Annotated in this window: 42 protein-coding genes and 1 tRNA gene (1 of these 43 cut by a window edge); 14 read left to right on the top strand and 29 right to left on the bottom strand. The window is 59.9% G+C overall.

Annotated features, from left to right (window positions below; genetic code table 11):
* Positions 1 to 1253, top strand: a 1253-nt coding sequence (locus N434_RS22735) for an SEL1-like repeat protein (protein ID WP_146227690.1), incomplete at its 5' end; no start/stop codon positions are given.
* Between the two features lie 14 nt (positions 1254 to 1267).
* Here N434_RS22735 and N434_RS22730 read toward each other — a convergent pair.
* Both N434_RS22730 and N434_RS22725 read right to left on the bottom strand, forming a co-directional pair.
* Positions 1268 to 2197, bottom strand: coding sequence for a dihydrodipicolinate synthase family protein (locus tag N434_RS22730; RefSeq protein ID WP_110760415.1), 930 nt, complete (start codon positions 2195 to 2197; stop codon positions 1268 to 1270).
* 50 nt (positions 2198 to 2247) lie between these two features.
* Positions 2248 to 3441: an FAD-dependent monooxygenase gene (locus tag N434_RS22725; RefSeq protein WP_181424050.1), complete on the bottom strand. Its 1194-nt coding sequence runs from the start codon at positions 3439 to 3441 to the stop codon at positions 2248 to 2250.
* 67 nt (positions 3442 to 3508) lie between these two features.
* Here N434_RS22725 and N434_RS22720 point away from each other — a divergent pair, with 67 nt between their 5' ends.
* Positions 3509 to 3994, top strand: coding sequence for a MarR family winged helix-turn-helix transcriptional regulator (locus tag N434_RS22720; RefSeq protein WP_110760408.1), 486 nt, complete (start codon positions 3509 to 3511; stop codon positions 3992 to 3994).
* A gap of 143 nt (positions 3995 to 4137) precedes the next feature.
* On the opposite strand, the gene N434_RS22715 is transcribed toward N434_RS22720, so the two are convergent.
* From N434_RS22715 to N434_RS22655, 13 genes are all read right to left on the bottom strand, one after another.
* The gene (locus tag N434_RS22715; RefSeq protein WP_110760407.1) at positions 4138 to 5535 is read right to left on the bottom strand and encodes an FGGY family carbohydrate kinase; all 1398 of its coding nucleotides are present in this window, start codon (positions 5533 to 5535) and stop codon (positions 4138 to 4140) included.
* Positions 5535 to 6797: an FAD-dependent oxidoreductase gene (locus N434_RS22710; RefSeq protein WP_110760406.1), complete on the bottom strand. Its 1263-nt coding sequence runs from the start codon at positions 6795 to 6797 to the stop codon at positions 5535 to 5537. The genes N434_RS22715 and N434_RS22710 overlap by 1 nt, the downstream gene beginning before the upstream one ends.
* On the bottom strand, positions 6794 to 8203 hold the full coding sequence (locus tag N434_RS22705) for an NAD(P)/FAD-dependent oxidoreductase (RefSeq protein ID WP_110760405.1): 1410 nt from the start codon (positions 8201 to 8203) through the stop codon (positions 6794 to 6796). The genes N434_RS22710 and N434_RS22705 overlap by 4 nt, the downstream gene beginning before the upstream one ends.
* A gap of 105 nt (positions 8204 to 8308) precedes the next feature.
* Positions 8309 to 9085, bottom strand: coding sequence for an ethanolamine ammonia-lyase subunit EutC (gene eutC, locus N434_RS22700; RefSeq protein WP_110760404.1), 777 nt, complete (start codon positions 9083 to 9085; stop codon positions 8309 to 8311).
* Entirely contained in the window at positions 9085 to 10485 is a 1401-nt protein-coding gene (locus N434_RS22695) for an ethanolamine ammonia-lyase subunit EutB (RefSeq protein ID WP_110760403.1), read from the bottom strand. The genes eutC and N434_RS22695 overlap by 1 nt, the downstream gene beginning before the upstream one ends.
* Before the next feature lie 11 nt (positions 10486 to 10496).
* Positions 10497 to 11291 carry an ABC transporter permease gene (locus N434_RS22690; protein WP_110760402.1) on the bottom strand — a complete coding sequence of 265 codons (795 nt, stop codon included), beginning with the start codon at positions 11289 to 11291 and terminating at the stop codon, positions 10497 to 10499.
* A gap of 12 nt (positions 11292 to 11303) precedes the next feature.
* Positions 11304 to 12182, bottom strand: coding sequence for an ABC transporter permease (locus tag N434_RS22685; protein WP_065117202.1), 879 nt, complete (start codon positions 12180 to 12182; stop codon positions 11304 to 11306).
* On the bottom strand, positions 12179 to 13252 hold the full coding sequence (locus tag N434_RS22680) for an ABC transporter ATP-binding protein (protein ID WP_065117201.1): 1074 nt from the start codon (positions 13250 to 13252) through the stop codon (positions 12179 to 12181). Before N434_RS22680 ends, N434_RS22685 begins: the two co-directional genes overlap by 4 nt.
* 288 nt (positions 13253 to 13540) lie before the next feature.
* Positions 13541 to 14581, bottom strand: a complete 1041-nt coding sequence (locus tag N434_RS22675; RefSeq protein ID WP_065117200.1) for an ABC transporter substrate-binding protein — start codon at positions 14579 to 14581, stop codon at positions 13541 to 13543.
* Between the two features lie 62 nt (positions 14582 to 14643).
* A complete protein-coding gene (locus tag N434_RS22670) occupies positions 14644 to 15309 on the bottom strand; it encodes an RraA family protein (RefSeq protein WP_065117199.1) in 666 nt (221 codons plus the stop codon).
* Positions 15310 to 15323: 14 nt separating this feature from the next.
* A complete protein-coding gene (locus N434_RS22665; protein WP_110760401.1) occupies positions 15324 to 16127 on the bottom strand; it encodes a carbon-nitrogen hydrolase family protein in 804 nt (267 codons plus the stop codon).
* A gap of 126 nt (positions 16128 to 16253) precedes the next feature.
* Positions 16254 to 17162 carry a LysR family transcriptional regulator gene (locus N434_RS22660; protein ID WP_065117197.1) on the bottom strand — a complete coding sequence of 303 codons (909 nt, stop codon included), beginning with the start codon at positions 17160 to 17162 and terminating at the stop codon, positions 16254 to 16256.
* Positions 17163 to 17395: 233 nt separating this feature from the next.
* The gene (locus tag N434_RS22655; protein WP_110760400.1) at positions 17396 to 18076 is read right to left on the bottom strand and encodes a DUF2161 domain-containing phosphodiesterase; all 681 of its coding nucleotides are present in this window, start codon (positions 18074 to 18076) and stop codon (positions 17396 to 17398) included.
* Between the two features lie 281 nt (positions 18077 to 18357).
* Between N434_RS22655 and N434_RS22650 the strand changes: the two genes are divergently transcribed.
* The 10 genes from N434_RS22650 to N434_RS22605 all read left to right on the top strand — a co-directional run bounded on the left by N434_RS22650 (position 18358) and on the right by N434_RS22605 (position 27095).
* Positions 18358 to 19014: a response regulator transcription factor gene (locus N434_RS22650; protein WP_065117195.1), complete on the top strand. Its 657-nt coding sequence runs from the start codon at positions 18358 to 18360 to the stop codon at positions 19012 to 19014.
* Positions 19011 to 20387, top strand: a complete 1377-nt coding sequence (locus N434_RS22645; protein ID WP_110760399.1) for a sensor histidine kinase — start codon at positions 19011 to 19013, stop codon at positions 20385 to 20387. Before N434_RS22650 ends, N434_RS22645 begins: the two co-directional genes overlap by 4 nt.
* Before the next feature lie 109 nt (positions 20388 to 20496).
* Positions 20497 to 21180, top strand: coding sequence for an MtnX-like HAD-IB family phosphatase (locus N434_RS22640; protein WP_110760398.1), 684 nt, complete (start codon positions 20497 to 20499; stop codon positions 21178 to 21180).
* A gap of 23 nt (positions 21181 to 21203) precedes the next feature.
* Positions 21204 to 22625 carry an aspartate aminotransferase family protein gene (locus N434_RS22635; protein WP_181424049.1) on the top strand — a complete coding sequence of 474 codons (1422 nt, stop codon included), beginning with the start codon at positions 21204 to 21206 and terminating at the stop codon, positions 22623 to 22625.
* A 4-nt stretch (positions 22626 to 22629) separates the two neighbouring features.
* Positions 22630 to 23583 carry an arginase family protein gene (locus N434_RS22630; protein ID WP_110760397.1) on the top strand — a complete coding sequence of 318 codons (954 nt, stop codon included), beginning with the start codon at positions 22630 to 22632 and terminating at the stop codon, positions 23581 to 23583.
* Complete coding sequence (locus N434_RS22625; RefSeq protein WP_110760396.1) at positions 23580 to 23933, top strand: DMT family transporter; 354 nt, start codon at positions 23580 to 23582, stop codon at positions 23931 to 23933. The genes N434_RS22630 and N434_RS22625 overlap by 4 nt, the downstream gene beginning before the upstream one ends.
* Positions 23930 to 24802, top strand: coding sequence for a fatty acid desaturase family protein (locus tag N434_RS22620; protein WP_110760395.1), 873 nt, complete (start codon positions 23930 to 23932; stop codon positions 24800 to 24802). Before N434_RS22625 ends, N434_RS22620 begins: the two co-directional genes overlap by 4 nt.
* The gene (locus N434_RS22615) at positions 24792 to 25607 is read left to right on the top strand and encodes an alpha/beta hydrolase (protein WP_110760394.1); all 816 of its coding nucleotides are present in this window, start codon (positions 24792 to 24794) and stop codon (positions 25605 to 25607) included. The genes N434_RS22620 and N434_RS22615 overlap by 11 nt, the downstream gene beginning before the upstream one ends.
* The gene (locus tag N434_RS22610; RefSeq protein ID WP_110760393.1) at positions 25588 to 26733 is read left to right on the top strand and encodes a GNAT family N-acetyltransferase; all 1146 of its coding nucleotides are present in this window, start codon (positions 25588 to 25590) and stop codon (positions 26731 to 26733) included. The genes N434_RS22615 and N434_RS22610 overlap by 20 nt, the downstream gene beginning before the upstream one ends.
* Positions 26733 to 27095 carry a DMT family transporter gene (locus tag N434_RS22605; protein ID WP_065117186.1) on the top strand — a complete coding sequence of 121 codons (363 nt, stop codon included), beginning with the start codon at positions 26733 to 26735 and terminating at the stop codon, positions 27093 to 27095. Before N434_RS22610 ends, N434_RS22605 begins: the two co-directional genes overlap by 1 nt.
* 56 nt (positions 27096 to 27151) lie before the next feature.
* Here the strand turns inward: N434_RS22605 and N434_RS22600 are convergent, their stop codons facing one another.
* The 13 genes from N434_RS22600 to cpdR all read right to left on the bottom strand — a co-directional run bounded on the left by N434_RS22600 (position 27152) and on the right by cpdR (position 41990).
* Positions 27152 to 27985 (bottom strand): MipA/OmpV family protein, encoded by an 834-nt coding sequence (locus tag N434_RS22600; RefSeq protein WP_110760413.1) that lies wholly within the window; start codon positions 27983 to 27985, stop codon positions 27152 to 27154.
* Positions 27986 to 28079: 94 nt separating this feature from the next.
* Positions 28080 to 30455 carry a caspase family protein gene (locus N434_RS22595; RefSeq protein WP_110760392.1) on the bottom strand — a complete coding sequence of 792 codons (2376 nt, stop codon included), beginning with the start codon at positions 30453 to 30455 and terminating at the stop codon, positions 28080 to 28082.
* A gap of 259 nt (positions 30456 to 30714) precedes the next feature.
* Positions 30715 to 32214 carry an FGGY-family carbohydrate kinase gene (locus N434_RS22590; RefSeq protein WP_181424048.1) on the bottom strand — a complete coding sequence of 500 codons (1500 nt, stop codon included), beginning with the start codon at positions 32212 to 32214 and terminating at the stop codon, positions 30715 to 30717.
* Positions 32207 to 33049: a class I fructose-bisphosphate aldolase gene (locus N434_RS22585; protein ID WP_065117439.1), complete on the bottom strand. Its 843-nt coding sequence runs from the start codon at positions 33047 to 33049 to the stop codon at positions 32207 to 32209. The genes N434_RS22590 and N434_RS22585 overlap by 8 nt, the downstream gene beginning before the upstream one ends.
* 2 nt (positions 33050 to 33051) lie before the next feature.
* On the bottom strand, positions 33052 to 34776 hold the full coding sequence (locus tag N434_RS22580) for a glycerol-3-phosphate dehydrogenase/oxidase (protein ID WP_110760390.1): 1725 nt from the start codon (positions 34774 to 34776) through the stop codon (positions 33052 to 33054).
* A gap of 122 nt (positions 34777 to 34898) precedes the next feature.
* Entirely contained in the window at positions 34899 to 35897 is a 999-nt protein-coding gene (locus tag N434_RS22575) for an aldo/keto reductase (RefSeq protein ID WP_110760389.1), read from the bottom strand.
* Positions 35894 to 36868, bottom strand: coding sequence for a sugar-binding transcriptional regulator (locus tag N434_RS22570; protein ID WP_181424047.1), 975 nt, complete (start codon positions 36866 to 36868; stop codon positions 35894 to 35896). The genes N434_RS22575 and N434_RS22570 overlap by 4 nt, the downstream gene beginning before the upstream one ends.
* A 41-nt stretch (positions 36869 to 36909) precedes the next feature.
* On the bottom strand, positions 36910 to 37911 hold the full coding sequence (locus N434_RS22565) for an ABC transporter permease (RefSeq protein WP_110760388.1): 1002 nt from the start codon (positions 37909 to 37911) through the stop codon (positions 36910 to 36912).
* A gap of 11 nt (positions 37912 to 37922) precedes the next feature.
* Positions 37923 to 39443, bottom strand: a complete 1521-nt coding sequence (locus tag N434_RS22560) for a sugar ABC transporter ATP-binding protein (RefSeq protein ID WP_110760387.1) — start codon at positions 39441 to 39443, stop codon at positions 37923 to 37925.
* Between the two features lie 72 nt (positions 39444 to 39515).
* Positions 39516 to 40529, bottom strand: a complete 1014-nt coding sequence (locus N434_RS22555) for a substrate-binding domain-containing protein (RefSeq protein WP_065117178.1) — start codon at positions 40527 to 40529, stop codon at positions 39516 to 39518.
* A gap of 346 nt (positions 40530 to 40875) precedes the next feature.
* Positions 40876 to 41112, bottom strand: coding sequence for an acyl carrier protein (locus N434_RS22550; protein WP_065117438.1), 237 nt, complete (start codon positions 41110 to 41112; stop codon positions 40876 to 40878).
* Between the two features lie 359 nt (positions 41113 to 41471).
* Positions 41472 to 41546: transfer RNA gene (locus N434_RS22545), tRNA-Val, on the bottom strand.
* An 81-nt stretch (positions 41547 to 41627) separates the two neighbouring features.
* Complete coding sequence (cpdR, locus tag N434_RS22540) at positions 41628 to 41990, bottom strand: cell cycle two-component system response regulator CpdR (RefSeq protein ID WP_003497910.1); 363 nt, start codon at positions 41988 to 41990, stop codon at positions 41628 to 41630.
* 182 nt (positions 41991 to 42172) lie between these two features.
* Here cpdR and N434_RS22535 point away from each other — a divergent pair, with 182 nt between their 5' ends.
* A complete protein-coding gene (locus N434_RS22535) occupies positions 42173 to 43057 on the top strand; it encodes an N-formylglutamate amidohydrolase (RefSeq protein WP_110760386.1) in 885 nt (294 codons plus the stop codon).
* Between the two features lie 318 nt (positions 43058 to 43375).
* Positions 43376 to 44152: a histidinol-phosphatase gene (hisN, locus tag N434_RS22530; RefSeq protein ID WP_065117176.1), complete on the top strand. Its 777-nt coding sequence runs from the start codon at positions 43376 to 43378 to the stop codon at positions 44150 to 44152.
* Positions 44153 to 44175: 23 nt separating this feature from the next.
* Here the strand turns inward: hisN and N434_RS22525 are convergent, their stop codons facing one another.
* Positions 44176 to 44805: the 3' portion of an alpha/beta fold hydrolase gene (locus tag N434_RS22525; RefSeq protein ID WP_110760385.1), read on the bottom strand. Its footprint extends 312 nt past the window's final position; only the last 630 of its 942 coding nucleotides appear in the window; the start codon falls outside the window, past its right edge; it ends in the stop codon at positions 44176 to 44178.

The following is a 44805-nucleotide window of genomic DNA, read 5'->3' as shown; positions in this document are numbered from 1 at the left end:
TCAAGCTCTTCAGCCAGGGAGCCCACCTCGGCGACAGCGATTCCATGGTCAGCCTCGGCCATCGCTACAGTACCGGCACCGGTATCCGCAAGAGCCCGATCCGGGCGCTTTACTGGTATCGCCGCGCCCTTCAGGCCGGTAATCCCCGCGGCGCCAACAATCTCGGCGTTGCCTATTATTATGGAACGATCGTGAAGGAAGATGCCGAAAAAGGCATTCAGTTGCTCGCCGCCGCGCTCGATGGCGGTTTCGACCGAGCAGCCTACACACTCGGTCTGGCCCACGAGGATGGCAAGGGCACGGAATGTGACCTCGAAGAAGCGCTCTATCTGTTTCGTCGTGCCCGGATGGGTGGTCGCGACGATGCGGACGAAGCAATCGAACGGGTGCTGACAAGGATGGGCAGGGAATTTTCCCCGGCCGTCGATCCCGAACAACGGCTGGAAGACCTTCGGATTATGATCCGCAATCCGGAGAAGCGCTTCAGCGTCGAGGCACTGCTTCTGGAGCTGGCCCGTATCTGCGAGGAACTGGTCGAGGATAAGGACAATCCCGCCGCTGACCAACCCCATGTGCTTGGCAGATCGAGCCTGATCCGCGGTTTCGTACTGTGGAAACAGCGCAATCCCGCCTATAAGGAGCCGGTTGAAACGGCACTTGCGATCGACGGCAACCACCCCTTTCTGACACCACCGGAACGCGCCTCTCTCATGACCGCAAGGGCCGTTGCGTTTGCCCGCGACCACAAGTGGCAGGAAGCGATCCATCTGCATCGTGGCGCGCTGGCGATCGTCAGGGCCGATCCGGATGCAGAGGAGAACACCATGCTTGCCGCAATGACGGATCTTGCTTTCTGTCTGCATGAAGCCGCTGAATTTGAAGAGGCGCGCGACCTCAATTCGGAAGCGCTGGCGCGTGCCGAGATCGCCTTCGGCAAGGACGATCCGGCCCTGTTGCGTATAATCGGCAATCTCGCCCAGAACGAGTTTGCGCTCGAACACCCTGACAGATCAGTGGAACTGATGCGCCGGCGGCTGGAAATCGCCGAGCGGCATGAAATTCTCGACGCGATCGGCGCGGCATTGCGCGATCTGGCAATAGCCAGTTTTTCGGCAGGGGACCATGCCGGCGCTGAGGATCTGTTCCGGCGGCAGGTGGCCTTTGCCGAGCGCAACGGCGACAGCGAGGACATCGCCCGCGCCCGCGCGGACCTAAACGGCCTGTTTGAACGACTGGACAAGATATCGCGATAGCCAGCCGCAGGAAATCATGAGGCTTGGCTTAGGCGACGGCGGAAATCAGCGGTTCCCTGCATGATCTTGTCCAGCAGCGCCTCTATCGCCCAGAAACGCTCCTGAATGTCAAACGTCACCGCACGGCTTTCGATCTCGCGAATGGTGCCGAGACGCTGGTGATAAAGCTTCGCCAGTTTGGGATAGCCCATGGGTTCCGCCATGGCGGCAAGTGCCAGGTAAACCGACAGTTCGTCTGCGAGTTGCGGATGCCGGTGAGCTTTCGTGAGCAGCCATTTGTAAAGATCGGGGTGGAAATTGGTGAAGACACCGGTAAAGCCACGAGACCCTGCTTTCATGGCGTCAAATGCTATCGCGGCATTGGCGTTGACGATGGCAAGCGGCGTACCCTCGGTGAGAGCCACACGCCGCTTAACCGTTTCAAGATCGCAGGAGACATCCTTGAGAATGACGAAGCGACCGCTGCCGGCACAGAAGGAAATTTCGGCATCGGTCATGAGACGGCGGTAAGGCGCAGGGCATTCGTAGAGGCCAAGCGGCAGATCGGAGGGCAGACGCTCAAGAAGCCAGCCGAGATCGTCGAGAAACTTCGAGCCACCCTCCTGCCCCGCGTCGAGCCGGTTGGTGACAAGCACCATGCCGTCAACACCCGTCTGCGCGATCGCATCGAGTTCTTTCCGTTGATCTTCCAGCGTCTCACTGACATGCCCCGAGGCAATGACGGGAATGCGGCCAGCTGCGGCTTTCTTGACGAAAGCGGCCAGTTCCACCCGCTCCTCAAGGGTGAGGAACAACATTTCCGATGACTGGCAAACGGCAAACAGCGCGTCCGATCCATTGGCGATGTACCATTCCACGAGATTTGCAACGCCTTCGAAATCTATCTTGCCGTCCCTGAACGGCGTGATCATGACGGGAATGATGCCTTCGATTTGCCTGGTCATTGTTTTCGTCCTGTCAAACATATGCGGCCCGGGTCTCGTAAAAAAAAAGCTCAGGGTGGTGATAGAGGGTCTCGGTCGGCTCGATAAGCAAAGAATTTTTCCTGCGCCTTCTGCCCGAGCGGAATGACAAGCGGGAGCAGCAGGTCACGCAGCCGCAGCGAAAGCCAACCTTGGGCCTTTTTCGGCCCACCGCTTTGCCGGCCGAGACGCACCGCCGCTTCCACCCTCGCCCGGCGCAGCGATTCGAAACGCCGGAAGGCCTGGGTGGGTGTCGTTTCCACGGCAATAGCCGCCGCCAGAACGAGCGCATCCTCCAGCGCCATCGAGGCGCCCTGACCGGAATGGGGCGTTACGGCGTGGGCCGCGTCTCCGATCAGCACTGTCCGACCGACCGACCAGTGTGCGAGGCTTGGCATGTCGTAATCCGGATACGCACGGATGGAGGCAGGATCGACTGCGGCGATGATGCGTCGGTTCACTTCGGGATCCGGCCGGTGCAGTTCGGCCAGATATTGCAACAGCGCGGTTCCTGTCAGTGGCTGGGCCCGAGTTTCATCGGTCTGCCGATAGGTATTGAACCAATAGACCGGCCCATCCACCGCCTTGAGATAGCCGAAAAAAGCGTTGCGGCCAAAAGTCATGAGCATGCGCCCATCAGTGTCGGGGACTTCGGGTACGTCCACAATGCCCCCGCTGCCCTGGAGTCCGCTGTAGATCGGAAGTGGCAGCTCGGGCATGCCGAGGTGCCGTACGGTGGAGCGCAACCCGTCGGCGGCAACGAGAATGTCGAAGCCCTCCGTGCCGCCGTCCGGACCATGCACCAACACTTCAGATGGAGTTTCCACGATGGCTTCGACCGCCGCACCAAAGCGCATTCTGATCCCGGCAGTCCGCGACGCTGCGAGGAGGATGGAAACCAGTTCGCCCCGACGGATGGTGACCGACGGTGCGGCAAAACGCTGAGCATGTTTTGTGTAATCAAGTGCTCCCAGCGTACGACCATGCGCGTTGTGAAAGATCAGCCCCCGCGTCTCGATACCCCGCTCAAGCGCGGCTTCGGCCAGACCCAGGCCGCGCAACGCATTCATGCCGTTGGGCGCCAGCGTCAGGAAAATGCCCTCGTTCCGTAACTGCTCTTCGCTTCTTTTTTCAATGACGGTGGGCGAAAAACCTTTCCGGGCGAGTGCCAGGGCCAGACCCAGTCCGGCAAAACCCGCCCCAACGATACCGATCCTGGTTTTCATTCTTGCCTCATCGACCATGGTCGAGACATAATGCGACAGCTTAAATATTAGATAATATGATAGTTAGATGATCGAACTAAATAAGTCAAGCACTGCGAAACCCGAGCTCATTGAGAAACTTGGCGCCCTGATCATGCGCTGGCAGGAAGCAAGCCAGCGTTATGACGAAACGGTAGGCGATATTTTCCAGCTCGGCCCCGCCGAGCGGCTGTGCCTGAGCTTTCTCACCAGCGGCCCCCAGACAGCGAGCGCGATTGCCCGGGCAACTCGGCTCACCCCGGCTGCGGTAACGGCTCTGGTGGACCGGCTCGAAGCCCGCAACTATGTTCGTCGACGACCTGATCCACGCGACCGGCGCAAGGTGCTGGTAGAGGCGTCCGCAGCGACCGAAGCGCTGATCCATGAGGTCTATCTGCCATTGGCCAAGGCCGGCGCCGCCGCCTTTGACAAGCGCAGTGCCGAAGAACTGCAGATCGTGGCCGAAGTACTGGAACAGACCATCGCCATCCAGAATGAGATGACCGAAAAACTGCTCGTTCGACCGGAGAAATGAACGTGCCAGAAGCAATCGCCCTTCGGTCTACGAGACGAATGACGACTGGCCGTAATTGCCTTGTCACCGACACCCACGGGTATTCAGCGCGAATAACCGGCAAACCGCGGGTCAAAAATTTGCGATAGGTGCAGCAAAAACCCTCAACCGTTCCGCCAGGCCCGCGCATTGTCTATGGCACGTGCGAAGCGTTGATGGTCTGTGGTGTCAACCGATCCGTCCGGTGCAAATATCTCGGCATCGTTTCGCATCGCGGTTACATCAATACCGCACAGTTCCGCCAGCCCCAGCGCCGTCAACTCTCGCATGGCGGGCACGCGAATGGTTCGGCCACTGGCAGCCGCGAGGAAACGGGCGAAATAGCGGCTATTCGACAAACCGCCGTCGATGGAAATCGTATCGCTGACAGGAACGGCAGCCGCCGCAGCCTCCATCAGACGGACCGTCAGCAGTGCAATGCCTTCCAGCATGGCGCGCACCATGTCGCTTCGTTCTGTGGCATGGTCCATGCCGATGAACAGCGGCACGGCCTGCCTGTCCCAATAGGGTGCGGCAAGGCCCGAAAGGGCGGGCACGAATGCAAGACCACGGCGAATGGCCGACGCCCCCTCGAAACCGTCAAGTTCGGCATTCTCCGCATAGAGACCGATCTTTCGCGCCCATTCAAGCACCGCACCGGCATCATAGACCCCGCCTTCGATGGCAAAGACGGTAGAGGCATCCTGCATTTGCCAGCCGACCGCCGGCAAGAGCCCTTCCGTCAGGGGACGCTCATTCCCCGCCACGGCCAGGAGAAAAGCACCAGTGCCGAAAGTTATCTTGCAATCGCCGTGCTTGCGGCAGCCATGCCCATAAAGCGCCGCCTGCTGGTCGACGATGGAAACGCGGACCGGCGTTCCGTCAATCGAACCGAAGCCGCCATCGACAGGGCTGATTGCAGGCAGGCAATCCCGCGGCACGCCGTGAAGCGCGCAGAGTTCCGGGCTCCAGTCTCCGGTATCCAGATCGAGCAATCCCGTGCGCGAGGCCGTTGCGAGGTCGGTGTGAAAACAGCCCGCCAGCCGGTCCAGAAAGAACGCATCGGTGGTGCCCAGCCGCAACCTTCCTGCGGCCCTTGCCCGGGCAACCGCCGGGTTGTGCTTGACCAACCACGACAGTTTGCTAGCCGAAAAATAAGGATCGAGCGGCAGCCCGCAAATTTCTTTCGAAAGATCAACAGCCGATTGCGGCAGGGCAGCCAAGGCCTCAGCTGTTCGGGCATCCTGCCAGACGATAACCGGTGAGAGCGCCTCGCCGCTTTCGGCGTCCCAGGCAAGACAGCTCTCACCCTGATTGGCGATGGCTATCGCATCCACCGGACCGGCGGCGGCCAGTACCGCGCGGATATTGCGCAGCAGTTCTTCCGGATCATGCTCGACCTGACCCGCGGCCGGATAAAACTGCGCGTGACGCAGGCTCGACGCGAGCTTCGCCGTACCACCATCGTCCACTAGGAGGCACCGGGTCGATGTTGTCCCCTGATCGATCGCCGCAATACGCATCAATCCGTCTCCAGAAAGTGAAAGGCAATCCGGCTCGCTTCCAAGGCGGCACCGGGAATGGGTACAAGCACGCGGCGTTCCGGCAGCCAAAGGCCAGTCCTGCTCCACACCTCCGCACCGTCGAGATGAAGAGAAAGCCGGCCTCTGACACGTCTCGCAAAACGCAGCTGAAAATCGCAAAAGGCCGGACGATCAAGCCCGCCCGGCCGCAACATGGCGGGAACCGCCAGCTTGAGCGGATCGGCGAAGGTGACAGGCACCGCACGGGTGTTGCAGGGTTCACGGGCAAGATCATCAGCCACCGCAGCACCAACCCGACGGCCTTCGCGAAACGACCATCCACCCGTTTCCACCGCCCGCAATATATTCCCGCCGGCAAAGAAAACCGGATTGGGCATCCGTCCGTCCTGATCGATCATCGCCCCGGCGCTGCCTGCCGCCACATCGAGCGGGGATGCGTCGAGAAGCGCTGCCTCCGGCGTGAACCGCCCGGTCAGAAGGACACCATCGCACTTGACCGTCAGGAGGCGGCCGTCCGCCAGCCGGATATCCGCCTCCTCGACACGGCCTCGCCCGCGAATATCCGCAAGCGTCGCACGGCAATGAAAGGGCACGCCGAACAACCGGGGAAACCATTGAAAAGCGGACCACGCCAGCGGTTCCGGCTCAGGCTCGATCATCGCCACCGGCCGCGCATGATGCGTCAGGCACGTGAGAAGTGCCGAGAACGAAACTAGTTCCGAACCAATGATCAACGGTCGTCTGAAGGGCATGATGCCATGAAAGGCGACAAAGGACTGCAACGTACCGGTGGTGATCACGCCCACCGGCCGATCGCCAGGCAAAAGCCGCGCCGAACGCGGTTTTTCCCGCGCGCCGGTGGCCAGAACGATGCGTCTGGCGCTCAATGTCTCGACACCGCGCGCCGATGCCACCAGCACCGCACCATCCTGTGTGAGTTCCACGACCGAATGGCCGAGGCGGATATCCACCCCGGCATCCAGCACTTCCCGCTGCAGGCGTTTCGCATAGGCCGGGCCGAAATAGATGCGACCGAATTCGCGCATACCGAAAGGCGAGTGCGAGCAATGCCGGGGCGCGCCACCAATGGCCTGCTCCCGGTCGAGGATCACCACGCGGGCAATGCCGCGCGCCTTCAGTTCCAGTGCCGCGGCCACGCCCGCCGGACCGCCGCCGATTACGATCACATCAGCATCCGGAGTTCTTTCTCCCATTTGCTGAAAAGGCTTTGAACCGTTCATCGGTCGTCTCCCCCATTGACCGCAAGCGGTACAGCCAGACGCCCACCCGTCATCGCGGCCAGCCGGGCGTTGCAGTAAAAACCCTGGCAGCGCCCCATCCCGGCGCGGGTGCGCCGCCGTAATCCGCCGAAATCGCCCGGTGGCACCGCACTGGAAAATGTCTCCTCTATTTCGCGCCGGGTGACGAGTTCGCAATGGCAGACGATTTCGCCGTGATCGACACGCTGCCAGTCCCGCTCGCTGGTTTCGGTGAGGTTGGGCACTGTCACTTCTGGCACTGATGGAGGCGGGACAAAAGGGCTGGCGAAACCCTCGTAAAGCGCCAGCGCATGTTGCGCCAGACCAAGCGCAGCGCTGAGACCGGTAGAGCGGATACCGCCGAGCGTGATCGCCCGCCGGTCCGGACGCGCAGAAATCCGGTAGTGCTTCTTTTCAGACGCCGGACGCAGGCCGGCATAAGCGGCGGTCACGGAAACGGCTGCCAATGCGGGAACGATTTCCGCTCCCCGCTTCAGCAACGCCTCCAGCGTCGCCGTCTCCACGGTCGCACGTTCGCGATCATCCTGCTCTTCCGCCGTCGGCCCGACGAGAACATTGCCAAAGGCGGTCGGGCACACCACGATACCCTTGGTGATTTCGGTGGGAACGGGCAGGACGATGCGCGGCACATGCCGGCGGGCCGCCTTGTCCAGCACGACGAACTGCCCCTTGCGGGGCTTGATCCTGAATTCAGGCGCAAGACCCAGGCGCGCATCGACGATATCGCCGAACAAGCCGGCGGCATTGACGACACTCGCTGCAAGGATCGGACCCGCCGCCGTCTCGATGTGCCATGTACCATCAAACGCACCGGACAGGACCTCGGCATTGCGCACCAGCTGCGCCCCAAGCGCCACCGCCTGCGTGAGATAACCGAGCGGAGCGGACCACGGATCGATGATGTGTTCTCCTGGCACCTCGAGCGCGGCCGCCAGATGGCCGGACAGGCCCGGCATGGCTTCCCGCGCCCGCCCGGCGGTAAGGAGATCAAGCTCGGCAATACCGTTGCGCCTCCCCTGATCGGCGATAGCCTCCAGCCTTTCAGCTTCGTCCGCATTCCAGGCGCAGACCAGCGCACCGGTTTCGACAAGGCTGAGACCCATCTGTCCATGGATCGACAGGTATTCCGCCCGACCTGCCTTCACCAGTTCCAGCTCCAGACTGCCTTCCGGGGCATCGAAACCGGTATGGAGAATGGCGCTGTTGGCCTTGGAGGCCCCGGAAAGGATGTCTGAGCCTTTTTCGATGACCACCACCTTCGCCCCGGCCAGTGCGAAACGGCGGGCGACTGCGCAACCGACCACCCCTGCGCCAATGATGGCGACGTCGAATTGCGTGGCGCGGCTCATATCAGATGTCTGGGCCATAACGGCGTCCCTTTGCCTTGGTGGTTCGAAAGCGAAATCGTGGGCGCAACGGGCTGAGCCGATGCACCTTGCAGGTTTACGAACGGAAGTGAAATTCGCCTGGTTCTATCCAGACAAAGCCGTGACAGGCTCCTCGAACTCAATCAGTACCACCCCACTCGTCTCTTGCTGGCACATGGCGCGGATCAGGATCATGATCTTGCCGGCCGCTTCGACGGGCGACACGCCACCATCGCGAATGTTGGAGATGCAGTTGCGTCGGGAATCGGGCAATCCGGTCTTCGGCCCGAATGTCACATAGGCCCCCAGACTGTCGGCGGCCGAAAGGCCGGGACGCTCGCCGATCAGGATCACCGCCACCTTTGCGCCGAGTGCGGCGCCCACATCGTCACCGAGAGCCACCCGCGCCTGCGTCGCAAGCGTGATCGGTGCAACCGTCAACCCTTCGCTTGCCAGCGCCTGCAGCAAAGCTGTCGCCACCGGCACGGCATTCATCTCCACAGCCGTTGCCGAAAGGCCGTCGGCAATTACCAATGCGACATCGGCTCCCTTGCCCTTCCCCTCAAGCGCGCGCGCCCCTTCGTCGGAAAGGGCGCGGCCGAGATCGGGTCGACGCAGATAATCCGCACGATCCGGCGCGCGGCTTGCCACATGCACGACATCGGCACCCAGGGCACGCAAATCGCGTCCCACCCCGTCGATATCCAGCGGACGCCACACGGCCTGACGCGCTTGCGCGTGATCCAGCAGAAATGTCTGTACCGCGCGTGTCGGCGGACTTGCCCCGGTGCGGCCAAGCGCCACCCGCGCATCCGTCATGGCCCGCAGGGCCTTGAGGCGCTCCGGCGGACCGGAAACGAGGGAGGATCGGCGATCGCGCATCAGGCGGCTTCCCTTGCCAGAAAATCAAGTTCACAAAGCGCGCGGTTCATCAGCGCCGGGTTCTCGATCATGCGGCCACCGGCATCCGTCAGGCCCACCTTCTCCAGCCAAGCCGCAAATTCCGGCGCAGGCCGGCGTTTCAGCGTTTCGCGGGCATAGATGGAATCATGGTGGGAAAGCGTCTGGTAATTCAACATCACATCGTCCGAACCGGGCACGGTAATGACGAAATTGACATTGGCCGCACACAGCATGGTCAACAGCATGTCCATGTCTTCCTGATCGGCATCGGCATGGTTGGTATAACAGACATCAACGCCCATCGGCAGGCCGAGCAGCTTGCCACAGAAATGATCCTCAAGGCCGGCACGGATGATCTGCTTGCCATTGTAGAGATATTCCGGGCCGATGAAGCCAACGACGGTATTGACCAGAAGCGGCGAGAATTCCCGCGCCACGGCATAGGCGCGTGCCTCCATGGTCTGCTGATCGACGCCGAAATGGGCATCCGCCGACAGGGCAGCCCCCTGCCCCGTCTCGAAATACATGAGATTGCTGCCGATCGTTCCGCGCTTCAGCGACAGACCGGCCTCATGCGCTTCCCGCAGAACGGCAAGATTAACGCCGAAACCGGCATTGGCCTTCTCGGAGCCGGCAATCGACTGGAACACCAGATCGACGGGCGCGGCCCGCTCCATCGCTCGGATTGCCGTCGTCACATGGCCGAGGCAGCAGGTCTGGGTGGGAATGTCGAGCCATTGCCGCAGATCGTCGAGCAATTGCACGACGCGGATATAGTCCGATAGCGCACTTGTCGCCGGGTTGACACCAATCACCGCGTCGCCGCTGCCGAGCAGCAATCCGTCAACGGCAGAGATGGCGATGCCGAGAGAATCGTCGGTGGGATGGTTCGGCTGGTTGCGGGTGGACAAGCGGCCGGAAAGACCAATCGTGTTGCGAAACCGGCTGACGACTTCCCTTTTGGCCGATACCGTCACCAGATCCTGCAACCGCATGATCTTGGAAACCGCCGCCACCATTTCCGGTGTCAGACCCCATGTTACCGCCTCCAGTTCCGCCTGCCCGGTCCCGGGATTGAGCAGCCACTCGCGAAACTCGCCAACCGTCAGGGACGCGACCGGCGCGAAGGCCCGCGCGTCGTGCTGACGGGCGATAAGTGCCGAAACCTCATCCTCGTCAGAGGCGATCAGCTCCTGCGCAACGAAGGTGGAAAGCGGCAGGTCGGCCAGCGCCATCTGCGCCGCCAGCCGTTCCACCGGCCCCTCCGCCGAGAGCCCGGCGAGCTGGTCGCCCGACCTTTCCGGGGTTGCCTTCGCCATCAGCGTCTTCAAATCGTCGAAACGATAGGTCGTACCGGCGGCGATCTGTCGATATGCCATTCTGACGGCCCCTACTTTACGAAGGTCTTCGTAAGGCCCGCCGTACGATCCACGATCAGGACGACGGCAAGTGTCAGCACGATCAGAAGAACGGAAATGGCGGCAACGAGCGGATCAGCCTGGGTTTCAACATGCTGATACATGGCGACAGGAAGCGTTGTGATGCGCGGACCGGTGAGGAACAGTGAAATCACGGCTTCATCGAACGACACGAGAAAGGAAAGCGCCGCCGTGGCAACAACGCCCGGCGCAATCATCGGCATGGTGATGCGGCGGAAGACAGTGAGCGGCGATGCTCCCAGCGTGGAGGCGGCCTCTTCGAAGATCAGAGGAAGGCCGGCAAGCGAGGTGGTGAGCACCCGCAGGGCATAGGGAAGCACGATGATGAGATGCGCAACCACCAACCCGGTGAAGGTACCGAGCAGACCCGCGCCGGCGAAGACGATCAGGATCGCAAGACCAAGAACGATGGTCGGCAAAAGCAGCGGCGCGGTGAAGAAGGCCAGCAAAGCATCCGCGCCGATCACCCGCATGCGGACAATCGCATAAGAGGCAGGCAGCGCGATCAGCATGGACAGCACGGTGACGATGACGGCGAGGACCGTACTGGTGCCGAGCGCACCGATCATCTTGGAATTATGCATGAGATCGACATACCAGCGCAGGCTCCAGCCCGAGGGCGGGAAGGTCATGTAGCTGTCGGCCGAAAACGAGATCGGCACGACGAGCACGACAGGCGCAAGCAGGAAGAGGAACATGACAAAGGCGGCAATTTTCAGCGCCAGCGGTGCGGAGCGTTCTTCCATCTTCGATCTCCTTTAAAGAACGGCCCGCAGAAGCCGGGAATAGAGAACCAGGGCAGCACCGAAAATCACAAGGATGATCATCGAAAGCGTGGCGGCGAGTGGCCAGTTGAGCGTCACGATGGCCTGGTCGTAGATTTCCGTCGCCAGAAGGAAGACCCGGCCGCCGCCGAGCAGCTTGGGCGTGATGAAGGAGCTGACGGCCAGAACGAAGGAGAGCAGGCAACCAAGCGCGACGCCGGGCATGGTGAGCGGCACGATGATCCGCCAGAACACTCTCCAGGGCGACGCGCCGAGCGTTTCCGCAGCTTCCTCGACACGTGGATCGAGCCTGCCGAAACCGGCCAGAAGAGCGAGAATCATATAGGGCATCAGGATTTCGGTGAGGCCGATGACGACGCCGATCTTGTTGAACAAGAGACGCACGCCGCCTTGCGCACCCAGCGCGAAGAGAATGTTGTTGATGAGGCCGTCATCGGCAAGGATGGCGATCCAGCCATAGGTGCGCACCACAGCCGAGGTCAGCAGCGGCGAAATGACGAGCACCAGCAGCAGCGTCTTCCAGCGGCCCTGCGCACGGTGAAGGTAAAGGGCGATGGGATAGGAGGCGACGAGCGTCAGAACGGTGATCAGAAGGCTCGTGAGGATGCTCTGGCCGATCAGTTCGATATAAAAACCGTCGGTGAGAGTGGACGACCAGTTTTCCAGCGTGTGAGCTTCCCCAAGGCCACCTCCGCCCAGGCTTTCGCGGAAGGAAAGCAGCAGCAGGTTGAAGACAGGCAGCACGAAGGCCAGGCCGTTGACCGCGATGATCGGCCCGAGAAGCAGGGTGGCGAGAAACACCATGGAGGAGGTACGGCTGCCGGGAGCCGTGATCATAACCGACGCCGTCATTGGTTTGCTCCGAAGACCAGCGTGTCCTCGACGCGCCAGACGAGGCTGACAGCGCTGCCCGCCGCCACCGGCGTTTCACCGCCGGAGGTCGCGCGTTCGACCGACAAAGTCTGTCCGCCCGCGACGATCTCGTATTGGAGAATGTCCCCCGCATAATAGACATCCCGGACCTCGCCGGCGATGCGGTTGACCGGTGCTCCGTCAAAATCAGGCGCGGCGTCACCGGCGACCGTCATGGCCATGCGATGCGGCCGAACCATAAGATCGATCTTGCCGTTATGCGAACCGGGCGCACGCAATACCGCATCGCCGACCGTGATGCGGTCGCCCGCCGCGTCGCCGACCAGCCTGTTGGTGCGGCCGACGAAGGAAGCGACGAAGGCAGTCGCCGGGCGTTCGTAGAGATCATGCGGCGTGCCGAGCTGTTCCAGCCGCCCGCCGTTGAGGACGGCAACCTTGTCGCACATGCTGAGCGCCTCGACCTGATCATGCGTGACGAAGATGGACGTAATGCCGAGCTGTTTCTGGATACGGCGGATTTCGGCGCGCATCTCGTCACGCAGCTTGGCGTCGAGATTGGAAAGGGGCTCATCAAACAAAAGGATGGAAGGCTGGATAACGAGGGCACGCGCCAGCGCGACCCGCTGCTGCTGGCCACCGGAAAGCTGGGCGGGGCGGCGGTCCTCGCGCCCTTCCAGCCGCACCATGGCAATGGCTTCACGGGCGCGGCGTTCCGCTTCGGCAGCCGGCACCTTGCGCATTTCAAGACCGAACATGACGTTCTTGAGCACCGTCATATGCGGGAAAAGCGCATAGCTCTGGAAAACCAGACCGATATCACGCTTGTAGGGCGCAAGCTGCGTCACGTCCTTGCCACCAATCAGGATCGAGCCTGACGTCACGGGAGCAAGGCCGGCAATCATGCGCAACGACGTCGACTTGCCGCAACCCGAAGGACCAAGGAAAGCAACCAGCTCGCCCTTGGGAATCTCGAGATTGAGATTATCCACGGCGACCATGGTCTCGTAGCGCTTGGTCAGTGAACGAATCGAGAGGAATCCTGGCTGCATGGTGTCTGAAGTTCCCATTCTGGCTTTTTGCCTTTCTCCAGGACATATCCGGCCCATGAGCGCGAAAATGGCCTGTCTCTTGATCTGTGCAGTCGCAGCAGAAATTCAGCTGTACTGTTTCGCGGCGTTTCCCGTTTCGCAGACCTGCAAAGTCACGGGAAACGCATGTCCGTGTTCCTCACCCCTCCGCCGACCCCAGTGTCGACAGAGGGAATGAACCGTTTCGTATGTTTCCGCAGCCATGATGGATGATGCGGAAGACCTGCCATTCTACGCTTGGCGCGCGCCTCAGCGGCTGAGCGGAATGACCTTGCGACGCCAGTCCTGCGTGACCTGGTCACGGACCTTCGAGAGGCCGATCCAGTCAACCGGGATAACCTTGTCCATCGCCTTGACGACGGTACGGTCGCTGACATCGTCGGCGACAGTGGCCTTGGCATTGGTCGGCGCATAATACATGGCGGCGGTAAAGGCAGCCTGGGCTTCAGGGCTCAGCGCATAGTCAACGAATTTGCGCGCCGCCTCGGACGACGGTCCGCCCTTGACGAGATTAAGCGTATTGATCTGGAGGATCGTGCCTTCCTTGGGAAGAACGACCTTCATCTTGCCGTTGGAGCCATCGGCATTCACCTGGCTGCGGGCATTCCAGCCCACGCCCAGCGAAACCTGGCCATTGACGACATTCGGGTAGACTTCCGGCTTCGGCTCCCAGGTCTGAACATTCGGCGCAACTTCAGCCATGGCATTGATGCCGGCGTCGATATTCTTGATGAAGTCTGTGCCGCCATTCATGTGGTCCATGATGATGGTCGTGCCGATACCGACGATATCAGGGGCGCTCAGCATCGCGACTTTACCCTTGAGGGCGCTGTCCTTCAGGGCATTCCAGCTGTCCGGAGCCGTCTTGATCGCATCGGTGTTGTAGATGAGGACAAGGTTATCGAAGGTCACGCCGACGCCGGCCACGCCTTCGAAGCGGGCATTGGGATAGAGGTCGGCGACATTCCTGGTCACGCTTTCATCGATCTTGTCGAACAGGCCTTCGTCCGTACCGGTCTTGGCGACGGAAACATCCATCAGCGCGATATCGGCCTGCGGCGCAGCCTTCTGGGCGCGCAGCGAGCCGAGCATCGCGGCAGAACCCTGCTGCGGGAAATAGTCGACCTTGATATCAGGGTTGGCGGCCATGAAAGGCTCGATGACGGCCTTGGTATAACGCTCCTGGAAAAGGCCGCTATAGCCGAGGAATGTCACGGTCTGTTCGGCGTGCGCCGGAAGGGCAGCCGCGCCAAGCATGAGAATCCCGCTCAGAAGTATCGATTTCTTCATTGTCCTGTTCTCCTCTATTGTTATTGGGAGTGGCGGACTGATCCGCCACCCGTAAGATTGTGTCAGGCGCTCAGCTTGGCCTGGACGAATTTATTCGCGCCGGAAATGTCCGGCAGCTTCTCGCCGTTGCGCAGGCGCTCCAGAAGCACGATCTCGGCCTCCTGCATGCTGATGGCGCGTTCCGCCATGGCGCGGGCCTGGCTCGGATGAAGGGCAACAACACCGCTTTCATCGCACAGGATCGCATCGCCCGGATTGATCATCTGGCCGCCAACACTGATCGGAACGTTGATCGCGCCTTCCAGGCCAAGGATCTTGGTAGTGATCGGCGACGGGCCACGGCACCACATGGGCATGTCGACCTTGGTGAACTCCGAGAAATCGGTCGCCGGGCCATCGACGACACCGGCTTTCACACCGGCCATCTTCATGGTGTTGGTGATGACACCGCCCCAGCAGGCGTGGCGGGTATCACCGCAGCGGTCGATGAGGACGATATCGCCCGGGCGCACGAGTTGCGTCAGGTAGTGGAGCATGGTCGAATCCGCGTTCGGGATGCGCAGTGTGACGGCGGTGCCGGCCACCCGCTTGCCCGGCAGGACCGCGCGGATTTCAGGGTCGACGAAGCCGGAGTGAAGCACATGGCCGATCGTTGCGACTTCAACCTTTTCAAGAAGCTCGATGATATCGGCGCCGATCTGTTCCGGCATGGGATTGACGGTAAACATAAGTCTTTCTCCGATCAGAGAACGTGGTGGTTTGCCACCGGCACGTTGGCGCGCACCTTGGCCGAATAATCAAAATCGAGGGCGGCGCCGGCGGTCCCGACAGTGTCCGAGCATTGGGCGACGATGTGGCCCCACGGATCGATGACCATGGAATGTCCCCAGCAGGCCTTCTTGCCGCCGGCATGGGTGCCGATCTGACCGACAGCGAGGAAATAGGTCTGGGTTTCGACAGCGCGGGCACGCGCCAGCACTTCCCAGTGATCCTTGCCTGTCATGAGTGTGAAGGCAGCCGGCAGAACGATGACATCTGCCCCCTTGTCGCGCAGGGCGCGGAAGAGTTCCGGGAAGCGGATATCATAGCAGATGCCGCAACCGACTGTCCTGTCGCCAACCTTGTAGGTCACGACGTCTTCGCCGCGGGCGACCGAATCGGATTCGCGGTAGCTGATGCCGTTCGGGGTATCGACGTCGAACAGGTGAATCTTGCGATAACGGGCGATCTGCTTGCCATTAGGACCGAAAACGAGCGTCGAATTGTAGAAGCGGTTACCTTCCTTTTCGACGATGGAGCCGGCGTGCAGCGTAATTGCGTGCTTTCTGGCTAGCCCCGAAAGCAACGTATAGATTTCGCCACCGGGGAATTCCTCCCCGCTTTCATGCATCTCCTGGGGATTATCTCCAAGAAATGCAAAGTATTCTGGAAGAACAACAAGGTCCGGATTATCCGCCTTGACCGCCTTCTCTATAAGTTCAGCAGCAACCTTCAGGTTTTCTGCCTTGTCGTTCTGGGTATTCATTTGAACAAGTGAGACTTTCACGTTGCTCTCCTCTCATGTTGCGAGGAGAATTAAGAACGGGAACGGTTTTCATGACAAACGGAAAAACTCTATCGGAACCCATAAGGTAAGCTTATAGATTAATCATTTTGCGCTGCAGCACAAATTTTAGGCCGCAGCGGTCATCCATTGCGTGGTCGTCTCACTGACGATTTCCGCCGCCATGTCGGCTATGGCCCGGGCGAGTGCGTTGTCACCCTGCTCCTGATAAACGGTATGGAAAGTCAGCGGCGGTACCGACGGAACGATGTCGAGAATGCGCGCCACGCCTGACTTGATAATGTCGTCCACCAGCACGCGCGGCAAGGCGCCTACGCCGACGGCGGCGGCCACGAGGCGGGTCATGATCGACAGCGAATTGGAGTTGTAGATGCGGCTGTCGGAGAGCCCGTGAGCATCGAGCAACGCGCGCAGCGCCTGATGCGGCTGCGAGCCGGTCGAGAAGGTAAGCAACGGAAAATGCGCGATATCTTCGAGCGTGACGCCCGTTTCCGGCAACGGCAAATCCACCGCGCCCACCCAGCAGGACTCGAACGTGCAGAGCGGCGAATTATAGATGTTCGCGGCCATGACAGGCCCCATGATGAAACCGACGTCGACTTCGCCATTTTGAATGCGCTGGGATAGTTTCAGACTGGTATCGATGGTCAGATCCAGGCTGACACCGGGATATTGTTCGTTCATGCGGCGAATGAGAAGCGGCAACCAGGCATAGACGATCGTATCCGCCGCGCCGATGCGTACCGTGCCTCTCAGCGCCTCGCGGCTGCTCACGATCTGCCGGAACTCACCGGTCAGGTTGACGATCTTTTCGGCATGCTGCAGTGCCAGACGACCGGCGGGCGTCAGGTTGACGCAGCGCACATCACGGGTGAACAGCACCACGCCAAGCTCCCTCTCCAGAGCGGCGATCCGGTTGGACACCGATGCCTGGGTGGTATGCAGACGTTCCGCCGCCGCCGAAAAGCTGTTCAGTCGTGCAGCCCAGAGGAAAGTTTCGAGAAATCGCGTATTCATGAGGTAAAATCTTCTCGCATGGCTCCGCGATCCAGCACTGCGTCTCTGGCTTCGTCTTGCCCTTGGCCTTTGTGGTTCAAACGTGAGTATGTCCGATGCACACGCTTATAAGCAAGGGATCAACCCTACCGATCGGCACCCTCCAGGCGTGGCATCATTGCTTTGGAAACCTCGCTCGGCACGGACAGGCCGGTCCGGAGTAACCGCATGAGGGGAAGATGTGTTTTCGAAAATCAGCCGGTAACGACGACTGTTGCGGACATGTCCTGCTGCGGCCAGCGCTGCAGCGCTTCTCGTCCGGCCTCGGTCAAGCCATAGATTCCTCTGTCGAGCCGTTCAAACCAGCCATAAACATTCGCAAGCAAAATCTTCCCGGCATCCGGCACAGCGGGTTTGATTTGACGAACGCGCAGCGGCCCTGATGCCAGCGCCAAAGCGCAGCCCAGTGCCTGTTGGCGATATGCGGTCATGATCGGCGCGCGTGTACTCCCGCCTACAGCCGGATCGCCCCGGCGCCGCTGGTGTTCACGCATCAACCGCGAGCGCCGTTTCGGATTGGTTCGCGGCATCGGCGATATGGAACTGACGATAATGCTGACATCGCCGGCATCGGAAATGCCAAGCATACCGATTCCGAGCCTGCGGCAGAGATCGCGATAGCGCCTGTCAGCCTCACGGCCTTTGCCTTTGGCTGACACTCGGGCCGCAATCCAGACCTCCTCCGCAATGGCCGCGCGATCGACAGCCTGCAAAATGAGTTCCAGATTAAAGCTCAGCTTCAGCTCGCAGATCACGACCACGGGCGGATCAGTGTCACTCAGACCAACCAGATCGCAGCCACCAACTTCGCCTTTGACAGTGTAACCCGCCTCCTCAAGGAAGCCTTTGACGGGCAGATAAAGCGATGTTTCCATGTGCCTGCGGGTTCAAGTGAATCTGCACCCTGAATACATCGATCTCCGTGCGCAGGACAACCACCATGGCCGCCTGCGGCTACAAGTTATTGCCCATTGCCATGTTTCGGGCAGCCGCTCCGTTGAAACGCACGTTACGTCCACGGCAATGTGCAGGCATTGATCGGCGGCACATCTGCCTGCGGATGAGAAAGAGTTGCGATTCCCCGGCAACCCGCCACAACAATGCTTCAAATCGCGCTTCTCATCCGCCTTACCCCTGCCGCAGGAATGGAACGACCGTGCGCATTCTACTTGTTGAAGACGACAGCATTCTCGGCTCATCCCTGAAGAAGGCACTGGAAAAACACGCCTATGGCGTTGACTGGATGCGCGACGGCCAGTCCGGTCTCGAAGCGGCGGAACATTCGGATTTTGCAGCCGTCGTCCTCGACATCAACCTGCCGCTGCTCGGCGGCATCGAGGTTCTGAAGGGCGTGAGGCGCAAGGGCAATACGGTTCCCATCCTGCTCTTGACGGCGCTCGACAACGTCCGGCGCAAGGTCGAGGGTTTCGACGAGGGAGCGGACGACTATCTGGTCAAACCTTTTGATCTCGATGAATTGCTTGCCCGCCTGCGCGCGCTGATCCGACGTCGCGACGGACGGACCGAAAGCCTGCTGCGATGTGGCGATGTCGAGTTGGATCCGTCGGCAATGGTGGCCCGCAAAGGCAATGTACAGGTGCATACGACGGCAAAGGAATTCCACCTCCTCAGGCTCCTGATGGAGCGCAGCGGTCGCTACGTCACGAAGAACGACATCGAATACGCACTCTACGATGCCTATAGCAACGTCGAAAGCAATGCCATCGAAGTGACGATCTACAATCTCCGCAAGAAGCTCGGCACCGAATTCATCAAGTCGTTCCGCGGCATCGGCTACATGATCGAACGATGAGCCCCTCCACCCTCACACGCAAGCTCTTCCTGCGGATCGCGCCTGTCGTGGTGGTGACGATCCTGATAATCGGCGCCTTTGCGTTTCACAGTGCCACGCGCGAGATCAACAATATCTACGATGCGCAGCTCATCAACGATGCGAACGTCTTGTGGAGGCTGCTGCACAAACGGCTGCAGCATTCACCCGAACCTACGCCGCAACAGGTGGACGACATCGACTTCAGCATGGACAATCAGCTCGCTTTCAACGAGGACGCAGACGACTATGCCGACGCGCAGATGTTCCGAGCCTGGGTGAACGGCAAGATCATGTTCTACTCCAGCACGGCCTTTCCTTCCGACGTGCCCTACCAGAAAGCGGGCTTCACCGACCTTTCCTACCGTGGAGAGAAATGGCGGGTCTATTCGTTGCCGATCCCGGCTTCAGGCATCGTCATGGAAGTCGGAGAAAAAATGTCCCTGCGCGAGACGCTGGTTGCCAACATCCTGCTGAACCTGTCCTTTCCTCTGCTCGTGCTGGTGCCGGTCATCGGCTTGCTGATCTGGCTCGGCATCCATAACGGCCTGCGGACCATTCGCGGGCTGGTGAACCAGATCCGCACCCGTTCGCCGGACGATCTGTCAGCCATTGCCGTTAAGGAGTTGCCGAGGGACCTCGTGCCCCTCGGCCGTTCGATCAACCAGCTTCTCGAAAAGCTCGGCCGGTCCCTGACGCTTGAGCGACGGTTTTCCGATCTGGCGGCGCATCAGCTGCGCACGCCGCAGGCGAGCGTCAAGCTGCTGCTGCAGATGCTGGCAAGCACCGATGACCAGCAGGAGCAGAAAGCGATCATCTCGGATCTGGTGACCAGCAACAACAGAGCCACGCATCTCATCGAACAGTTGCTGCGCCTTGCCAGGGTCAGCCATCATCCGCTCAACCCCATGCCGGTTCCGCTCTACCACATGATCGCATCGACCCTGGCGGATTTCGGCAATATCATCACCAGTCGCAATCTCGACATCTCGCTGACAGGCCCTGAATCGGCCGAGGTCAGGACAGATGAATCCTTGCTGCAGATGATGATCAGCAACCTCCTGGACAATGCCATCAAATACACGCCGGCCGGCGGCGTGATCGAGGTCACCCTGTCTTCGGAAGGCGAATTCTGGCTGATATCGATCAGCGACAACGGTCCCGGCATACCGCCCGAAGAGCGCGAGGCTGTCTTCAACCGCTTCTATCGCCTCGATACGCGCAACGCCGAAGGGGCGGGCCTCGGGCTTGCAATCGTTGCCGACACCGCAGACCGGCTCGCCGCTTCCGTAAGGCTTTCCACCCCTTCCTGGGGCCATGGCCTGCGCGCCGAGCTGCGACTGTCCCGGAACTGACGCGGCAACGACGGCTCCATCATTTTTCATCTTGGCATCATTTTCCCATCAGGCCTGCCTCATCAGCCGCCGGTAAATCCGGTCGCAAGGCAGACCGAAGGATTATTTGATGCGGGTATTTTCTGATTTCGATGGCACGATTTCCATTCAGGACGTGACGGATGTCGTGCTGTCCCGCTTTGCCGAACCTGAATGGGAAGACATCGAGCAACAGTGGAAAGCCGGCCTGATCGGATCGGCGGAGTGCATGCGCCGTCAGATCGCCCTCATCAAGGCAAGCCGCCGTGAGCTCGATGAAATTCTCGACACCGTGGCCATCGATCCGGGCTTCCTGACCTTTCGTGATTACTGCCGCGTCAACGGCCTGCCCCTGACCGTCGTCAGCGACGGCGTCGATTATTTTATCCGTCATGTTCTGAGGCGAAACGGCATTACCGACTTGCCTGTCGTCGCCAATCTTCTTCGCTACGGCACCGCCGATTGCCTTGAGGCCTATACCTTGGCACCAGCCCCGAACTCGACCGGATGTCTGTCCGGCTCGGGCGTGTGCAAATGCCGGATCGTCTCCGGCACGGAGCCGCAGGTTTATATCGGCGACGGGCGGAGCGATTTCTGCGTCGCCGGCAGAGCCGACCTCGTTTTCGCCAAGAGCAAGCTCGCCGACTATTGCCGCGACAACAACATCCCCTTCATCGCCTTTGATGACTTCACCGACCTGCTTTCCAAGATGAACGCCGTCATTCCCGGTATCGCCCGTCAAAGCCGAACGATGCCGCAATCGAAAATCGCCTGAACCGGAAGACCAAGAGGTCCCTCATGAATATTGTGAACGCTGTAACCTTTAACGAAAAAACGCCGCTCTCCAGCCCGACCGAAGCCGAGCTACGCCTGCTTGAAGAAACCTTCTGCTCGCATGGCGACACGGTTCATTATTCGACGGAGCCGAAATTCTTTGAAGAATGTGAGGGGTCCTATGTCTATGACAGCAAGGGAACACCGTTTCTCGATCTGCAGATGTGGTACTCCGCTGTCAACTTCGGCTATCGCAACGAGAGGCTGAATGCCGCCGTCCATCGCCAGCTGGACCGACTGCCGCAGGTCGCCTCGCAATATCTGCATCGCGAGAAGGTCGAGCTGGCAGCCATGATCGCGCAGGATGCCGAACGCAAGTTCGGCCACAAGGGACGCGTTCATTTCAATGTCGGCGGATCGCAGGCGATCGAGGATTCACTGAAGCTGGTGCGCAACTATACCGGCGGCAAAAGCCTGATGTTCGCCTTTGAGGGCGGCTATCATGGCCGCACGCTGGGCGCGTCGGCAATCACTTCCAGCTACCGTTATCGCCGCCGCTTCGGCCACTTCGGCGAAAGGGCCCAGTTCATCGAGTTTCCTTACCATTTCCGCGGCCCGAAGGGCATGACGAAGGAAGAATATGGCGAACATTGCGTGCGCAAATTCGCCCGCCTGTTCGAAAGCGAATATAACGGCGTCTGGGACCCGAAAGTCGGCAGTGCGGAATATGCCGCCTTCTATGTCGAACCGATCCAGGGCACCGGCGGTTACGTCATTCCGCCGATGAATTTCTTCTCCGGGCTCAAGAAGGTTCTGGACCAGCACGGCATCCTGCTCGTCGTCGATGAAATCCAGATGGGCGTCTATCGAACCGGCAAGATGTGGTCGATCGAACATTTCGGCGTCTCACCTGATGTTCTTGTCTTCGGCAAGGCGATCACCAACGGGCTCAATCCGCTTTCGGGCGTCTGGGCAAGAGAAGAAATGATCAATCCCACGGTCTTCCCGCCCGGCTCCACCCATTCCACCTTCGCCAGCAATCCGATGGGAACGGCCGTCGCGCTTGAGACGATGAAAATGCTGGAGGAAGAGGATTTCGGTGCCGCGATCATGGAAAAAGGCGCCTATTTCCTCGACGGCCTGAAGCAGCTCCAGAAGCGCCATGCGATTGTCGGCGATGTCGACGGGCTCGGATTGGCGCTGAGATGCGAAATCTGCAGGGAAGACGGCTTCACCCCCGACAAGGCAACGATGGACTGGCTCTGCGACGAGGGTATGAAAGGCGATCTCAGGGTCGGCGACAAGACCTATGGCCTCGTTCTCGATGTCGGCGGATACCATAAAAACGTCATCACGCTGGCCCCGAACCTCCTGATTACCCATGACGAGATCGACCTGGCGCTGACGCTGCTCGACCAGCTCTTCACACGCGCGGTCCGGAGGTAGGGTCGTGCAGCTTCTCCTCCTTCATCTCGACGATGCTTTGGAGTTGCAGCCGGACTTCGTGCGCGCCTGTACGCTTGCAGGCGCGTGCCACCATGTCGACAAGTCGAGCGGCAAGACAATCAGACTGTGGGGCAGGCAGAAGATGCTCGCCGAACTGGGGCGGGACATAGCCAGATCGCTGCCGCCGCGCAGCAAAGGACCGCAGCTTGCCTTCATTGGTTCGGGCGATTTCCACCATGTGACCGCCCTGCTGCTGGATGCCGCTCTCGAACGGTATCCGGTTTCCACCACGCTCGTCCATTTCGACAACCACCCCGACTGGGTGAATTTCGAAGGCGGCATGCATTGCGGCTCATGGATCAACAGCGCACTTTCAAATGCCAATGTCGCAAAGGTCGTGACCATTGGGGTCTGCAGCAGCGATCTGCGCAATCCCGAGCGCAAGGGCGCCAATCTGAGCTGGCTGCGACAAGGCAAGCTGGAACTCTATCCGTACGAACATCCGCCGAGCCGCGTGAAGGCCGATTATGGCAACGGCGCAAGCTACCGTCAGGACAGAGGCGCCTTGCACTGGAATTCCATCTCCGAGATCGGCGAGGACAATTTCATCGACCGGATACTCAGCCGCATCAGCACCGAAGCCGTCTATTTCACCATCGACAAAGACGTGCTCGCCGTCGATGACGCCGTGACCAACTGGGATCAGGGGCGCATGCGGCTGCCCTATCTGATGGCTCTGATCAGCGAAATCGGTAGCCGGCATCACGTCATCGGCGCTGATGTGATCGGCGATTATTCAGCGCCGCATTATGCTGGAGGCCTCACGACCCGCCTGCTCAAGCAGGCTGAAATATTCATCGACCAGCCACGCCTGCGGCAGGCGGCCGATGTGGTACGAAACATCAACAGCGCTGCAAATCACGCATTGCTGGAAGTTCTCGCGGAAACGATGGGATGACCGGCAGCCTTACCGTGCCCACGCTCGGCCTGATCCTCTTCTGCGTGCTGGCGGAAACGGCGCGCGAGGTCTGCTTCAAGCAGGCCGCCAGCGACGGCCCCATGCTGACGACGCTCGCCAAACCGCTGACCTGGCTCGGTATCGCCTTCTGGGCCATCGAACTTCTTGCCTGGACAAGCGTGCTTGCCAGCGTACCTCTCACCATCGCCTTTCCGCTGATGGCGCTGAGCTATGTGGTGACCGTCGGCGCCGGCGCCGTCATTTTCAGGGAAAATATCAACCTCCGTCACGCGACAGGCGTGTTTCTCGTTACCGCCGGCGTGGCCTGTGTCGGAGCAACCGGACTATGAAAATCTTTGCTCATACCAGATGGGATGCGGCACCCGTACTCGCCGCCGTCGCGCATCTCGTGTTCGACGTCTACCTGATCGCCGGCTTTCAGAGCAGGCCGCTCTGGGCGTCATTGATCCTGGGCTGCCTTTATGCCGTATCGATATCCTGGAACATCAACAGCATCTCGCATAATTTCATCCACACCCCCTATTTCAAGCCGCGCTGGATGAATTACGCCTTCAGTCTCATGGAATCGGTAGCGATCGGCTTTTCCCAAACCTATTATCACTGGGTGCACATGCGCCATCACTCCGGCAACAGCGACCGGCCGGACGAGAAGGGCGAAACGGTCGATCTGCTGTCGATCTATCGCCATGGCCGGAACGGCGAGCCGGAAAATGTCTGGTCCTACACGCTGAAGAGCTTCTTCCGCGACAGTCTCGGTGACATCCACAAGGCCATCGCCAAGCGGCATCCTTTCGACGCCGCATGGGGTCGTTTCGAACTTCTGGCGTTCCTCGGCCTGGTGGCGATTGCCCTTATCCATGACTGGAAAGCCGTGCTGTTCTTCCTGCCCTTCTATTATGCCGGCAATTGCCTGTCTTCGCTCAACGGCTATTACGAGCATCTTCATGGCGATCCGGACGAACCGATCGCCTGGGGCGTCAGCAGCCACAAGCCCTTCTACAACTGGCTCTGGTTTGGCAATGGCTATCACGCCGAGCATCATTACCGGCCGCGAACCCACTGGACGAAACTTTCGGCCCTGCACGAACAGATCAGGGACGCACAGGAGCGAGCCGGTACGCATGTGATCAGCACCTGTCATGCGCTCGGTTTCATAGCCCCGGAAAACCGGGACGCGGAGCTTCGGCATGAGGTCTGAGGAATTGAGTTTCTACCTTGAAGGCACAAATGGAAAAGGCGTGCTGCTGATACACGGCCTGACCGGAGCGCCGGCGGAGATGAAGCTCGTCGCCCGCCAGCTCAATCGCCGGGGCTACAGCGTCCATGCGCCGCTGCTGGCCGGTCATGGGCAGGATATCAGGACATTGCGCCGGACGCAGTGGAAAGACTGGCTGACAAGTGTGTTGCAGGCTTCCGAATTCCTTGCAGAACGAACGCAACACATGTTTGCGGCGGGCATCTGCGTTGGCGGCGAACTGTCACTGCTTGCGGCCCGGCAGCGGCCGGATCTGATCAAGGCTGTCGCCATTTATTCGCCCTGCTTCCATTATGATGGCTGGGATGTTCCCAGGCACTATACGTTGCTGTCATCGCATATCGGCTGGTTGTCCCGCATCCCCTTCCTCGACCGTCTCAACTTCAGGGAAAATGGGTCGCTCGGCATCAAGGACGAGCGGATGCGGCGCATGGTCGAGGGCATGGCCGGCGAGGGCATGCTCGAAAAATTCCCCGGCAAAGGCATCGTCGAAATGTACCGGCTCGGCAAGGCGCTTCGCGGAACCCTGCCGCAGATCCTGACACCGACACTGATCCTGCATGCGGAAGAAGACGATCTGAGCAACCCAAGACACGCCCTCTACATTTCCGAACATATTGGCGGACCGCATGAACTCAGGTGGATCAAGGACAGCTACCATATGATCCATCTCGATCGTCAGCATCGGCAGGTCGCGGGGTTCACGGCCGATTTTTTCGAGGCAAGCCATGCTGCAGTTCGCCCATAAGCAATCCTTGCCCGGGAATGCCAAGCCCGTCGCGCAGGTCTACGATACGATCCGCGCTATCGGCCGGGAGGCGTGGAACGCCTGCTTCCACGGCCATGTCGAGGATTATGATTGCCTGCTGGCGATAGAAGATGCCGGCATTGGCGACTTCGAGTGGCGTTACCTGACCGTCACGGAAAATGGAAAAATCAGCGCCGCCATACCGGCATTCCTGTGCCCCTATCCGCTGGATACCACGCTCGAAGACGGCGTGGCGCGCCGGTTGATACGCCGCATGAGACGCCATGTTTCGGGCTTTCTCGTTCTGCGGCTCGCCTGTCTTGGTTCACCCTGCACCGAAACCGGCGCGATCGGCTTTCATGCCGACGTACCGGAGGAACGCCGCGAGGTTCTGCTGGCCGAATTGCTCATCGCCTTCGAGGCGCTTGCGGTTCAAGAGGGCTGCGGACTGATGGGGATAAAAGATATCCCGGCGCCGGTTGCCGCCGAATTCGGCGTCCTGCTTTCAAAACACCGCTATGCCGCCATCGGCAGCCTGCCAACCGCATGGCTTGATATCGATTTCAAGACAATCGGCGACTACATGGCCCGACTGTCGGCAGGTACGCGAAAGGACATGCGGCGCAAACTGAAATCCCTCGATGCCGTCAGGGTGGAAATCAGAACCGATATAGGCGATCTGCTTTCCCGGGTGATGACGCTTTACCACGACACGCGCAATCGCAGCGAATGGCAGTTCGAGGAACTGACCCCAGCCTATTTCGAGGGCATCCTCACCCATATGGCGGGCCGCGCTTTTTGCTTCCTCTATTTCGTCGGCGATACGCTGCTTGCCGCCAATCTGATCGTTCATGACGAGCGGCTCGCAATCGACAAGTTCTTCTGCATGGATGCTGAGCAGGGACGGCCTTACAATCTCTACTTCCTCAGCTGGTTTACCAATCTGCGCTATTGCCTCGATCATGGCCTTTCCCGCTACCAGAGTGGTCAGGCCTATTATGAAAACAAGATTCGGCTTGGCAGCCGGCTGACGGCAAACACCATGTTCTTCCGCCACCGCAATCCGCTGCTGCAGGTATTGTTACAGCTGGTTTCGCCGTTCTTTTCGCAGGATGAGGAGAACTGATGACACCGATCCGCCTGACATGGCTTGCCGTACCCGTCCTCAACACATTGTTCCAGATCTTCACCAAGCTTGGCGCGGCGCAACTCGGCAATACCGGGGGAATGACATGGCTGGAGAATGCGTTGACCTCGCACTGGATTCTGGCGGCCATCGCCGTCGAGATCATCTGCTTCTTCATCTGGATGACGGTTCTCGCCGAACTCGACCTCAGCAAGGCCTTTCCGCTGTCCGGCATCAGCTACGTGCTGGTCATCGCCACAGGCTGGTTTGCCTTCGGCGAACCGATCGTCGGATTTCAAATCGTCGGCAGCGGTCTGATCCTCGCCGGCGTCTGGCTGATCGCCGGCGCCAGGCAAGCGTAGCGGCGCCACTCCCGTGACGCGCGACATGCCGCCAGCATGAAACGGAAGCGCAAAATTCAAAACCCGATCTGGAATGAGCGGTTGAGCGTGATACCGATGACGTTCTGATCGGCCGATCCAAGCCTTGAGGTAACGGGGCTGTCGGCGGCATCACCCATCAGGCGGCTATATTTGACGTAGGTTTGCACGCTCCAGGCAGGCGTCAGCATATAGGTGGCCGCCACAGTGAAACCGAGAGATTTGAGGCCGCCATTCGCCTCGAATGGCTCGACACGACCGATTCTGACGGCTTCCTCGGAGGAAACCCCGAAATTGTTGCGCATATAGGTGCCGTTCGCCAGAGACAGGCGCGGACCGGCGGACAGCAGCCAGCGATCACCGACCGGCTGGAACCAGTCGAGATAAAGATCGGCCAGCAGACCGTCTCCGCCCCATAGCGCCTGACGCGTTTCCGCGCGTACGCGCAGGCGATCCTCCAATGGCCAGTATTGTGTGAAGACGCCAGCGTCCAGGTTCCAATGCACCGAATGCAGACCCTGCAGCTCGGTATCATCGAATGCCGATCGTCCGCCTCTCACCCCGACGACCGGGCCTATGCCGACCCCGCCGATATCGAACAGTCCGTAGTCGATATTATCGTCCGGCGCGCTATATTCAGGCGCTTCGCCGAGCCGCCGAAAATCGAAAGACGGCAGGCCGCTGAAGGACCGGTGCTTCGACCCTTCATGGGAGGGACCATATTCGACGGACCCGCCAAGCGTTATGACCCACTGGCTATCGGAAGAGGCTGCATCCTGACCCAACGCGGAATGAGTTCCCAGCACTATTAACGGCAATGACAGCGCCGCCGCCTGGAAGAGTGCCATGCCAGATGAGGCCCTGTATGCCATGCACCGCGCCGCGAACATCAGCGACAGATCCTCCACTCGCGGCCAGCCGCTGCCGCAGTCCTTCCAAAACAGCTTCTTCTTCCATGCCCGTTGCCTAGGAACATGCCGGTAAATCCGGAGCACCGCACTTCTTCCTTTCAGCAGCCTGCGGTTTCTTCGATTGCTGCTCGCCCACCATCGGCTTTGGCTGGGGCGGGGCCTGCGGTCTGGGTTTCGGTTCCGCCTCTGGTTTCGGTGCGGGTGCATGAGCCGGCGCAGCCACATGTGGCTCCTTGGGCAGAGACGGCGGCGGAGCGGCCTCATGGAAGGGCGGCGGAACAACATGACCCTGATGACCGAGCCGAGGCTCGCCATTATCAGGAATACCGGACTTTGCCGGCCGCTTGTCATTCATTACCGGTGTGGCGGGCTTTGCTGCCGGGCCGTGCGCTTCAGGCGCCGGAGGAGCGACATCTGCCTTCAGTTTGGCATTCGGAACTGCCGCCGGCGCCGGCGTGCCGGTGACGTTGCCCTGGCCTTTCGCGGCAGACGAATTAACTTCGGGCTGCTTTGGTTGACCCTTTGCACCAGGAAGCACATGTGCACCGGGATTTGCGCCGTGAAGCGGCGGTTGCATAACCGCCGTCGGTTTCTGCGCCGTCTCGGGTTCTGTTTCGGGCGGCGGCGTTTTCTCTGCCGGCGCCGCTTGCTGCCTGTTTGCGGGCTGGCCGGTGGGTGGCAGCGGCTCGCCGTTCGCGCCGGGGAGCGCATGGGCCGCAACAGGTCCGGTCTGCATCTGTTGTGTCCGGGGCTGAACCGAATGGGGCGGCGCCGGCACCAGACCGGCTGCGGGTGTCGGCGTCCCGGTTTGGGTCGGAACCTGCTTTTGCACTGCCTCGGCCTTTTTCTGTACCGAGGGCGGCAAGGCAACGTGCAGCGCTGCCGCACCCGCTCCGGCAATGATGGCCGCGCCGGCGAGCTTTTCTCCCGTCGTCAATCCGGACGGCGTAGCCGGCACGGCCTCGTTCTCATGGATAACCGTGTTGTTGACGACAGAATTGTGGATGTTGTTGAAGATGATGTTGTTTTCGGGCGGCGCAACATCACGCGGGGGCTCCACCCATTGAGGAACCGGAACAAAGACCGGCTCCGGCAGCACGTAAAGATCGACTGGGGGTCTGGGCGGCGGGAGCGTCACGAAATCCGGCGGAGGCGGCGCCAGAAAAACGGGCGGCAGCGGCGCATAAATGAAATCCGCATCATCGAAATACACGACAGGCCGCCCGACATAGACGATTTCCGGCTGTGGCGGCGGCGGCACGTCATATGCGATCATCGAGAATGACGGCGGCGGCTCAAACGCTGCCTCGAAATGGTCGAGACGACGGCGGGCATCCCAGACGTGCGGGCCATGCGGATAACGCCTCAGATAGGACCAATAGGCCTCCGGCGTATCGACATTCCAGGTTTCGCGCCAGGTGATCGCTTCGCGGCGCACCGCAACAATCGCCCGCACCCGCCTTGCCATTGAACCGTTCGGATAGGCCACCAGGAAATCCTCGTATGCACGCATCGTGTCACGATCAAGCGCGGCGAAATAGGCATCCCGTTCGTCGAAGTCACCGATCGGCTTCGTCCGGACGGCCGCATCATCCCCGGCAACCTGAGCGGTGGGCGGATTGGGGCCAAGATCGAAAAACGTGAATGCATCCTTGAATTTGGAGGCATTCCAGGAAATCTGACTGCCTCTGGTCAGATCGCTGACGCGCAGCCGCGTCCGGTCGAACACATCGCCGAGCGGGAGCCCGCCCGTGCGGATCATTTCCGCCAGGGCATGGGCGTAGGAACCGTAAGGGCCAGCCTCCTGCGGAGCGACCGTGCCCGGCGCGGCATTAAAGGCAATCAGCTGATTGGCGTCCGGATCGACAAGCGCCAGACCACCGGCCAGCGGCTGACTGGACTGCACAAATGGATTGGCTCTTGCCGCATCGAGCACAACGATGCTGCCGCGATTGTCAAGACTGGCCAGCGATCTCGTGAAATCGGTTATCCGCAGGGCTTCGACGGGCACATCCGTGGCTTGCTTGATCTGCGCATCGACCGGTACGAAATAATTATCGCCCTGATATTGCACCCCATAGCCGGCCAGATAGACAAAAACGACGGTATCGGGTCCCGATGCATTCGCTTTCGTCAGAAAGTCCCGCATCGCGTCACGCAATCCGTTCTGGTCAAGGTCGCGCGCACCGATCACATCAAAACCGGCTGCCTGCAAGGTTTGTGCAATCAAGCCGGCATCATTGGCCGGTGTCGGCAAGGCGCCCGTCTTGTAGGCGGCATTGCCCACAACAAACGCTATTCTCTTTTCCAGGGAGTTTCGGGCTTCTGCCGGATTCAAGGAAGCGATACCGGCCAGAACCAGCACGATGCCAAAGACTGTCCGGATCACCTTTTTAAACGATAGTCCCATTGTCCAAAGCAGAGGAGACATACAGCTTTCCTCCAATCAACATCTGATGCAGCTTACCGTAAACCCCATGAAGTAGAGGACGGCGAGGAGCGCTTGCCGGACATGGCCGGCGCGCCTCGCTTCGCTATTTAGCAGTTGTTTATAAGTGCTGGATGAGGCGTAACTGAAGTGAAACTGAAGATGGCTCTTCGCCCTTTGCCGGTTTAAACGGCGTGTCTTCCCGACAAATCCGCCCCGCAATGACCGAGACCGCAGCAGGCGTGCCGTCAGTCCAACATGCCTATTGCTGCAGACGCAAGGCGCTCCAGAAACCACGCAGCTGGTCGGTCAACTGCGTGTAGAGACCGTAGCGGCGCTGATAATGCGGGACTTGCCGCGCATCCGGCCGGTAAGCGCTCGCCACACGGGTCATCGCCGCAACCGCCGCCTCATAATCCGGATAAAGCCCCACAGCCACGGCGGCACCGATTGCCGCACCAAGCGCGCCCGTCTCGCGCGCTTCGGCAACACGCAGGGGAATTTCCAGAACATCCGCCATGATCTGCGGCCAATGCTGGCTGCGGGAACCGCCACCGGACATGACGGCACTTTCGACCGGCAAACCGGCCTCGCGCAACACGCCGATATGGCGGCGGTGTTCGAAGCAGACGCCCTCGAACAGCGCTCTCAACATATGGCCTTCGCCGTGCCAGCCGGCTAGGCCGTAAAACCCGCCGCGGAATTCCGCTCCCAGCCGCGAGCCGAAAATGAACGGGTGAAAGAACGGATCGTCAGCGCGCGGCGTGACGGAACCGACCAGCTCGTTGCATCGCTCGAAGGCATGGTCGCCATGGTCGGCACGAACACGGTGAACGTACCATTCCAGATTGGCGGCGGAGGTGGCGCTGGATTCGATATTGACATAACGGTCGCGGCCGAATGTCGTGACCATGAAGACATCCGGACTGATGACCGGTTTATCGGCAAAAACCTGATTGATGCTCCATGTGCCGGCGATGATGGAGGCTTCCCCCGCATTGATGACACCAGAGCCCATGGCACTGGAAACCACATCGAAGAAACCACCAATGACAGGTGTGCCTTCCGAGAGCCCTGTCAGACCCGAAGCCTTGCGCGTCACACGGCCAACAATGTCCGCCGATTCCACACGACGTGGAAAGAACGGGAACGCATCCTCAAGGCCATAAAGTGAGAGAAGTTCGCGGTCGAGCCGTGCTTGCGGCAAGGCAAGCAGCCCCGCGCCGCTGAGGTCGGAAATGTCATTGGCAAGGCAGTCCGTCAGGCGGAAATTGACAAAGTCCTTGCAGAACAGGACCGTACCGATCTGCGCATAGAGGTCGGGGGCATGTCGTTTCACCCATGCCAGAAGGCTTGGCGTCTGCGCTGGCCATGGCCGTTGCAGGCAGCGCGCCTGTAAGAGCGCGCCGCTTTGCCGGTCGAGCTCGGCCGCCATATCGGCGGCGCGGCTGTCGAGCGACTGGATGCCGATCAGAGGCTGCTGCCGTTTGTCGAGCAGGTAAAGACCATTGCCATGGCCGGCGCAGCCCACCGCCACAATATTGCGAGGATCGACCGACGATTTCACCAGGAGCTGACGGATCGCCTCGCAGCCGTTCTTCCACAGCTCCTCAAGATCGCGCTCAACATAACCGGGCTGCGGAAACGTCGAATGGCCGTCGATGGCATGCTGGGCGACCTGCCGGCCCACCGTATCGAACAAGACGGCCTTGATGACCGTGTTGCCGACATCCAGGCCCAATATGTAATTTTTCTCAGCCACGATTGTAGATGTCCCATGCTTCTTCACCGCTCGCACCCTGATGGATGATAGCCATCAAGGCCGCGACAACGGCCTTGGGATTGTCATGCTGATAGATATTGCGGCCATAAACCAATCCGTTCGCGCCCTCGGCCATCAACGCCGCCGATTTTGCCAGCACATTCCGCAGATCCTCACGCCCCCCGCCCCGCACCAGCACCGGGCAGCGCGCCGCCTCGATCACCCGGTGGAAATCCTGCGGGTTGCTGGTGGGATCGGCCTTGATGATATCGGCTCCCATTTCCGAGGCAAGCCGCACCAGCGTGACGATCTTTTCCGCGTCACCATCCACCTGATACCCGCCGCGTACGTCGTTGGGCAGCATCACCAGCGGCTCGATCATCAGCGGCATGCCGAAACGATGGCAATCGGCCCGCACCCGGCTGATGTTTTCGACACATTGACGGAACAGTTCCGGCTCATCCGGCAGCATGAACAGGTTCACGACAACGCAGGCCGCATCCATCTCGAGCGCACCAATGATCGGGTCGTGATAATTCTGAAGCTGCGACCACATGGTTCTGTGACGCGTGGAGTTATAGGGATTGCCCATATCGATGCGCATGACGAGGGCCGGCTTGTCCCGCTCCGGCCTCTGCTGCAGCAGATCCGCCTGCCCGTAGACCATCTGGATGGCATCGGGACCAGCCTCGACCAGCTTTTCGACGGTCTGCGGCATATCCTCAAGCCCGATGAGGAAGCTCGGCTCGTTGCAAACCCCGTGATCGATTGCCACATCAAGGCATCCGCCATTGCGGAACAGCCGGTTCATGCGCGCCTTTTTTGAAATCCGCATCATCATGCATTCTCCTTGCATCTGTGTTGAAGCATCGCCGGCGTGACCCCGTAAAAGGTCTCCAGCTCATGGATAAGCCGCTGCCGTTCCGCCGCCGCCCGGGTGGCCGGCCAGCCAAGCTCGCGCGCCGCAACGCCGAGGATGGCGTCAATCAGATCGGCGTTGACAACGCCGGTGATGGCGAGCGTCGTGCGCCTCAGGATCAGATCGGTCAGGTGCCGGACATGTTCGCAGCGGATCAGCCAGATCACCTCCGCAGCCGTGATCGGTGACTTGTCTGAAAGCGGCACGTCGTCCGGGCGACCCCGGCAAAAACCCAGCAATTCGAAGGCGCGGGAGCCGTAGGCCAAAGCCAGATGCTCCGCCCGCTGCCGACCGATCGAAAACTGTTCCGACAACAGGTTGGGCAGACGCCCGGCACCGGCGGGGAAATTCCTGCCACCACCGACCGGGCGGTTCATCGTGCCGGTCAATCGCTTGCGCCCGAGAAACGCCAGAACCTCGTCGCTCACCTGCTCGCCAAAAGCCCGGAAGGTCGTCCATTTGCCGCCGATCATGCAAAGCTGCGGCGGATCACCCGCAACACGGTGGATGAAATGGCTGCGGGAAATTTTTCCGGTAAAGGCGGCATCGCTGCGCGGCAGCGGACGTATGCCGCTGAAACTGAAGACAATGTCCGAATGGTCGATGGCGATATCGGGGAAGACCTGACGGATGGCGTCCAGAATATAGTCCCGCTCCTCCGGCTCGCACCGCACCCGCTCGGGACGAGCCACCTTGATGTCGGTCGAACCCGCGAGAACCCGGCCGAGATAGGGAAAGAGGATACAAACGCGGTTATCCGCATTTTCAAAGAAAATCATATGGCCGTTCAGGGCCTTGAGAAGCGCGTCACTGGCGATGATGAGATGCGACCCCTTGGTGCCGGAAACGGTCGGGTTTTCCTTTTTCGCAGCCGGAACGGCGGCAAGCGCGCCGATCGTTTCGTCGATCCAGGCGCCCGTGGCATTGACGATGATCCGTGGTCTGACGGGCAGCAATTCTTCCGTTTCCTCCATCCGGAGACAATATTCATCCCCGGTGCGGATAAGCTCCGCATAGTTGAGTGCAAGGCTCTGCGGCGCATCGGCGGCGGTATCGACAAGGAGTTCCAGCGCAAGCCGTTCGGGCTGGCTTATCCACGCATCGTAATAGGTGGCCGAATACCGGATCGCCGGCGTCAGGCCTGGCCAGCGCTGCAGCGTCTTGCCCGCACTGCGAAACTCATGCCGTGGCAGGATGCGGTTCTTCCGGGTAACAAAATCATAAAGCGTGAGGCCCGCCTTGATGGCCAGCGCGCCCCGGCTTGCGGGTTTTCCGCCAGAACCGAAAAATGTGGCCGCCGCGTTGAACAACCCGCTGAACACCGAAAAAATCGGGATCGTCGTTGGCAGCGGATGCACCATATGCGGCGCAAGTGTCAGCAGCGCATCACGTTCCCGCAGCGATTCCGCCACAAGACCGAATTCGCCATTTTCGAGATAACGCAGTCCGCCATGGATCATGCGCGAAGGTGCGGCACTGCATCCGGAGGAGAAATCGTTACGCTCGACCAGCAATACCCGCAGCCCCTGCAGGGCAAGATCGCGATAGGCGGCGATGCCGTTGATGCCGCCACCGATGACGACGGCGTCGAAATCACCGTCTTGACGGATACGGCAGAGAGCGTCCTCGCGAAAACCGGGCATAGGAATACCGTTCGCCGGCTATTGACCAGCGTCCCAATGATGTTGAAATTTTAAAGCGACGTCAGAGACGGGGAGCGAAACTTATCTGCTCTTCGCCAGAAATCCCGCCTCAGCTATGTATTTCAGCTGTCGAGCCCCACAAGGTGCTCGGCGATGCCGGTGCTAATGAGCGCCAGCTCGCTCTGCGTGAGGCGCAGGCGGGCCGCAGCGGCATTTTCCACCGCCTGAGCCGGATCGCGCGCGCCGCATAGCGAGAATGTTATGCCCGGCTGGGCGATCGTCCAGGCAATCACCACCTGCGCGATAGACGCCCCATGGGCGGCCGCCACCGGCTCCAGCACCCCCATCAACCGTGCGATCTTCTGACGGTTCGCCTGGCTGAAACGCGGATTGCCGTGGCGCTGGTCGTCTTCGGCAAAGACCCGCTCAGGCCTGACCTTGCCCGACAGGAGACCGAGCGCCAGCGACGAATAACTCAGCACGGAAACGGCGTTTTTTCGGCAAAGCGGCAGAAGCGTCGTCTCGATATCGCGTTTCACCATGGAATATTCTTCCTGAACGGCATCGAGCGCACCGGTGGCGATATAGGCTTCGAGATCGCCGGGTGAGACATTGCTTGCCCCGATGGAGCGGATCTTTCCCTCCTCCTTCAGCCGCACCAGGGCCTCGACCGTCTCGGCAATCGGCGTCGTGGCATCCTGCCAATGGGTGACGTAGTGGTCGATATAGTCGGTTCCGAGCCGCTTCAGGCTCTCTTCGACCTCGTAACGGATCGAAGCGGCCCCGAGATAACGGTGAACGGGCTTGCCATCCTGATGGAAGAAATAGGCACCCTCGTTCACATGCCAGACCAACCCGCATTTGGTGACCAGCACCACCCTGCCGCGCTTCCCCGCAATCGCCTTGCCGACGATGGTTTCCGCAAGCCCCATGCCATAGGCCGGCGCGGTATCGATCAGGGAAATGCCCGCATCGATGGAGGCCTGAATGGCGGCGATGGATTGCCGCTCGTCGGTGCCGCCCCACATCCAGCCGCCGATGGCCCAGGTGCCGAGCCCTACGGCCGATGCGCTGATGCCGCTGCCGCCGATCGTTCGCGTCAATAGTGCGTTTTCCGTCACGACGTTTCCCCTCCCTCTTGATTCAGTAGATAGCCGGCGATCGCCTCGTCCACGACGAGCGAGGTCAGATAGCGGCCGGCAAGCGTGGCCGCCACCGGTCCGGCCTTGATGGCCCCGGCCGCCACACCAATGATGTTCGGGCACCGGGCAAGCTGCCGGGGGTCCAGCGCCACCACGCGCGAGTTGAGATCGATCCGCGCCAGCTGCCCGTCCGCCATGGTGAGATGGGCGAGAAATTCACCGGCAATGCCGGCCTCCACCAGCGCCTGCCCGCCACGGGCGGCGTCCGGCAGCAGATCGTAATAGCCGGAGCCCGGCGCTTCTACCGAACCGATGCCGACCAGCGCCACCTGTGCCTGCCGCGCCAGATCAAACACTTCGCGGATTGATGCGACATTCATCAGGAGATCGCGCTGCTCCTCATCCTCGGCAAACAGCGGCGCATGCAGGAGCGAGGCGCTGCCACCGAGCTTTTCCGCAAGCTGTGTGGCCAGATGATTGACATCCGTATAATGCTTGCCCTGCACGCCGCCGGTCAGCGGCACCACCCGCACATCGAAACGACGCTCCGCCTCAAGATTGTCGACCACCGCGCTCACCGCCTTGCCGCCGGTAATCGCGATCACATCGCCATCCCGGATCGTCTCCAGCAGATGATTGGCGGCCACCCGGCCAACCATCTGCAGCACGGTTTCCGGATTGTCGGAAACCGTCGGCGTCACCACCGACTGCCGAAGGCCAAAACGGCGGCTGATTTCATTTTCAAGGTCCACGAGCCGCTGATAGGGGCTGGCGATGGAGATCTTCACCATGCCCGCCTTGCGGCCCGCGGCAATCATGCGGTTCACCTTGGTGTGGGAAAGATTGAGCCGCTCGGCGATTTCCGACTGCTTCACCCCCTCGATGAAATGCAGCACCAGGACGGAATATATCTGCCTCTGTTGATCGAAATCGTCCTTGATATCCAGCATGATCGTCTTTCTCCAGTTACCCACGGGCCGTTCTGCGGCGCTCAGCGGCGACGCCTGACCAGATAGTGGTCGAACAGAACCGCAGTCAGCAATATGCTGCCCCTGATGATGTCCTGCCAGTAGACAGACACGTTAAGCAAGGCAAGCGAGCTGGAAACAACCGAAAGCAGGATTGCCCCGAGGATCGCGCCCAGAATGGTGCCCGAGCCGCCGGAGAGGCTCGCGCCGCCGATGACCGCCGCCGCGATGACGTTAAGCTCCATGCCGATGCCGAAACTCGGCTGGGCCGAACCGAAGCGGGCCATATAGATCACACCCGCAACGCCTGCCAGCATCGAACACAGCGTGGTGGTGGCGAAAACGACCCGGCCGACGCGGATGCCCGAATAGGCTGCGGCCTTCGGATTGCTGCCGGTATAGAACACCTTGCGGAAAGCGGTCGTGCGCCGCAGCAGCAGATCGAAGGAAACGACCACGACCGCAAAAATGATCAGCACCAGCGGAATGCCGCCAAGCGCGCCCTGACCGATGAACTTGAATTCCGGCGGCAGGGAGTAGAGCCCGAGCGGCCGTCCGCCCGTCGCCAGCAGGCAGACGCCGCGGGCAATCACCATGACGCCCAGCGACACGATGAAATGGTGCAGGCCGATGACCGTGGTCAAAAATCCCATGGCCATGCCAACCAGTGTCGTGAGGCAGATCGCCAGCCCCGCAGCAACCCAGGGATCGACACCATTTAGGAACAGCCAGCCGGCCGCCACCATCGCAAGCGCCGTGACGGAGCCGACGGAAAGATCGATGCCACCAGAGATCAGCAGGATCGTCATGCCGACCACGACGATGCTTTCGATGGCGAAGACCATGGCCATGGCCCGCAGATTGTCCACGGTCAGAAAATAGGGAGAGATGAAGGACATCACCGCAAAAAGCGCGAGGATGATGACGATCAGCCCGGTTTCGCGCGCCTTGAGCGCCGGCTCCCACCAGGCAGGGCGACGGACCGCCGTTTCGGCGAGGCTTGAAGGTGTTTCCGATGTAGCCATTTCCCGCTCCCTCAGGCCCCGGCCGGGCTCTGCACAATATTGATCGATGCAAGCTGCATGATCTTTTCCTCCGTCATGTCGTCGCCCTCGACCTCACCCGTAATCCGCCCCTCACGCACGACCAGCACGCGGTCGCTGACGCCGATCAACTCCGGCAATTCCGAAGATATGACCACGACCCCGACCCCCTCGCGCGCCAGCTCCCTGATCTGGCGGTGGATTTCGGCCTTCGCGCCCACATCCACCCCGCGTGTCGGCTCATCAAGAAAGATGACCTCGGGTTCCACCGACAGCATCTTTGCCAACGCCACCTTCTGCTGATTGCCGCCGCTTAAGGTCGATACGGCATCGCCAACGCTGTTTGCCCGCAATTTCAGCCGCTTGCCGAGTTCATCGGCACGCTTCATTTCTCTGCGTCGCTCGATGAAACCCATGCCGTTCGATATCCTGCCGACATCGAGCGCCGAGACATTGGCGGCGATGGACATATTGAGGAACAACCCGTCTCCCTTGCGGTCTTCGGACAGATAAACCAGCCCCTCCCGGATGCTGTCGCGATAATCCCTGAGCCTTAGCGTCCGGCCGCGCAGCGTAACCTCGCCTTTCGGTTTCCCTTCCAATCGGCAGACCGCCCGGGCGATTTCACTTCGGCCCGCGCCGATCAGGCCGGCAAGACCGAGGATTTCGCCGCGCCGCAGATCGAAATCGACATCGAAAACGCGCTTTCCTTCGTTCAGTCCCCGAACCGAGAGAATGACGTCATCAGATTTTTCATCGTCCGAGAGTTTCGGCGGATAGAGCTTGTCGAGAACGCGCCCCACCATGCTGTTGACGACCTCCTCCGGAGAGATTTCCGCGATATTCGCCGTCCTGATGTGGCAGCCGTCACGCATGACAGTGATGCGGTCGCAATGTTCGAAAATCTCCGCCATGCGGTGCGAGATATAGATGATGGCAATGCCCCGTTCCGCCAGCCGGTGCATGATCCTGAAAAGGGTCTGGGCTTCGGTTTCAGTCAAGGCCGCCGTCGGCTCATCGAGGATCAGGATACGGCAGTCCAGCGTCAGTGCCTTGGCGATCTCGACGATCTGCTGCTGCGAAATCGACAGGTCGCCGGCGCGGCTGGCGGGGTCGATATCGCCGATTTCCCGCAGGATGGCTGCCGCCCGCTTTTCGAGGCCGCGATAATTCATGAACAAGGAACGGCTCCGGCCGGTCTCCGACATGAACATGTTTTCAGCGACCGAGATTTCCGGGCAAAGCGCAATCTCCTGATGGACAAAACCAATGCCGAGCCGGTTCGCCGCATTGGGCGACGATATGCGGACCGGCTTGCCATCAAGCAGGATCTCCCCGCCATCCGGCTGCAGAATGCCATCGATGATATGCATCAACGTCGACTTGCCGGCACCGTTTTCACCCGCCAGCGCGTGAATCTCGCCGCGCCGCAGTTCGAGCGCGGCATCGCGCAACGCCCGCACGGGACCGAACGCCTTGTGAATATTCGTCATGTTGAGGACAACCTCGCCCATAACGCCCCTCCCGAACCTGCTTCTTCCTTGTGGCCGGCGAGGCATAACCCTCGCCGGTTCCACAGCGGCGCGTCAGCGTCCCTTCATATATTCGTTGAGATCGAAGGAAGCGGCATTGGCCTTGGTGATCACGGCGAAGCCATTGTCCATAGAAGGAACCTGCATCGGGTTGAAGCCGGAAACCTTGTAGTCGTTGAACGGGTCGATCAGGTCCGAATGCGCGCCCAGGAACGTGTTCATGAAACCCATGAAGCCCTGAACGCCCTGGTTCGGGTTGATGGACATATAGATATTGCCCTGCTTGATATGCTCCAGCGTGGCCGGGGTAATATCCGCGTGCAGGATGAGCACTTTCTTTTTTGCCTCGAGAACCGCAGCCGTTGCGCCCTCGGCGGAACCGGCTTCAGGAATCCACAATGCACCAAGATTGGGGTTGGCCTGCAGCAACGCGCCGACGGCCTGATAGGCAAGGTTCGAATCCTGATTGGTTGCCTGCCGGCCGACCAGCTTCATCTGCGGATGGGTGCGCTCCATATAATCGATGAGAGCGGTGACGCGCAGGTCGTGATTGCTCTGGCCCGGATTTTCCAGAACGGCATATTCACCCTTTTCCCCGAGCTTCTTGATGATCTCTTCCGCCGCGAATTTCGCCTCGGCGACATTGTCCGAGGTAATATAGGCGGTACGTTTCGACTTCGGAGAATCCGCCGCAAAGGTCGTCACGGAAACTCCTGACGCAATCGCCTTGTTGATGGGCTCGATGAAGGGGTCGGCCTGCATCGGATGCAGCAGGATGCCTTTCGGCTTCTTCACCAGCTCCTGCTCGAAGGACGCGATCTGCTTGGTGATGTCATATTCTGGCGTGCCGGTGAAAACGGCTTCGCAGCCAAGCGCCTTGGCGGCCTGCTTGAACCCTTCAAAAACGGGCACCCAATAGGGGTGACTGGAAACCATGACGTTCATCACATAGGTCTCACCCGGTTCACAGGCGAATTTGCCCGCAGCGGCGGCCGGCGAGGCTGCGCCAGCGGAAATCGCCACGGCAAGAACACCCGCGGCAGCGGTCGATTTCAGAAAAGCCAACATATTCCCCTCCCAAGGACAATGACTTAGTCCGCAATAAATTTTAGACTTTGTAATTTATTGCATGAGGAATGAGATAGCCGGAAACAGAGCGACCATCAATGCTGTTTGAATTTTATTTTACTACGTGAAATTTATTTCAATCTCATGCAGGGGGACGCGAATGAAGGCCGGCAGAGAGCCTGAACACAAACACGGACAAGAGGCACGGAAGCGGCGAACGGCGCCTAATCGGCACCGATCAGATAAAGGATGAATTTGTAGAGGGCGTAAGCGCCGACAAGGGCGGGAAGGACGTACATGAAGGAATGGATTACCGCCATGTCGAACGCGCCCTTTCCGGATCGAGTTAAGTTGTTGCCAGCTGAATGAAGCGAATGGCATCACCGACAGTGGAGAGGCTGTCTGCGGCAGCATCGGGAATTTCGATGCCAAATTCCTCTTCGATCTCCATGACGATCTGAACGACCTCAAGTGAATCGGCGTTCAAATCTTCGGAAAAATTTGCTGTATCGACTATTTTATCATCCGCTATTCCGAGCTGCTCGCTGATGATTTTTATCACCCGGTTTCTTATCTCGGATATTGCGGTATCTGTTGGGATCGAACTCACTATCTCGGCTCCGATTTCCTGTTTTCCCTGCTGACGTTATCAGACATTCATCGATAAGAGGCGAAAATGCCCATTGCAAGGACAACAAGGGATATGAGGTTACCAAGGGTCGACATTGCTCTCTCATTTCTCCCCCTGGAAAATCTAGGCTTCGGCATGAGCGACCTGCAATAGGGAATTTGTAATTTATTATTGCCCGTAATCAGCTTTTGGACCGCAGGCACTGGATTGAGCGTTGCGGAATGCGGTTTCGGCAGATCGCCAAATCGCAAGGCCAAAATGTAAAAAGGCCCTGCGATCTTTCGCAAGGCCTTGATACTCAAGAATTCGGATGGTGGGCGTGACAGGGATTGAACCTGTGACCCCTACGATGTCAACGTAGTGCTCTCCCGCTGAGCTACACGCCCTCCGTGGCGGCGGATAGACCACAAAACCGGTTCATGCGTCAACTGCTTTTTTTCGGTTTTGTGAAGGTTTTTTGAGAGGCCTTACGCCACAAGGAGTTTGTTGACCTCATCCACCAGATCGCGCAGATGGAACGGCTTGGAAAGCACCTTGGCATCCTTCGGAGCCTTCGAATCGGCATTCAGCGCAACCGCTGCAAAGCCGGTGATGAACATGACTTTCAGGTCAGGGTCGAGTTCGGTCGCGCGTCGCGCCAGCTCGATGCCATCCATTTCGGGCATGACGATATCGGTCAGCAGAAGCGAAAAGGGCTCCTCGCGCAGCCGGTCGTAGGCGCTTGCGCCATTGTCGAAGGAAGAAACCTTGTAACCGGCTTTTTCCAGCGCCTTGACGAGAAAGCGGCGCATATCATTGTCGTCTTCAGCGAGAAGAATTTTCTGATTCATGGTTAAGTGACCGTAACTGCTCAATGTTTGGAATACCCTAGCCCGATTATAGGATTTTCACGGTAAATATCATGTGAACGCGTGAATCGGTATAGCGCTGCTTTGGCGATAGTATGGACTTGCCGCACCGTAACTGGCAACATGAACATCCTGATAGTTTGCGACATGGTAAATGGGCCTGAATGGACTGGGTAACGGGTGAATATGAGCTGTTCGAAGTAACGGAACCTGCCGTTCAAACCCTGCCATTCGTCTATAATTCACCCCATAGCGGCCGCTGCTATCCCATCTCCTTCCTCGAATCGGCACGGCTTGATTCGCATGAAATCCGGCGTTCGGAAGACCATTTCGTCGACGAGCTTTTCGCAGCCGCACCCGAGATCGGTGCACCGCTATTGAAAGCGAACTTTCCGCGCGCCTATCTCGACGTCAATCGCGAACCCTATGAACTCGACCCGCGCATGTTCGAGGGCACCCTGCCACCTTATGCGAATATCGGCTCGATGCGGGTTGCCGGCGGCCTTGGGACCGTGCCGCGCATCGTCGCCGAGAATATGGACATCTATGCCCACCGCCTGCCGGTCGATGAAGCGCTTTCGCGGATCGAGACGATCTACAAGCCTTATCATGCCTGCCTGCGCCGGCTCCTGTCACGCACCCATGCCCATTTCGGCATGGCGGTACTGATCGATTGCCATTCCATGCCCGGCAATATCCGCGTTGCCGGCTCCAACCTCAGGCCGGATGTGATCATCGGCGATCGCTACGGAACCAGCGCTTCCCAGGAAGTCTCCCGCGCCGCCCTGCATTTCCTCGAAGAACTGGGCTTCGTCGCGGTCTGCAACAAGCCCTATGCCGGCGGCTTCATCACCGAACATTACGGGCGTCCGATCCGATCCCTCCATGCGCTGCAGATCGAGATCAACCGGGCCCTCTACGTCGATGAAAAGACACTGACGAAGAAAGCCGATTTCCCGGCCATTCAGGCCTCGCTGGAAATCTTCATGCGCCAGCTCGGGGCCTTTGTTTCGGAATACGCAATCGAAACCTCGCTCGCCGCCGAATAAATCGAAAACTACCCGATTTTTCAGCCCTTCTTTCCGTCTCGCTGGCCGCGCGCCGGGCAAAAAAAACCGCGCCTTGGCGCGGTCAAGTCTAGGGAGGAAACACCCAAGGAGGGTATTTACAGTCAAAGACTGCAGGGTCACGCTACGCAGTATATGCACAATTGTCAATCATTTTATTTTATGCATATTTTTTAGGCTTATGCCAAAAATATGGAAACCTTGGCTCCGGCACCCGTATGAGTGGACGGCGGATGTGATTCCGGTCTATGCATTTCGCCACGCAATTCAGGCCATCTAATTCAGGCAACGAGGTTTCGCATGCTGCCCGACCGGGATTTCTTCTTCAAACTCGCCGATGCAGCCAGTGCTGAAACGCTTCCCCGCTTTCGTACGGGCATTGCCGTCACCAACAAGCAGGATGGCGGCTATGATCCGGTGACGGAGGGTGACCAGGCGGCTGAGAGCGCTATTCGGGCGCTCATCGAGGCGCGCTTCCCGCAGCACGGCATTCTTGGCGAAGAACATGGCAATGTCGGCCTTGACCGCGACCACATCTGGGTCATCGATCCGATCGACGGCACACGCGCCTTCATTTCCGGTGTACCGGTCTGGGGAACGCTGATCGGTTTCCAGTCGGCCGGCCGCGCCACCATGGGCATCATGGACCAACCCTTCACGAAAGAGCGCTACTTCGCCGATGGCGAGGCCGCATGGTATTTCGGACCCGACGGCGAGCGAAAGATCCGCACACGTGATTGCGCCTCTCTGTCGGATGCGGTGCTGTTCACCACAACTCCGCACATCTTCACAGCGGAAGAAAAGCCCTTTTATGACAAGGTGCAGGATCAAGTCCGGCTTTTCCGTTACGGCGTGGATTGTTATGCCTATTGCCTGCTTGCGGCCGGTCATGTCGACCTGGTGATCGAATCCGGTCTGAAACCCTACGATGTCGGTGCGCTCATTCCGGTCATTGAGCAGGCCGGCGGTATCATGACCACCTGGGATGGCGGACGTCCCGAAAATGGCGGCCGCATTCTGGCTGCCGGCTCCAAAGCCGTGCACGAACAGGCGCTCGCGATTCTGTCGAAACTATAGGCCGTACCGTCTCGGCGGCCGCGTCACTCCGGCGCGAAAAATGCGTCGATGGCTGCCAGGGCCTGCTTGCGGAAAACATCGCGTTCATGCAGCAATTCATGGCGTGCACCGGTGACGGGAAGAAGCTGTGCCGCCCGGAAATTGCGCGACAGTTCTTCCTGCGCCTTATAGGGCGTGATCGTATCCAGCATCGGCGCCAGAATAAGGGTCGGAATGGTTATGTTCGTCAGATGATCCTGACGGGTCACCCGCGCCATGGTCTTCAGCGCCTCATAGACCCATCGCGCCGTCGGCGCGCCGATGAAAAGTTCCGGAAACTGCCTGTGCAGCGACAGATTTCGCGCAAAGCGCTTTGCATCCGAAGTCAGCGGATTGCCGTCGAAATCCCGCTCGCGCTGATCCTTGCCAAGTTGAATCCTTCCAAGGCCAACAAGACTTAAGGCCGTCGCGACCAGCTTGATGACGGGTGAAGGAACCGATTGCTGGCTGTCCAGTTGGATGAAGGGCGAACAAAGCGCCAGACGGTCGATCCGGTTGGACAGGCCGGGTGCCGCCGCAAGTGCTGCAAGCGCGCCGGTGGAATGCGCGATCATGAAGAATGGCAGCCGCGTATCCGGCAGCACCACCTGCTCGAGAAACAGGCTGATGTCGCG

Source organism: Rhizobium sp. UGM030330-04 (assembly GCF_003208455.1).
GTDB classification, from domain to species: Bacteria; Pseudomonadota; Alphaproteobacteria; order Rhizobiales; family Rhizobiaceae; genus Agrobacterium; species Agrobacterium rhizogenes_A.
Note: the sequence above shows the minus strand (reverse complement) of the source record. Positions and strands in the feature narration are given on the sequence as shown.

Excerpts from the sequence above, each read along its gene's own strand:
- N434_RS22645 (WP_110760399.1), top strand. The coding sequence starts at position 19,011 with ATGAGCCCCTCCACCCTCACACGCAAGCTCTTCCTGCGGATCGCGCCT.
- N434_RS22610 (WP_110760393.1), top strand. The coding sequence starts at position 25,588 with ATGCTGCAGTTCGCCCATAAGCAATCCTTGCCCGGGAATGCCAAGCCC.
- N434_RS22715 (WP_110760407.1), bottom strand. The coding sequence starts at position 5,535 with ATGCGTATTGCGGCGATCGATCAGGGGACAACATCGACCCGGTGCCTC.
- N434_RS22535 (WP_110760386.1), top strand. The coding sequence starts at position 42,173 with ATGGACTGGGTAACGGGTGAATATGAGCTGTTCGAAGTAACGGAACCT.
- N434_RS22555 (WP_065117178.1), bottom strand. The coding sequence starts at position 40,529 with ATGTTGGCTTTTCTGAAATCGACCGCTGCCGCGGGTGTTCTTGCCGTG.
- hisN (WP_065117176.1), top strand. The coding sequence starts at position 43,376 with ATGCTGCCCGACCGGGATTTCTTCTTCAAACTCGCCGATGCAGCCAGT.
- N434_RS22730 (WP_110760415.1), bottom strand. The coding sequence starts at position 2,197 with ATGACCAGGCAAATCGAAGGCATCATTCCCGTCATGATCACGCCGTTC.
- N434_RS22600 (WP_110760413.1), bottom strand. The coding sequence starts at position 27,985 with ATGGCATACAGGGCCTCATCTGGCATGGCACTCTTCCAGGCGGCGGCG.
- N434_RS22670 (WP_065117199.1), bottom strand. The coding sequence starts at position 15,309 with ATGTTTACCGTCAATCCCATGCCGGAACAGATCGGCGCCGATATCATC.
- N434_RS22685 (WP_065117202.1), bottom strand. The coding sequence starts at position 12,182 with ATGACGGCGTCGGTTATGATCACGGCTCCCGGCAGCCGTACCTCCTCC.
- N434_RS22585 (WP_065117439.1), bottom strand. The coding sequence starts at position 33,049 with ATGCGGATTTCAAAAAAGGCGCGCATGAACCGGCTGTTCCGCAATGGC.
- N434_RS22570 (WP_181424047.1), bottom strand. The coding sequence starts at position 36,868 with ATGCTGGATATCAAGGACGATTTCGATCAACAGAGGCAGATATATTCC.
- N434_RS22605 (WP_065117186.1), top strand. The coding sequence starts at position 26,733 with ATGACACCGATCCGCCTGACATGGCTTGCCGTACCCGTCCTCAACACA.
- N434_RS22625 (WP_110760396.1), top strand. The coding sequence starts at position 23,580 with ATGACCGGCAGCCTTACCGTGCCCACGCTCGGCCTGATCCTCTTCTGC.
- N434_RS22635 (WP_181424049.1), top strand. The coding sequence starts at position 21,204 with ATGAATATTGTGAACGCTGTAACCTTTAACGAAAAAACGCCGCTCTCC.
- N434_RS22655 (WP_110760400.1), bottom strand. The coding sequence starts at position 18,076 with ATGGAAACATCGCTTTATCTGCCCGTCAAAGGCTTCCTTGAGGAGGCG.
- N434_RS22675 (WP_065117200.1), bottom strand. The coding sequence starts at position 14,581 with ATGAAGAAATCGATACTTCTGAGCGGGATTCTCATGCTTGGCGCGGCT.
- N434_RS22690 (WP_110760402.1), bottom strand. The coding sequence starts at position 11,291 with ATGGAAGAACGCTCCGCACCGCTGGCGCTGAAAATTGCCGCCTTTGTC.
- N434_RS22615 (WP_110760394.1), top strand. The coding sequence starts at position 24,792 with ATGAGGTCTGAGGAATTGAGTTTCTACCTTGAAGGCACAAATGGAAAA.
- N434_RS22580 (WP_110760390.1), bottom strand. The coding sequence starts at position 34,776 with ATGCCCGGTTTTCGCGAGGACGCTCTCTGCCGTATCCGTCAAGACGGT.
- N434_RS22620 (WP_110760395.1), top strand. The coding sequence starts at position 23,930 with ATGAAAATCTTTGCTCATACCAGATGGGATGCGGCACCCGTACTCGCC.
- N434_RS22705 (WP_110760405.1), bottom strand. The coding sequence starts at position 8,203 with ATGGCCCAGACATCTGATATGAGCCGCGCCACGCAATTCGACGTCGCC.
- eutC (WP_110760404.1), bottom strand. The coding sequence starts at position 9,085 with ATGCGCGATCGCCGATCCTCCCTCGTTTCCGGTCCGCCGGAGCGCCTC.
- N434_RS22695 (WP_110760403.1), bottom strand. The coding sequence starts at position 10,485 with ATGGCATATCGACAGATCGCCGCCGGTACGACCTATCGTTTCGACGAT.
- N434_RS22565 (WP_110760388.1), bottom strand. The coding sequence starts at position 37,911 with ATGGCTACATCGGAAACACCTTCAAGCCTCGCCGAAACGGCGGTCCGT.
- N434_RS22680 (WP_065117201.1), bottom strand. The coding sequence starts at position 13,252 with ATGCAGCCAGGATTCCTCTCGATTCGTTCACTGACCAAGCGCTACGAG.
- cpdR (WP_003497910.1), bottom strand. The coding sequence starts at position 41,990 with ATGAATCAGAAAATTCTTCTCGCTGAAGACGACAATGATATGCGCCGC.
- N434_RS22560 (WP_110760387.1), bottom strand. The coding sequence starts at position 39,443 with ATGGGCGAGGTTGTCCTCAACATGACGAATATTCACAAGGCGTTCGGT.
- N434_RS22640 (WP_110760398.1), top strand. The coding sequence starts at position 20,497 with ATGCGGGTATTTTCTGATTTCGATGGCACGATTTCCATTCAGGACGTG.
- N434_RS22720 (WP_110760408.1), top strand. The coding sequence starts at position 3,509 with ATGATCGAACTAAATAAGTCAAGCACTGCGAAACCCGAGCTCATTGAG.
- N434_RS22725 (WP_181424050.1), bottom strand. The coding sequence starts at position 3,441 with ATGAAAACCAGGATCGGTATCGTTGGGGCGGGTTTTGCCGGACTGGGT.
- N434_RS22595 (WP_110760392.1), bottom strand. The coding sequence starts at position 30,455 with ATGTCTCCTCTGCTTTGGACAATGGGACTATCGTTTAAAAAGGTGATC.
- N434_RS22710 (WP_110760406.1), bottom strand. The coding sequence starts at position 6,797 with ATGAACGGTTCAAAGCCTTTTCAGCAAATGGGAGAAAGAACTCCGGAT.
- N434_RS22660 (WP_065117197.1), bottom strand. The coding sequence starts at position 17,162 with ATGAATACGCGATTTCTCGAAACTTTCCTCTGGGCTGCACGACTGAAC.